The sequence below is a fragment of the Erysipelatoclostridium sp. MSK.23.31 genome (assembly GCF_019125875.1).
Taxonomy (GTDB): domain Bacteria; phylum Bacillota_I; class Bacilli_A; order Erysipelotrichales; family Coprobacillaceae; genus Thomasclavelia; species Thomasclavelia ramosa.
Genome location: NZ_JAHOCB010000010.1, coordinates 1 through 57,671, shown reverse-complemented (window position 1 = coordinate 57,671; position 57,671 = coordinate 1). Strand labels below are relative to the sequence as shown.

At 30.2% G+C, this 57,671-nt stretch carries 52 protein-coding genes and 1 other RNA gene (1 of these 53 running past the window's edge); 48 read left to right on the top strand and 5 right to left on the bottom strand.

The annotated features are described in order from the left end of the window. From KSU54_RS06550 to KSU54_RS06530, 5 genes are all read left to right on the top strand, one after another. Positions 1-735: the 3' portion of a MurR/RpiR family transcriptional regulator gene (locus tag KSU54_RS06550; RefSeq protein WP_003535794.1), read on the top strand. 144 nt of this gene lie to the left of the window's left edge; only the last 735 of its 879 coding nucleotides appear in the window; its start codon lies beyond the left edge, outside the window; it ends in the stop codon at positions 733-735. Between the two features lie 448 nt (positions 736-1,183). Beyond that, the gene (locus KSU54_RS06545; protein ID WP_003535797.1) at positions 1,184-1,456 is read left to right on the top strand and encodes a hypothetical protein; all 273 of its coding nucleotides are present in this window, start codon (positions 1,184-1,186) and stop codon (positions 1,454-1,456) included. Between the two features lie 271 nt (positions 1,457-1,727). Continuing rightward, on the top strand, positions 1,728-3,965 hold the full coding sequence (locus KSU54_RS06540; protein WP_008791198.1) for a purple acid phosphatase family protein: 2,238 nt from the start codon (positions 1,728-1,730) through the stop codon (positions 3,963-3,965). 66 nt (positions 3,966-4,031) lie between these two features. Then, a complete protein-coding gene (locus tag KSU54_RS06535) occupies positions 4,032-5,201 on the top strand; it encodes a YibE/F family protein (protein WP_040434168.1) in 1,170 nt (389 codons plus the stop codon). Between the two features lie 56 nt (positions 5,202-5,257). Continuing rightward, the gene (locus tag KSU54_RS06530) at positions 5,258-6,046 is read left to right on the top strand and encodes a Cof-type HAD-IIB family hydrolase (RefSeq protein WP_003535808.1); all 789 of its coding nucleotides are present in this window, start codon (positions 5,258-5,260) and stop codon (positions 6,044-6,046) included. A gap of 43 nt (positions 6,047-6,089) precedes the next feature. Here KSU54_RS06530 and KSU54_RS06525 read toward each other — a convergent pair whose 3' ends face one another. Next, positions 6,090-7,238 (bottom strand): DUF871 domain-containing protein, encoded by a 1,149-nt coding sequence (locus KSU54_RS06525; protein ID WP_003535809.1) that lies wholly within the window; start codon positions 7,236-7,238, stop codon positions 6,090-6,092. Positions 7,239-7,342: 104 nt separating this feature from the next. Between KSU54_RS06525 and KSU54_RS06520 the strand changes: the two genes are divergently transcribed. From KSU54_RS06520 to KSU54_RS19275, 15 genes are all read left to right on the top strand, one after another. Further along, positions 7,343-9,031: an MraY family glycosyltransferase gene (locus tag KSU54_RS06520; RefSeq protein WP_003535811.1), complete on the top strand. Its 1,689-nt coding sequence runs from the start codon at positions 7,343-7,345 to the stop codon at positions 9,029-9,031. Then, positions 9,024-9,503 carry a GNAT family N-acetyltransferase gene (locus KSU54_RS06515; RefSeq protein ID WP_003535814.1) on the top strand — a complete coding sequence of 160 codons (480 nt, stop codon included), beginning with the start codon at positions 9,024-9,026 and terminating at the stop codon, positions 9,501-9,503. The genes KSU54_RS06520 and KSU54_RS06515 overlap by 8 nt, the downstream gene beginning before the upstream one ends. A gap of 113 nt (positions 9,504-9,616) precedes the next feature. After that, the gene (gene secG / locus KSU54_RS06510) at positions 9,617-9,847 is read left to right on the top strand and encodes a preprotein translocase subunit SecG (RefSeq protein WP_003535816.1); all 231 of its coding nucleotides are present in this window, start codon (positions 9,617-9,619) and stop codon (positions 9,845-9,847) included. Positions 9,848-9,896: 49 nt separating this feature from the next. Beyond that, the gene (rnr, locus tag KSU54_RS06505) at positions 9,897-12,167 is read left to right on the top strand and encodes a ribonuclease R (protein WP_003535818.1); all 2,271 of its coding nucleotides are present in this window, start codon (positions 9,897-9,899) and stop codon (positions 12,165-12,167) included. 17 nt (positions 12,168-12,184) lie between these two features. Further along, a complete protein-coding gene (smpB, locus tag KSU54_RS06500) occupies positions 12,185-12,637 on the top strand; it encodes an SsrA-binding protein SmpB (protein WP_003535825.1) in 453 nt (150 codons plus the stop codon). Positions 12,638-12,640: 3 nt separating this feature from the next. Continuing rightward, positions 12,641-12,993, top strand: a transfer-messenger RNA (tmRNA) gene (ssrA, locus tag KSU54_RS06495). A 1,159-nt stretch (positions 12,994-14,152) separates the two neighbouring features. Then, positions 14,153-14,893 (top strand): class I SAM-dependent methyltransferase, encoded by a 741-nt coding sequence (locus KSU54_RS06490; RefSeq protein ID WP_040434172.1) that lies wholly within the window; start codon positions 14,153-14,155, stop codon positions 14,891-14,893. A 112-nt stretch (positions 14,894-15,005) separates the two neighbouring features. Beyond that, on the top strand, positions 15,006-15,416 hold the full coding sequence (locus KSU54_RS06485; RefSeq protein ID WP_003535827.1) for a hypothetical protein: 411 nt from the start codon (positions 15,006-15,008) through the stop codon (positions 15,414-15,416). 433 nt (positions 15,417-15,849) lie between these two features. Further along, on the top strand, positions 15,850-17,976 hold the full coding sequence (locus KSU54_RS06480) for an EAL domain-containing protein (protein WP_003535828.1): 2,127 nt from the start codon (positions 15,850-15,852) through the stop codon (positions 17,974-17,976). A 31-nt stretch (positions 17,977-18,007) separates the two neighbouring features. Continuing rightward, entirely contained in the window at positions 18,008-18,757 is a 750-nt protein-coding gene (locus tag KSU54_RS06475) for an N-acetyltransferase (RefSeq protein WP_003535829.1), read from the top strand. A 196-nt stretch (positions 18,758-18,953) separates the two neighbouring features. Next, positions 18,954-19,631, top strand: coding sequence for an N-acetylmannosamine-6-phosphate 2-epimerase (locus tag KSU54_RS06470; protein WP_003535831.1), 678 nt, complete (start codon positions 18,954-18,956; stop codon positions 19,629-19,631). 15 nt (positions 19,632-19,646) lie between these two features. Further along, a complete protein-coding gene (locus KSU54_RS06465) occupies positions 19,647-20,921 on the top strand; it encodes a PTS sugar transporter subunit IIC (RefSeq protein ID WP_003535832.1) in 1,275 nt (424 codons plus the stop codon). Beyond that, positions 20,911-21,678, top strand: a complete 768-nt coding sequence (locus KSU54_RS06460) for an HAD-IIB family hydrolase (RefSeq protein WP_003535833.1) — start codon at positions 20,911-20,913, stop codon at positions 21,676-21,678. Before KSU54_RS06465 ends, KSU54_RS06460 begins: the two co-directional genes overlap by 11 nt. Before the next feature lies 1 nt (position 21,679). Continuing rightward, the gene (locus KSU54_RS06455; RefSeq protein ID WP_003535834.1) at positions 21,680-23,170 is read left to right on the top strand and encodes a DUF4127 family protein; all 1,491 of its coding nucleotides are present in this window, start codon (positions 21,680-21,682) and stop codon (positions 23,168-23,170) included. Between the two features lie 56 nt (positions 23,171-23,226). After that, positions 23,227-24,048, top strand: a complete 822-nt coding sequence (locus KSU54_RS19275) for a MurR/RpiR family transcriptional regulator (protein WP_009009267.1) — start codon at positions 23,227-23,229, stop codon at positions 24,046-24,048. Between the two features lie 80 nt (positions 24,049-24,128). Here the strand turns inward: KSU54_RS19275 and KSU54_RS06445 are convergent, their stop codons facing one another. After that, the gene (locus tag KSU54_RS06445; protein ID WP_003535837.1) at positions 24,129-25,007 is read right to left on the bottom strand and encodes a LysR family transcriptional regulator; all 879 of its coding nucleotides are present in this window, start codon (positions 25,005-25,007) and stop codon (positions 24,129-24,131) included. Between the two features lie 129 nt (positions 25,008-25,136). Here KSU54_RS06445 and KSU54_RS06440 point away from each other — a divergent pair, with 129 nt between their 5' ends. From KSU54_RS06440 to KSU54_RS06420, 5 genes are all read left to right on the top strand, one after another. Next, positions 25,137-26,612 (top strand): family 1 glycosylhydrolase, encoded by a 1,476-nt coding sequence (locus KSU54_RS06440; protein WP_003535839.1) that lies wholly within the window; start codon positions 25,137-25,139, stop codon positions 26,610-26,612. Positions 26,613-26,779: 167 nt separating this feature from the next. After that, positions 26,780-27,034 carry a hypothetical protein gene (locus tag KSU54_RS06435; RefSeq protein WP_003535840.1) on the top strand — a complete coding sequence of 85 codons (255 nt, stop codon included), beginning with the start codon at positions 26,780-26,782 and terminating at the stop codon, positions 27,032-27,034. 13 nt (positions 27,035-27,047) lie between these two features. Further along, complete coding sequence (locus KSU54_RS06430) at positions 27,048-27,908, top strand: aldo/keto reductase (RefSeq protein ID WP_009299925.1); 861 nt, start codon at positions 27,048-27,050, stop codon at positions 27,906-27,908. A 39-nt stretch (positions 27,909-27,947) separates the two neighbouring features. Next, positions 27,948-28,877, top strand: coding sequence for an AEC family transporter (locus KSU54_RS06425; protein ID WP_003535845.1), 930 nt, complete (start codon positions 27,948-27,950; stop codon positions 28,875-28,877). A 104-nt stretch (positions 28,878-28,981) separates the two neighbouring features. Then, positions 28,982-29,782: an aldo/keto reductase gene (locus KSU54_RS06420; protein ID WP_003535847.1), complete on the top strand. Its 801-nt coding sequence runs from the start codon at positions 28,982-28,984 to the stop codon at positions 29,780-29,782. A gap of 124 nt (positions 29,783-29,906) precedes the next feature. Here KSU54_RS06420 and abc-f read toward each other — a convergent pair whose 3' ends face one another. Continuing rightward, positions 29,907-31,493 carry a ribosomal protection-like ABC-F family protein gene (abc-f, locus tag KSU54_RS06415; RefSeq protein WP_003535849.1) on the bottom strand — a complete coding sequence of 529 codons (1,587 nt, stop codon included), beginning with the start codon at positions 31,491-31,493 and terminating at the stop codon, positions 29,907-29,909. Between the two features lie 400 nt (positions 31,494-31,893). Here abc-f and KSU54_RS06410 point away from each other — a divergent pair, with 400 nt between their 5' ends. Together KSU54_RS06410 and KSU54_RS06405 are read left to right on the top strand one after the other, a co-directional pair. Continuing rightward, positions 31,894-33,096 (top strand): class I SAM-dependent rRNA methyltransferase, encoded by a 1,203-nt coding sequence (locus KSU54_RS06410; protein WP_003535856.1) that lies wholly within the window; start codon positions 31,894-31,896, stop codon positions 33,094-33,096. A gap of 105 nt (positions 33,097-33,201) precedes the next feature. Continuing rightward, on the top strand, positions 33,202-33,510 hold the full coding sequence (locus tag KSU54_RS06405) for a hypothetical protein (RefSeq protein ID WP_226814486.1): 309 nt from the start codon (positions 33,202-33,204) through the stop codon (positions 33,508-33,510). Between the two features lie 107 nt (positions 33,511-33,617). Here the strand turns inward: KSU54_RS06405 and KSU54_RS06400 are convergent, their stop codons facing one another. Both KSU54_RS06400 and KSU54_RS06395 read right to left on the bottom strand, forming a co-directional pair. Continuing rightward, complete coding sequence (locus tag KSU54_RS06400; RefSeq protein ID WP_003535859.1) at positions 33,618-34,493, bottom strand: LysR family transcriptional regulator; 876 nt, start codon at positions 34,491-34,493, stop codon at positions 33,618-33,620. 88 nt (positions 34,494-34,581) lie between these two features. Then, the gene (locus KSU54_RS06395) at positions 34,582-35,529 is read right to left on the bottom strand and encodes a magnesium transporter CorA family protein (protein WP_008791220.1); all 948 of its coding nucleotides are present in this window, start codon (positions 35,527-35,529) and stop codon (positions 34,582-34,584) included. Positions 35,530-35,883: 354 nt separating this feature from the next. On the opposite strand from KSU54_RS06395, the gene KSU54_RS06390 reads away from it, so the two are divergent. The 21 genes from KSU54_RS06390 to KSU54_RS06290 all read left to right on the top strand — a co-directional run. Then, positions 35,884-36,735, top strand: a complete 852-nt coding sequence (locus KSU54_RS06390; protein ID WP_008791221.1) for an AraC family transcriptional regulator — start codon at positions 35,884-35,886, stop codon at positions 36,733-36,735. Between the two features lie 115 nt (positions 36,736-36,850). Beyond that, positions 36,851-38,221, top strand: coding sequence for a sodium-dependent transporter (locus tag KSU54_RS06385; RefSeq protein WP_003535867.1), 1,371 nt, complete (start codon positions 36,851-36,853; stop codon positions 38,219-38,221). Between the two features lie 180 nt (positions 38,222-38,401). Next, on the top strand, positions 38,402-39,334 hold the full coding sequence (locus tag KSU54_RS06380; protein ID WP_003535868.1) for an AAA family ATPase: 933 nt from the start codon (positions 38,402-38,404) through the stop codon (positions 39,332-39,334). A 2-nt stretch (positions 39,335-39,336) separates the two neighbouring features. Beyond that, positions 39,337-40,242 carry a DUF58 domain-containing protein gene (locus KSU54_RS06375; protein WP_040434177.1) on the top strand — a complete coding sequence of 302 codons (906 nt, stop codon included), beginning with the start codon at positions 39,337-39,339 and terminating at the stop codon, positions 40,240-40,242. Continuing rightward, the gene (locus tag KSU54_RS06370; protein ID WP_003535876.1) at positions 40,242-42,272 is read left to right on the top strand and encodes a transglutaminase-like domain-containing protein; all 2,031 of its coding nucleotides are present in this window, start codon (positions 40,242-40,244) and stop codon (positions 42,270-42,272) included. Before KSU54_RS06375 ends, KSU54_RS06370 begins: the two co-directional genes overlap by 1 nt. A 59-nt stretch (positions 42,273-42,331) precedes the next feature. Next, entirely contained in the window at positions 42,332-42,535 is a 204-nt protein-coding gene (locus KSU54_RS06365; RefSeq protein WP_003535877.1) for a hypothetical protein, read from the top strand. A 1,051-nt stretch (positions 42,536-43,586) separates the two neighbouring features. Continuing rightward, entirely contained in the window at positions 43,587-44,579 is a 993-nt protein-coding gene (locus KSU54_RS06360) for an ABC transporter substrate-binding protein (RefSeq protein ID WP_003535878.1), read from the top strand. 4 nt (positions 44,580-44,583) lie between these two features. After that, positions 44,584-45,456 (top strand): ABC transporter permease, encoded by an 873-nt coding sequence (locus KSU54_RS06355; RefSeq protein ID WP_003535879.1) that lies wholly within the window; start codon positions 44,584-44,586, stop codon positions 45,454-45,456. Further along, positions 45,456-46,241 (top strand): ABC transporter ATP-binding protein, encoded by a 786-nt coding sequence (locus KSU54_RS06350; RefSeq protein ID WP_003535880.1) that lies wholly within the window; start codon positions 45,456-45,458, stop codon positions 46,239-46,241. Before KSU54_RS06355 ends, KSU54_RS06350 begins: the two co-directional genes overlap by 1 nt. A gap of 386 nt (positions 46,242-46,627) precedes the next feature. Continuing rightward, a complete protein-coding gene (locus tag KSU54_RS06345; RefSeq protein ID WP_003535883.1) occupies positions 46,628-47,761 on the top strand; it encodes a tyrosine-type recombinase/integrase in 1,134 nt (377 codons plus the stop codon). A 118-nt stretch (positions 47,762-47,879) separates the two neighbouring features. Beyond that, positions 47,880-48,386: a transcription termination/antitermination NusG family protein gene (locus tag KSU54_RS06340; protein ID WP_008791227.1), complete on the top strand. Its 507-nt coding sequence runs from the start codon at positions 47,880-47,882 to the stop codon at positions 48,384-48,386. Positions 48,387-48,394: 8 nt separating this feature from the next. Further along, positions 48,395-48,895 (top strand): transcription termination/antitermination NusG family protein, encoded by a 501-nt coding sequence (locus KSU54_RS06335; RefSeq protein ID WP_003535892.1) that lies wholly within the window; start codon positions 48,395-48,397, stop codon positions 48,893-48,895. 135 nt (positions 48,896-49,030) lie between these two features. Beyond that, the gene (locus KSU54_RS06330; RefSeq protein WP_040434180.1) at positions 49,031-50,239 is read left to right on the top strand and encodes a DegT/DnrJ/EryC1/StrS family aminotransferase; all 1,209 of its coding nucleotides are present in this window, start codon (positions 49,031-49,033) and stop codon (positions 50,237-50,239) included. A 15-nt stretch (positions 50,240-50,254) separates the two neighbouring features. Then, entirely contained in the window at positions 50,255-51,481 is a 1,227-nt protein-coding gene (locus KSU54_RS06325; RefSeq protein WP_003535897.1) for an ATP-grasp domain-containing protein, read from the top strand. Continuing rightward, on the top strand, positions 51,472-52,158 hold the full coding sequence (locus KSU54_RS06320; protein ID WP_003535898.1) for an acetyltransferase: 687 nt from the start codon (positions 51,472-51,474) through the stop codon (positions 52,156-52,158). The genes KSU54_RS06325 and KSU54_RS06320 overlap by 10 nt, the downstream gene beginning before the upstream one ends. A gap of 9 nt (positions 52,159-52,167) precedes the next feature. Then, positions 52,168-52,773 carry a sugar transferase gene (locus tag KSU54_RS06315; RefSeq protein WP_003535899.1) on the top strand — a complete coding sequence of 202 codons (606 nt, stop codon included), beginning with the start codon at positions 52,168-52,170 and terminating at the stop codon, positions 52,771-52,773. Further along, the gene (locus tag KSU54_RS06310) at positions 52,774-53,901 is read left to right on the top strand and encodes a glycosyltransferase family 4 protein (RefSeq protein ID WP_003535900.1); all 1,128 of its coding nucleotides are present in this window, start codon (positions 52,774-52,776) and stop codon (positions 53,899-53,901) included. Between the two features lie 9 nt (positions 53,902-53,910). After that, a complete protein-coding gene (locus tag KSU54_RS06305; protein ID WP_003535901.1) occupies positions 53,911-54,957 on the top strand; it encodes a glycosyltransferase in 1,047 nt (348 codons plus the stop codon). Between the two features lie 412 nt (positions 54,958-55,369). Further along, positions 55,370-56,185: an O-antigen ligase family protein gene (locus tag KSU54_RS06300; RefSeq protein ID WP_134583106.1), complete on the top strand. Its 816-nt coding sequence runs from the start codon at positions 55,370-55,372 to the stop codon at positions 56,183-56,185. Between the two features lie 5 nt (positions 56,186-56,190). Next, on the top strand, positions 56,191-57,258 hold the full coding sequence (locus KSU54_RS06295; protein WP_003535904.1) for a glycosyltransferase family 4 protein: 1,068 nt from the start codon (positions 56,191-56,193) through the stop codon (positions 57,256-57,258). Positions 57,259-57,484: 226 nt separating this feature from the next. Next, positions 57,485-57,671: NAD-binding protein (locus KSU54_RS06290; protein WP_335755781.1), on the top strand; the 187-nt coding region annotated here is incomplete at its 3' end.

Sequence of the window (57,671 nt, the reverse complement as noted above, 5' to 3'; positions counted from 1 at the left end):
AGTATTGTTCGTTTTTGTCGAAAACTTGAATATGAAGGATATAATGATTTTAAAATTGCATTAGCAGCTCAATTACAATATAGTCGTCTTAGCAATGATGATATTAATGCAAACTACCCTTTTAAAGGAACTGATAGTGTTTATACTGTGGCTAGCAATATTGCTAATCTATCAAAAGAAAGCATTGATATTACAATGAAAAATTTAGATTTAGAAGAATTAAGGCTAGTTGTTTTGATGATTACTAAAGCGAAGGTCATTGATATTTATGGGGTTTCAGGTCCACTTAGAATTGCAAGTGACTTTCAGTATAAGATGTTTAGAATAGGTAAAGATGTGCGGATTTCACAAATGATCAATGAACAGTTGTTTCAAGCTGCTCAAAGTACTTCAGAACATTTGGCTATTTTAATTTCTTATTCCGGAGAAACAGAAGAAGTAATTGAAGCAGCGAAGATTTTATATCGACGTAAGATTCCTGCAATTGCAATAACTTCATTTGGAGAAAATCGTCTTGTAAAATATACCCAAAGAGTCTTATATTTAAATTCATCAGAATTTATTTATTCTAAAATCGCAACTTTTTCTTCGACTCTCTCACTACATTTATTGTTAGATATTATTTATGGTTGTGTATTTTCTAAAAATTATGAGGATAATTTAAATTATAAGATTGAAACCGATAATCTAATTGATCATCGTCAATCAAGCATTGCAATAGATAAATTTAAATAATTATTAAAACGATATGGAAGTTTATTTTAATCATATCGTTTTTTATTTATGAAACCATGTTTCATAAATAAATATAATAAAAAGTAAAAGTCTGGGATACCAAATCAAAGATTAATAAGATTATCATAACGGAGTGATTAAATTGAGATGGGAAAGAGCAGTAAAGCTTGTATTTATTGTGTGCTTAATAATTTCTTCGCTATCTACAACAAGAGTTAAGGAGTTCGAAAATTCTAAAACCTTGGTAGATAACTTTGATACTGAAGCACCATCAGCTTAGATTTATTATGGAAATTTATCTTTAGTTGATAGTTTTATAGATATTTTTCCTACTTGGATTTCAACAACACTGGTTCCTAAAAATAATGGTGCAATAATAAGTTCAGGTCAAAAAAATGGATACGCAATTTATCAAGTTGATAATCCAAGTAAGATTACATATATTTCATTGAACTGGAATGGTTCTGGAGCAGTTGGGAAAATCGGGGTTAATCAAATGCGCCTTAGAACCGGTGCAAGAGCTGACCAAGAAGTGTATTTGCCATTTTTTGATTTCGAAAATGATATAATATGTGCAAAACTGGCAGAAAAACTACAGACAGCATACGAAGGATTAAAAAAGAAGAGTGAAGTAACACTGGTAGAACCAGAACAGCCGAAAACTCCAAAAGGAAATGAACAGGCAGCTAAAACTGGTGATAACATGATAATTGGAACATGACTAATCGGTATGGTTGTAACTTTAGGGGGAATAGAGTATATCAGAAGAAAAAAGGCGAGATGATGTACTGATAGAGTATAATTAGATTTAGATAATAATTTCAATCAAAAGAAAGTGACGATTTGGTTAAGTTTTGCTTAACTATAATCGTCTTTTTTATGGTTTTGGTTAAGTTGATAAAGTGTTTGTAAACTTCGTTGACGCTAAAATCTCAGTGTGTAAAATAGGTGGCGTAGTACAGATTTATAACTTAAAAAAAGGGGACTATGACATGAATGAGAATTTGAAAAAACGTATTATTGTTTCTTTGGCAACAGTATCAGCCTTTTCTAGTTTGGCAATGGTACCATTATCAGCTTATGGTGAATATCAAGGTAATGATGGAACACAAAAACTAAATAATGGGCTGACTAGTACTAGTGATTATAATGATTGGTATAATAACCAATGGAATAATCAAGAATCCGGTGAAATGGATACTGGAAAAATTGTATTGACACCGGGAGCAAAAGCAACTGATCTAAATTTTGCCTGGTACTCAGAAGAAACGGGAACACCAACAGTAAAAATTTCTACCAATCAAGATATGTCAGGAGCAAAAACTGTAACGGGCAGTGCTGACAAGATTAACAAGAACAATAGTTTCAAAAACTATACTGCTAGTAATAAGGTAGCACTTAAAGATTATCTAGTGGAAAATATGACTTACTATTACCAATATAGTACAAACGGTGTTGATTGGAGTGATACATATACTTACAAAACACACAGTTTTAGTGATTATCAGGCAGTATTAGTAGGAGATCCACAAATTGGAGCTTCTGGAAGTAACGGACAAGGTACTCAAGATGATACTGATATTGCAGTTAATACCTATGCATGGAATAAGACATTGCAAAAAGCATTAGGAGCTGGAGGCATTGCAGAAAATGCTAGCTTCATTTTATCAGCAGGAGATCAAATTGATTATTCATCAAGCGGAACTAATGGTTCTGGAGAGATTATAAGAGAACAAGAATATGCAGGTTTCTTATATCCTGATGTGTTGAGAAGTACACCATTAGCAACAACGATTGGTAATCATGAGTCAATGGTCGATGATTACAGTCTTCATTATAATAATCCTAATGCAAGTACATTAGGTTCTACAGAATCTGGTGGAGATTATTATTATAGCTATGGAGATACTCTATTTATTAGTTTAAATAGTAATAGTCGTAATGTTGAAGAACATCGTCAGTTAATGAAAGAAGCTGTAGCTAGTCATGAAGATGCAAAGTGGAAAGTGGTTTTATTCCATCATGATATCTATGGTTCTGGTTCACCGCATTCAGATGTTGATGGGGCTAACTTAAGAATTTTATTTGCGCCATTAATGGATGAATTTAACATTGATTTATGTTTAACAGGTCACGATCATTCTTACGCTCGTACTTATCAAATTCTAGATGGAAAGGTAATTGAAACCGACGGTGTTAGTGAAAATGCTAGTAAAGCATATAATCCAGAAGGAACATTATATATTGCCGCAGGATCTGCTTCAGGAAGTAAATTTTACACATTGAATACAGTTAAACAATATTATATTGCTGAACGTTCTAATACACCAGAACCAACCTTTTCAACAATTGATTTTAGTGGAGATTCTTTAACAATTAAAACTTATGATTACAATGGTCAAAAATATGCAAATGATGTAACTTTATCAAAAGATGGTAATGCTAAATCAATTGAAGAAATGAAGAATGAAGTAGCTGCGATTGATACAGTCAATGTAACAAGTGGCTCTAAAAATAGAATCGATGAAGCTTTAATAGCTGTAAATACTGCTTTAGACACACGTGATGATAGTACAGCTGAAACAGAATTACAAAATAAATGGAATACTACAAGTGATCCATTAAATTATTACGGTTATGCCCAAAATGGTTTTGCAAATGAAAATAGTACTGCCTTAAAACGAGGGTATTCATCTTTATTAGACAAAACGTTATATGAAAATGATAGTAATAAAGCTGTTACAACTGCAACTATCGATGAAGCATATAATAAATTAGCAACAGCTAAAAACGAAGTCGTGACAAAAGCTGAGTTTGCTGAAGTACAGACTAAATTTGATCAAATTGGAAGTACTTTAGCACAAATTAGTATCGGAGATAAAAAAGATCAGTATACTAGAGCAGATGTAGATGCTTTCAAGAAATCAATTGCAGCTTTAAAAGTTGACTTCAATGAAGCAACTATTACTAAGACTGCATTAAATGAATTGAGTACACAATTAGATACAGTGACAAATGAATTTTTAGCAAAGAAAAATACTGAAGATATTACAACAGCTCCAATTGTTACTCCTTCAACAACGCCAAGTAAAACACCAGTAAAAACAACTAGCAGCAAAGTAAAAACTGGTGATGATACGTCAATCAATTTAGCAGGTATTACTGCTTTCGTATCATTGCTAGGAATTGCTGGAACAAAATTATTTAAAAAAAGAAAAATTGAAGAATAGTCAAGATAAATAATGAAATAAACAAGACAGAGCTTGTTCTGTCTTGTTTTATATATGGGAGAAGTTATGAAAGAGTTATTAAAAGAATTTAAACAGTTAAGTAAAAAAGAAAAAATAGGTCATTTTGGAGTCTGGCTGGCAATTTTAGCATTTTTAATTTTTTTATATTTTTTTAATAATGCTGTTGAAAAAACACCATTGATGGATCAAGAAGGTGCTGTATTTGAAAAAGCCCGAGTGACTGAAATTATATCTGAAAATCGTACAGAAAATGGACTTCAGCAAGGAACGCAAATAGTGAATACGGAGATTTTGTCAGGTGATTATAAAGGTCAAATAGTAGAGACTACGAATATTGATAGTTATTTGTACGGTGCTGATTGTAAGGTGGGAACTAGGGTGATAGTGCAGCTTAGTGAATATAATGGAACCTTAAGTGCTAGTGTTTATAATTATGATCGCACTAATACACTATATACAATGGTCGCAATTTTTTTGATTTTATTAGTTGTAATCGGTAAACGAAAAGGTTTTACCTCAGCTTTAGGATTAATTTTTACATTTATTTGTATTATCTTTTTATATCTGCCGATGTTGTATTTAGGTTTTTCACCGTTTTTTAGTGCAGTTGCTGTAGTTGTTTTAACGACTCTTGTAACAATGTATTTTATAGGTGGCTTTTCAATGAAAACTTTATGTTCGGTACTAGGAACGATTGCGGGGGTCGTTGTAGCAGGAATCTTTGCAAGCAGTTTTGGGGCACTTGGGCATGTTAGCGGCTATAATGTTAATGATATTGAAACGTTACTTTATATAGGACAAAACAGTAAATTAGATATTAGTGGTCTTTTATTTTCAGGTATTTTAATTGCTTCGCTTGGAGCAGTAATGGATGTAGCTATGTCAATTTCAACTACGATTGAGGAAATTAAATATCACAATCCTAATATCTCACGTAAAGATTTATTTAAAAGTGGTATTAAAATAGGTGGAGACATGATGGGAACGATGTCAAATACTTTAATTTTAGCTTTTACAGGTGGCTCTTTAAGTACATTAGTTGTTTTTTATGCTTATGATATGCCGTTTTTACAAATGTTCAATTCCTATGATATGGGAATTGAGATCATTCAAGGTATTGCAGGGTCATTGGGAGTCATTCTAACAGTTCCATTTGTTTCGATAATTGCTGCGATTTTAATGACAAAAAAGAAAAAAGGAGATTTTCCAAAATAGTAAAAAGCCGCTAGTTATCTGGCGGTTTTGCTATAATAAAAAAATGAGGTGGATATATGACAAAAGTACTATTTTTTGATATTGATGGAACATTAACAGATACGCATGGGGGATTGCCAGAAATTCCAGCCGGAGCCCAACGAAAAATGAAGGAATTACAAGAACGAGGTTATTTGTTATTTTTAGCAAGTGGTCGTCCTTATGCTTTTATTCCTGAGATTTTAACAAACTTTGGATTTGATGGTGCTGTTTTGTGTAACGGAGCACATGTGGAAATGAATGGACAATTTATTTATCATCAGCCTACAGATTTAAAAAAGACGATTGATTTAGTAAATCATCTGGATGAAAATAATTTTGAATATATTATTGAAACAAAACGTGGAGCATATTTAGATCCGAGTTTTAAAGTTTTAGAAAAGTTTTTCATAAGTTGTAATATTAATGAAGAATTTTTAATTGAAGACTTTAATAGAGAAGATATAATTGCAGAATGCTTAAAATTAGAGGTTAGTGTACCCGATGAGCATCAAGCAAAGATTGAAGAAATTATCTTAAATGATTTTAACTATGATAAACATGGAACAGATAATGCTTTTGAAATCTATTCTAATGTTATTTCAAAAGCTACTGGGGTACAAAAAGTCCTTGAATATTTAAATTTGAATGTTCAAGATAGTTATGCTTTTGGCGACGGTTTAAATGATTTAGAGATGATTCAAACAGTTGGAACAGGAGTTGCAATGGGAAATGCTGTTGATGAATTAAAAGCTGTTAGCGATTTGGTTTGTGATTCGGTTCATAATAATGGACTTGAAAAAGTTTTAAATGATTTATTTGGATAAAAAAACCAAGAATTTCAAATGAAATTCTCGGTTTTATTTTTTACTATTTTTTTAAAACGAAGTGATGACCAGGTGTTACAAAATCTAATAATATCATTTCTTCTTCTTTAACTGTTGCTACTAAATTACGTTCACCATCATTTGGAATTTCTGTTAAAACAATTTCCAATTCACCACGATAATGAGCTAAGTTATCATTAACAATCAAGACATCACCACGTGTGAACACTTTTTTACCACAATCATGATGAGGGATTGATTTACTGCCTGCGATTTCTGTATTTGAAGTAAATCCAGAATCTTGAACTGTAGCTTTTTCTTTAAATTTAACTCTTGGCATTGAAGAACGTAACATGAATGATGAGTGATCATAACGATCCCAATGAGGGGCAAAATCATACATGATCAATTTTTCATTGTCAGTAATTTCAGGTACTTCATCAACACGAATTTCAATTGCTTGATAATTAATTTTTGATAAAGCTTCTAACTCTTCATCAGTAGCCGGATAGTTTCCGATTAAGATATCGTCAACGTCACCAGTTGCTAATAATGTACGAGCTTGTAAGTCGATTGGTAAACCTCTCATGATTTCGACTGTAGGTAAACCACAGAATACTTCCCATGGTCCAATTGTATTAGCGTTGTTGCTAGAAACAAAAGCAGCTGTATGTAAGTTTAATTCTTTCCAATAACGGTTATATTCCATGAATAGATTGAAATCTAATCCTGAATAACGTTCAGGGAAGAAGTTGTGGCACATGATCATTTGATCTTTATTTCCACCATGATTAATTAGTAATTCAACACCCATGTCCATGCTGGCATTGAATTCAATTTTAATACCATATGGATTACGTGTGATTTGGATATCACCTTGTGTCCCAAAGTTTCCGTCTAAACGGATGATGTCTAATCCTAAATCAGCAAATGGTTTTAAATTTCCTGGTGTAGCTCCAATAATTTTAAATACTTCAGGGTTAGTATCAGCTGCTACTTCGAACCCTAGTTCATGAGCCTTATCCATGAATTCTTTAAATTCTACTAAATAACTTTCGCGCTTATCTTCAGGGATTGATAAGAAACAAGTAAAGATTCTACTAAACCCTAATTTAGCGGCTTTTTCCATATAAGCGTATACCTCTTCTTTTGGTGATTTATCAGGGTATACTGATATTCCTAATTTATGCATTTCGTTTTCCTCCTTAACACCATTATTATAAAACTATTTATTGGTTTTGTCTTGTATTTTATGCAAAAATAATTGATAATATACAAAAGATAGGAAGTGAAAAGATGAATCCTAGTTTGATTATGTCATTTGTTGTAACTATGATCGTTTCAGCCATTCTAATTCCGCTAGTTATGAAGGCGGGTAAAGAATTAGGAATCGTAGCACACAAAAATAAGCGAACAGTTCATAAGGTCGAAGTACCTCGAATCGGTGGATATGCAATTTACATCAGTTCCTTAATTGGGGCGGTCATCTTTTTAAAGACTGATCCTCAAATCAATGCAATTCTAATTGCTGGTTTCTTGGTATTCTTTGTAGGTTTGATTGATGATGTTCATGATTTATCACCGAAAACGAAATTAGCAGTTGAATTGATTGCAGCACTGATTGTTATTGTATATGGTGATATATATTTAAAAGGTTTTGATTTTATGCCGAGTAATTGGCCACCGATTATTCCAGGGGTTATAACAGTTTTATGGATTGTAGGGATTACTAATGCAATCAATTTAATTGATGGATTAGATGGATTGTCATCTGGAATATCAATTATTGTCTTGTTTACTGTTTCAATGACTTCGCTTACGAGTGGAAGAACTGATATTGCTTCGTTGTCATTAGTTTTAGCAGGGGCAATTATGGGATTTTTATTTTATAATTTTCATCCAGCTAAGATTTTTTTAGGAGATTGTGGTGCTTTATATATTGGTTTTATGATTTCTGTTATTTCATTATTAGGTTTTGGTTATAATGTATCGACATTTTTTACCTTAGGGGCACCGATTGTTGTTTTGATGGTTCCGATAATGGATACGTTGATTGCAATCATTCGACGAAAAGTTAATCATAAAAAATTTAGTGAAGCTGATCGGGCGCATTTACATCATAATTTAATGTTCAAATTGAAACTAGGGCATCGTAAAAGTGTTTTAGTTTTATACGGTGTTACTTTTTTGTTCTCTTTAACATCATATATTTATCTATATGATGCAACTTTAGGAACTTTAATGTTTGTCATTCTAATGTTTATTTTCGAATTATTCATTGAAACAACAAGTATGGTAAGTCAAAAGTATAAACCGGTATTAACATTAGCAAATGTCTTTATTCAGAGCGACCGCTTGCCTAAGATTAAATTCTTAGAAAGATATCGGGCTAATCGCAGTGAAAAACGAAAAGTTATTGATCATGTTGTAATGCTTTGTTGTTTACTCATAGTAATTGGGGGAGCAGGTACTTATATTCTTTATAGTCGTGAAGGAGCTTCTAAAAATAACCCTGCGACGGTTCCTGTTGAGACGCCGTATATACATGAGGAAGGAAATGAGCTTTTAAATGATATATATGTTCGACTTGATAAAGCTTATAAAAATAATTTAACAAGCGAGGAATGTCAATTAGTAGCATCTTATTTTGCTGTTGATTATTTTACTTTAAAAGATAAAAAAGATGGTGAAATTGGTGGTTTAGATTATATTTATCCAAGCTTGCAGAGTGAATTTAGCTCATTTGCTTCAAAATCATTTTATACATATAGAGAAACGTATCCAAAATTAGAAGTTAAGAATTATGAAATTATTTCTTTTGCACCATCTAAGGTAGTGATTGATGATCTAGATGATAATGAATATTATAACGTATTAATCTCAATGGAATTCAATCGTAAGGTTGACGAATTACCTAAAAGTGTAAATATAGTTTTAGTTTTAGATAATGATCGTTTTTATGTAGTTGGTGTTGATAATGCTTAGTTATTTAAAAGTAGAGAATATTGATAATGAATTGATTGAATTTCATTTACGTCAAAAGAATTATTATTCTTTGGAAGGACAGGTAGTTACTAGAGAATATCTTATTAATGAGATGCGATGTCCTGACGGTTTTGATGAAATAGATCATTATATAGAAAAATGTTATTTAGAAGGTGAACTAGTTGGATTAGTCGATTATCAATATGGCTATCGTTATTCGATGATTCATGATGATGAATGTGTATGGATTGGATTATTTTTAATTGATCAGGATAAACAAAATTGTGGATTGGGGAAGAGGCTGTTTAATGATTGTTTAAAAAAATTTAAGCAACGTTGTGAACGGATCCAATTGGCTTGTTTAGTGAGGAATGAAGCTGGTTTAGTATTTTGGAAAAAGTGTGGATTTAATGAGATTGGTAATTCTAAATATGGTGATTTACCAGTAATTGTATTAGAGAAAAGAATATAGTAGGCAGCTGTCAAGAAGATTTGATTAAAGTGTCGATGAAATCATTGTAATTTTAAAAATATTATGTTATTATGTTCTAGCGATGTATCAAAGTATCTAATAGGAGGTATATTATGTTTGGGACTATTCTAAATGTTTTATTAGTTGTTATTTCAATAGCACTTATTATATTATGTCTATTACAAAGTGGTAAATCTGATGGAATTGTAAATGCTTTAACTGGTCAAAGCTCAAACTTGTTTGCACAGCAAAAAGAACGTGGTGCAGATTTAGTGATGACAAGAGTTACTACTGGTTTAGCAATTGCATTTTTCGTTATTGCAATCATTCTAAGAATGTCATAAATAATAGGGCTAAGGTCCTATTTTTATTTTGGAATCGGGAGGTGAATGAATGAAAGAAAAGATTTTGGAATTGTTAAGTGATGAAAATTATTTAGAGCGTTCTATTGATTTGATCGCTGCTAAATTGAATTGTAATAAAAGTGATAAATTTGTAAACTTAGTTAAACTTATGAATGAGTTGGAAGATGAAGGTAAAGTAGTTAGAAATAAATATAATCATTATTATCTTCCAAATCAGTTTGGCATGATTCTAGGAACATTAACGATTAATAAACGTGGTTTTGGGTTTGTAGTCGTTGAAGATCAAGAGAAAGATATTTTTATTAGTCCCGATGACTTAAAGGATGCGTTTAATAAGGATACTGTATTAGTTGAATTAAAGAAGCACAGTGATGAGGAACGTCCTGAGGGGCGAGTTATCAGGGTTATAAAAAGAGGACAGACAAGATTAGTTGGTGAAATCAAAAAAGGAAAACGTGATTGCTTTGTTGATGTTGATGATCCGATGTTCGATAAACCGATTTTTGTAGATCGCGCTCATTTACACGGAGCGATGCCGGGACACAAAGTTCAAGTTGAAATTAAGACTTATAAACCGATTTTAAAAGGTGATGTTATAAAGATTTTAGGGCATCGCAATGATCCTGGGATTGATATCTTATCGATAGTATATGAACACGATGCGCCAGTTGAGTTTCCTCAAGCTGTCTATGATCAAATAGAGAATATTCCTGATAGTTTGGAAGGAATTGATATTGGTCAACGGATTGATTTGCGTGATGAGGTCGTTGTTACTATTGATGGTGATGACGCCAAAGACTTAGATGATGGTATTTCATTAAAAAAATTAGATAATGGTCATTATCATTTAGGGGTGCATATTGCCGATGTTTCTTATTATGTTACAGAAGAATCACCGCTTGATAAAGAAGCATTTGCACGTGGAACATCAATTTATTTAGCTGATCGTGTTATCCCAATGCTGCCACATAAGTTATCAAACGGCATTTGTTCATTAAATCCGCATGTTGATCGTTTCACAATTTCTTGTTTTATGGAAATTGATGAAAATGGTGAGGTTGTAGAACATGATATTGTTCCAGCAGTAATTAATTCGACAGAACGGATGACTTATACTAATGTAAATAAAATTCTTGATGGTGATCAGACGCTTCAGTTACAGTATAGTCATGTCAAAGATTTATTTTTCTTAATGCAGGAATTAGCAATGATTCTTCAAGCGAAAAAAGCTAGACGTGGTGCGATTGATTTTGATGTTAAAGAAGCAAAAGTACTAGTTGATAGTAAAGGTAATACTACTGATGTTGTATTGAGAGAACGTGGGGCAAGTGATCGTATTATTGAAGAATTTATGTTATTGGCAAATGAAACAGTTGCAGAGCATTTTAAATGGTTAGAGCTGCCGTTCATTTATCGGGTTCATGAAAATCCTAAACCGAAAAAGTTATTACAATTTAGTGGAATTGCTAAAACTTTAGGCTATACAATCAAAGGTTCATTAGAAAATGTTTATCCGGGTGAATTAAGCAATATCATAGAAGTTAGTAAGGATACTCCGGAACATACAATTATTGCAACTTTATTATTGCGTTGTATGCAAAAAGCGCGTTATGATGAACAGTGTCTAGGACACTTTGGATTAGCTGATGAATATTATACACATTTTACTTCACCAATTAGACGTTATCCAGATTTAATCGTTCATCGTTTAATTAGAAAGTACATGTTCGAAAATCGTTTAGATCGTCGTACTATCATGCATTATCAAGAATTGATGCCTGAAATAGCACTACAAACTTCGGCTCGTGAACGTGAAGCGATTATGATTGAACGTGAAGTTGATGATATGAAAATTGCGGAGTTTATGGAAAAACAAATTGGTGAGGAATTTGAAGGAATTATTAGTTCAGTTACTAATTTTGGTTTCTTTGTTGAACTTGATAATACAATTGATGGGTTAGTCCATGTAACTGATTTGACTGATGATTTTTATTTCTTTGATGAGAAGAATCTTCGTTATATTGGTCAGCGAACAGGCAAGGTGTTTAAGATGTCTGATCGAGTTAAAGTTCGAGTATCAAGTGCATCTAAAAAAGATAAATCAGTAGATTTTGAAATTGTTGGCATGAAATCCAACAAAAAGACAACAAAAACTGTTATAATAAATAAGCGCAAAGATAATGATCGTAAAAACAATCGAAAACGGAATGATCGTCGTAAAAAGCGTCATGAAGAACCACGTTTTACAAATAATCATTTTAAACGCTCTAAAAAGAGTAAATCTAAGCATCGCGCTTAATTAATCAGAAAGGGGAAATGGGCATGAAAATTGTATCAAATAACAAGAAAGCTTATCATGATTATTTTATCTTAGATACATATGAAGCAGGGATTGAACTAAAAGGAACAGAAATTAAATCGGTCCGTTTAGGTAATGTAAATCTTAAAGATGCTTTTGTAAGAATTAAAGATAATGAAGCTTATATTGAAAATATGCACATTTCTCCTTATAGCCATGGTAATCAATTTAATCATGAGCCGTTACGTAATCGAAAACTATTACTTCATAAAAAAGAAATTTTAAAAATTTCAAATAAATTAAAAGAAGGTGGCTTGACAGTTGTACCAACTAAGTTATACTTTAATACAGGAAGTAAAGTAAAATTGGAGATTGGAATTGCTCGCGGTAAGAAATTATACGACAAGCGCCAAGATTTAAAAGAAAGAGATTCTAAAAGAGAAATTGAAAAAGCTCTTAAGAATTACTGATCTGGGGGTGTCCTGGGTTCGACAGGTGTATGTCTGACCTTAGCTGCAGTCGAAGGCATTCGTTAAATGCACAAACAAATAACTGGAAACAGACAAACTAATTACGCTTTCGCTTAGTCGACATAGACATGAAAGCTGCCACTATTTAGCGTGCCTATAGCTATTTAACTGGTATCATAAACTCATAGGATAAGGGTATTTATTGCTTAGCTAAATACTTCGAAAATCTCATAAGCTCGTTAGGTGGAAAATTGCTCATTGATTGTAGCCTAATTAAATTAATTCAATGAGATAAACTGTAGACGCTTTGGAGGGATTATGCTTGGACAGGGGTTCGATTCCCCTCACCTCCACCAATAAAGCAATTGACCGAATAGATAACCAATCTATTCGTTTTTTTATATAAAAAGAATGTGTTTCTCATGAATTATATTTTAAACTAATTTGATAATGATTCATTGTATTTTTCATTGGATTATACAAACGATGTTTGGAGAAAAGAACTATTCTAAGAAATAGAGCATATGTATCAAACTACTAGGTTTAAACGAAAAAGATACAAAAGGAATTATTGAAATATGTCAAGGATTATGACTTAATAATAGTTATTGGTTTGTTAAAGAAGATTATCTAGATATATTTAGTGATAAAAATCTATATATAAATTCATTTAATACAAAAATTGCTTCTATTACATTTACTAGGTAAGGAAGCTATACTAGATCTTCCTTCCGTTTATCACCTGAGTTTACAACTAATGGTATGCTTGCAAAATTAAAAAGGCAAGGCGATGCTTTATAAGTCAAGATATTTCATTTACCCCTATTGGTAGATTAGTTAAAACTGGTAGTATCGAAGCAGTTATAGATTATTATAAAAATATTGGAGATGATTATTATCAAGAACTTATAGTTATGCAATGGACAGTGATTTTAAAGACATAAATACTTATGTTTCAACTCGTCTTCCAGCAACCTATCAAAATTTTATAGGATTTGTTGAATCATTAATGTCAAACATGCAAAAATAAACTTGGAAAGTTAATAAATTATAAGTTTGATAGAAAAACAAAATATAAATTATCAAATAAACGTTTAAAACAATTAGAAAAGCTAATTCAAGAAAGAGTAATATTATTAGATCAATAAGATTATTCTTTTTTTATGGGCTATTATGTCTTAATAATATCTAAACTGAGTATTAAGAAATTGATGGTTGAGGTAAAAGTGAAAAGGATTAAATGTTAATCTTTTTTAGCTGATTTATCTTTGTAAAAAATATATTTTATGGAAATACAAATGATAGATTATGATTTGGTAAGTGAAGATATGATATTCAAAATAGAGTTCGAGGTTAAGAGATAAGTCTTAAAAGAAAATATATAACATTAATTTAAAAATCTGTTAGTAACTTTTATATGAAAATATTTTTTAGAAAATTAGACGAAATAAATTATTGTTTGGAATTAAATATAGTATTATAGAATTAAGAAGTATAAATTATGGGGATATAGATATGAAAAATTATTATGGTAGTTTGTGTACAGAAATGTATGAGATCTTGCATAAGGATGCACCAGAAGACGAATTAGATTTTTATCTATCTTATACTAGAAAAGATATGTCAATTTTAGAACCTTTATGTGGTAGTGGAAGATTTTTAGTTCCATTTCTAGAAAGAGGATATGATATTAAGGGAATAGACTTATCTAAAGAAATGCTTGCAAAATTAAAGGAAAAGTCACCTAATGCTAAAGTGTTTCAAAGTGATATACTGGAGTATGATACTGTAGAAAAATATGATTACATCTTTATTTCTTCTGGTTCTGTATCATTATTTACAGATATGGTATTATGTAGAAAAATTTTAAAAAAAATGAAGTGGTTGTTAAAAAAAGGTGGCAAATTTGTTTTTGCAGTTGATACAGTAGCGAATAGATGTCCTGATGATTCTGATTATCGGACTGCAATAGCTATAAAGACTAAAGAAAGGTATGATTTGATTCTTAAAAATAAAAACTATTACGATGAAAAAACGCATACCCAGTTTTCTCCAGGTATTTATGAACTATATAAAGGAGCAGAACTGTTGCAACAAGAAATTATGGATTTTCAGACACATTTATATGAATTGGGTGAACTAGAACAATATTTACAGGATATAGGATTTACAAGTGTAACAGTGTATTCATCATATGAAAAAGTAATTGCTAAAAATAATCATACAGAAATGTTCTTGTATGAGTGTTCATTTTAAAAAAAGGGATGGATAAAGATGATAGTCTTAATCACAGGAGCTTCGTATACAGGTAAGACAGCGCTTGCTCAAAAGCTGCTTGAAAAGTATAAATTTCCATGATCATCTGAAAATGGGGCTAATTCGTAGCGGAAACACTGAATTAACACCTATGAGTGATAATGATGCTCTAACTAAATATTTATGGCCAATTGTTTGTGAAATGATTAAGACCGTTATTGAAAATAAGCAAAGCCTTATTATTGAAGGATGTTATATTCCTTTTGACTGGAAGAAAAATTTCACAAAAAAATATTTGGATAATATAAGGTATTATTGTCTTATAATGAGTGAAAATTATATTAGAAATCATTTTGATGACATCAAAAAATATGGTAATGTCATTGAAAATCGTCTAGATGATGAAAATTGTACTCTGGATAGTGTGTTGAAGGATAATGCTCAGTTTTCTAAACTTGCCCAAAAAAGTAAGATGAATTACATACTTATTGACGATCCATATAAAATAGATATTGATTTATAATAATTATTGTTTATGCTATAAGAATCAAATTAATATTTATACTATTCTTAAATTTTTTATTGTTCTATTTTTAATGGTTTATTTAGTGAAGGTCATTTACTAAATTTTTGCTACTTGATATAATTATAGAAATGGTAGATAAATAGAACAAAAAATTAATGTATAGATGAGAGAAAATATTAGTTTAAGTGAATAAAGGAGTTAGACAATACTGGCTCATGATTGAAAATTTTAATAAGCACATTTTTTAAATAAGAGAGAAAAACTAAAAGAATAATTATGGATTAGATAAGGGGATGTGCCTGGTAATTACTTTGTAAAAATAATTCAGGTCTATTTAACTAGTTTGGGACAACAGATTTATTGTTATTTGATAGATTATAATATATTGATTTTATGTCTTACGGTAGTAATTAAGTAGAGGGATGGGAATATGAAAGTTAAGAAAACAAGACGGCAATTTTATGACTCGATTTATATTTTGGCAATTAAACACGGATTAATGCTAGCAATACCATTCCTCATTCTTGGCTCTTTTGCTTTGTTGTTTAATAGCTTTCCAATCCCCGATTATCAAGTCTTTTTAGCGGCTTTTCTAGATGGAGGCTTAAAAGACGGATTAAGCATTATTTATAACTGTTCCTTAGGTTCTATTGCGTTAATTTTAATTATTACCATCTCACTTTCATACGGAAAATTAAATGGTCAAGATGATGTCTTTTTTTATCCTATTACAGCAATAATTTCATACCTTTCTTTTTGTGGCGGATTGCATGAAAAGACATATATTTTTCAATCTGACTGGGTCTTTACGGCAATGTGCATAACCCTTTTAACTTGTGCGATGTTAAAAAAGGGAATGCACCTTGTAAATCATTTAGAAAAATTGTATACGGTAGGGACAAATTATATTTTTAATCGAGCAATACAAGGAATTTTCCCGATAGTCTTTATCATTATTATATTTACGAGTGCTGGGCAGATTATGAAAGGTTTATTAGGTGATATCAATATTGTTAATTTTGGCTCATATTTCTTTATATATTTGTTTAGCTGGTTTGGTAATGGAATTATTGGGACCTTGTTATATGTATTTTTTGTACATTTTTTATGGTTTTTTGGAATACATGGGACTAATACACTGGATATGGTTGCTAAGCAGTTGTTTGAGCCGGGAGTACAAATTAATCAAGCGTTAATACAAAATGGTCAATTACCAACAGAATTATTTTCAAAAACATTTCTAGATATATTTGTTTTTATTGGCGGTTGTGGAACAGCATTATGTTTAATTTTAGCAATCTTTATTGCTGCTAAAAAAAGTAATAATAAGAAACTTGCGAAGGTTGCAGGTATATCTGTTTTTTTCAACATTAATGAAATTGTTATTTTTGGTTTTCCCGTTATTTTTAATCCTATTATGCTGATTCCTTTTATTTTGACACCGTTAGTTTTAACAATAATCAGTAGTATTGCAATGTCAACTGGTATAGTTCCGTATATAAGTCAATCGGTTGAATGGACAGTTCCGATTATTTTAAGTGGATATCAGGCAACGGGATCTATCGCAGGTAGTTTTCTCCAAATATTTAATATTATTATCGGAACAATGCTTTATATTCCATTTGTAAAGTATAGTGAGCAGATCCAAAGTAAAGAATTTGAAGAATCTATTCTTGCCTTAGAAAATGATATGATTGAAGGAGAACAAAATGGTAGTATCCCCGTTTTTTTATCAGATCATTATCACTATCATTTTCCCGCCAAAACACTTGCTATGGATTTGCGTAATGCGATGTATTTACATCAGCTGCAATTATATTATCAGGTACAAATGACTGCGGAGGAACAAGTATATGGTGTAGAAGCGTTGTTGCGATGGAATCATCCAGTTTGTGGTTTTGTTGCACCTTCATTATTGATTTCTTTGGCTTACCAAGGTGGTTTTTTGAATGAACTAGGTTTATATATTATAGAAAAGGCTTGTCAAGATGCTGAGCAGATAGATAGATTAGCGATGAAGATGAATTTGTCAATCAATATTTCTCCAAAGCAGCTGGAGGATGCTGATTTTGTTTCTAACGTACTTAAAATTATTAATAAGTATCATTTGCAATATATAGAACTGGTTTTTGAGGTTACTGAACGAGCTTTATTGAATACTACTAATATTATTACAAAGCGCATATTAGAATTGCGAGATAGTGGGATTAAGTTGAGTATAGATGATTTTGGAATGGGACACAGTTCAATAACTTATTTGCAGGAAAATATATTTGATGAAGTTAAGTTGGATGGTAGTTTGGTACAGCACCTATTGGAAAATGACAGAACACGCGAAATTATTATGAGTATTACTCAAATAGCCAAGCGGTTAAATTTTAGTGTAGTTGCAGAATTTGTTGAAACAGAGGAACAGATTAATGTATTAAAAGAAGCTGGATGTAAGATTTATCAAGGCTACTATTATGCTAAGGCAGTACCATTAGATGAATTTTTACAATATTGTCTTATTACAAGGAATGGTATTATAAGATCGCCAATAAATGAGAAAGTTTAGTGTTCTGATAATAAAACTAAGGGGGTAAAATATGGATGATGAATTTATTAATATAACGACAGAAAATGTTTTTAATGAACACTTATGTTGTATTATACGGAGTAAAAAGTTTCATCCTGGAATAGATGCAAAGCGCCAATGGCTTTCAAAACGCCTAAATGAAGGACATGTTTTTAGAAAATTGAATGAAAGGGGTACTGTTTTTATTGAATATGCCCCATTGGAAAAAGCATGGGTTCCTATTGTTGGTGATAATTATTTCTACATATATTGCTTGTGGGTTATGGGAAGCTATAAAGGCAAAGGGTATGGTAAGTCACTGATGGATTATTGTTTGGCGGATGCTAAAGCAAAAGGAAAATCAGGTGTCTGTTTACTAGGTTCAAAAAAACAAAAACATTGGCTTACAGATCAGTCATTTGCTAAAAGTAATGGCTTTGAGGTCGTTGATACTACTGATGATGGATATGAACTATTAGCGTTGTCTTTTGATGGAACTTTCCCTCGATTTACTCAAAAGGCTAAAAAGCAAAAGATTGAAAATAAAGAACTAACTATTTATTATGATATGCAATGCCCTTTTGTTTATCAAAGTCTTGAAATAGTCAAACAGTATTGTGAGATTAATAATGTACCTATTCTGATGATTCAAGTTGATACTTTACAAAAAGCTAAAGATTTACCTTGTGTTTTTAATAATTGGGCAGTGTTTTATCATGGGAAATTTGAAACTGTGAATCTGCTAGATAAAAATACTCTTACAAGATTATTAAAAAAATAGAGATTATAAATATATAAAGATTGGAATTAAATGGCTGAATAAGCCATTTTTTTAATTTTTATTTTAAAAGTACTTTCAAAAACATTAAAAATAAGTTGGAATAAAAAATAAAAATGAAAGTAATTACTAAAGCAAGTGAATATATTGCTTAATAAAATAAAAGCCATTAAAGTTATAAACAAGGAGGAGAGATTTAATGAAGAGGATTCAAAATAGTTTGATCGTTTCATGTCAGGCATTAGAAGATGAACCGCTGCATTCATCATTGATCATGTCAAAAATGGCACTTGCTGCAAAGATGGGGGGAGCAAAAGGAATAAGAGCAAATAGTGTTCAAGATATCCATGAAATTAAAAAGGAAGTGGATTTGCCAATTATTGGTATCATCAAGAAAGATTATGAGGATACAGATATTTATATTACTACAACGATGAAAGAGGTGGATGCTCTAGTGGCAGAAGGGGTAGATATTATTGCGATGGATGCGACAATGCAGTTAAGACCTCATAATCAAACAATTACTGAATTTTTTAAGGAGGTAAAAGCAAAATATCCTCATCAATTGTTTATGGCTGATTGCTCCACTGTGGAAGAGGCAATCCATGCTGATAATATTGGATTTGATTTTATTGGAACAACTTTAGTCGGATATACACCACAAAGCCAAAATAGTCGAATTGATGCTAATGATTTTAAAATTATTAGAGAGATAGTGAAGAATGTTAAGCATCCTGTGATTGGTGAGGGAAATATAGATACTCCTTCTAAAGTAAAAAGGGCATTAGAATTAGGTTGTTATAGTGTGGTTGTAGGATCAATGATTACAAGACCACAGTTAATTACAAAGAAATTTGTAGATGAGATTTCAAGATAAGGGAGGAAAGAGATTATGATGGATAAATTGTCTAATGTGTTATTGCCGATTGCTGAGAAACTTTCTAAAAATCGTTATTTGACAGCAATTAGGGATGGTTTTGTTTCAATCATGCCGCTAGTAATTACTGCGTCTTTATTTACATTGATCAATAGTGTATTTGTAGGTGAGGGGCATTACTTTGATCAATGGTTTGGAGCACCATGTAATGATTTTGCTAAAATCGGTAGTGTAATTAGTTCAGCCTCAATGTCAATTATGGCAGTTTTGCTAGTTTTTACTACTGCTAAAGCTTTAGCTAATGAATATAAAATGGATACTTCGGTTGCTGGAGCAACAGCAGTTGTTTGCTTTTTATGTCTAACACCATTTGTAAGTGATGCAAAAATTGGTGAATATGTGACTACTTATTATTTAGGGGCAGCTGGGATGTTTACAGCATTTATTTCTGCCTTGATTTCAGTTGAATTAATGAGATTTTTGCTTGGGTTCAAAGCACTGGTTATTAAAATGCCGGAAAGTGTACCTACTGGAATTGCTAGATCATTTAATGCAATTATTCCTGTAGCTTTAACGGTTATTATTTTTGCAATCCTGAGAATTATAACCGATGCAATAGGGGCGCCGCTTAATGATTTGATTTTTAACTGGATTCAAACACCTTTTACTGCAATTGTTTCATCACCGGTCGGATTGATTGTTATTTATGTTTTGTATATGCTTTTATGGGGCTTTGGAATTCATTCGGCATATATTTTTAATCCAATCTTAGAACCAATCTATTTGGCAAGTCTAGCAATCAATGAAGCTGCTATTACAAGTGGAACAGCAGCTACCGAAATTATTACTAAACCATTTATTGATTCCGTTGCATTTATGGGTGGCGCTGGTAATATGTTAGCGCTTGTAATTGCTATTTTTATAGTTTCTAAAAGAGATGATTATAAGGTGATTGGAAAATTAGGTTTTGTACCAGCATTATTTAATATTTCAGAACCGCTGATGTTTGGATTACCTGTTGTTATGAATCCTATCTTGATCATTCCAATGATTTTAACAACTCTTGCTGGTTTAGGAATTGGAGCGTTAGCTACACAAATTGGTATTATGGCTCATACTTACGTATTGATCCCTTGGACGACACCACCAGTAATCAGTGCGTTTCTAGCTACTGGAGGAGATATTATGTCAGGGGTCATTGGTCTACTTATTTTGGTAGTATCTGTTCTTATCTATATCCCATTTGTAAAAGTTATGAATAAAGAAGGAATTGAGAGTATTGAAGAATAAAGTTATTGTTTTTGATCTAGACGGTACACTTTTAGGTGCCAATAATGAAATCATTGGAGGAACCGAGACATTGAATTGTCTTGATTCTCTCCAACAAATGGGATGGACATTAGCAATATGTACAGGTCGGTTAGATCATGATATTTTAAAAATAGAAGAACAATACAAACTTAAAATAGAGCATCGTATTTCTCAAAACGGTGCGGTTTGTATGAAAGGACAACAATTGATAGCTACCTTGATTGATAAACAAGAAGCTATAAATATCTATAAGGAGATTCAAAAAGAAGATATTCGAATCGAGTTAAATACAGTATCTAATCGTTATTGGAAAAGTGAAAGAGATCCAGCTTTCCCTAGTGAATTATATGATTCCCATATCATTTGTAAAGATTTTGATAAACTTATACTGTATCAGCCAGCAGTTTTGTTTCTTGTTATTGGTACTGAAGATAAACTTCGCTCAATAGAAACATATATAAATACAACATATCAAAAGACAAAAGCAGTGATGACTTCTTCAACATCTTTGGAAATCATGCATAAAGATGCCTCAAAAGGAAATGCCGTAAAAATGCTATATCCTAAAAGTGAAGTATATGCAATAGGTGATTCCCCAAATGACTTTGATATGTTTCCAATTGCTAAAAAGGGTTACTTGGTTGCAAATAAGCCTTGTCAATTTCCCTGTGCTCAAAAAGAAAGTATTTTAGAAGCGTTAAAAGATATAATAAAAATAAATAAAGAGGACAGATAAAATGAAAACATTATTTATTCCTTTAGATGAACGACCATGCAATTATAATTTTCCTTTAATGATTGCCCAGTCAAATCAACAAATCGAATTAGTTGAACCGGATAAAAGTTTTTTAGGTCATAAAAAGAAGCCGGCTCAGGTGGAATATTTTAAACAATTTATCGATGAAAATATTGAAGGATGTGATAATTGTATTATCTCGATAGATATGATCGTATATGGTGGATTGATTCCATCACGATTACACTATTTGAGTGAAACAGATGCGCTTCAACGTTTAGAACTAATTAAATATCTAAAACAGTTGAAACCTCAAATAAAAATATATGCTTATCATTGTATTATGCGTGCACCAAGTTATAATTCGAGTGAAGAAGAACCTGATTATTATGAAAGTTACGGCTTTGCTCTTTTTCGAAGAAAATATCTTCTTGATCTAAAAAAAAGACATGGGTTAAATCAAAAAGAAAAAGATGAACTTCTCGGTATTGATATTCCTCAGGAAATTATAACTGATTATGAGCAGCGTCGTTTGTTTAATACTAAGATTAATTTAAAGGTTATTGATTTTCTTGAAGCTGGCTATCTTGATTTTCTGGTTATTCCACAAGATGACTCGTCACCTTATGGATATACTGCAATATCCCAAAAAATCGTTATTAATGCTTTAAAGGAAAAAAGATTAGATCAGAAAGTAATGATCTATCCTGGAGCTGACGAAGTAGGTCTGTCATTATTAGCACGTGCTTATCATGAATACTATCATTTAGAACCAAAAGTTTATCCTTTTTACGCTTCGGTATTAGGACCAATGATTATTCCTAAATATGAAGATCGACCAATGTATGAAAGTCTAAAATCACATGTACGCGTATGTAAAGCTAAGCTGGTCAACAATCCTCAAGATGCTGATGTGGTTTTAGCGATAAATTCGCCAGGTAAGATCATGCAAGAAGCTTTTATTGATAAAAATGATTTAGATGTAACTTATACAAGTTATCGTTATTTATTGGCTTTTGCTGAACAAATTCAAGATTATATAAATAGTGGTTATCATGTGGCGTTATGCGACAGTGCTTTTAGTAATGGTGGTGATCTACAATTAATTGAATATTTAGATGAGCTAAATATTTTAGATCAATTAGTAAGCTATGCAGGATGGAATACAAATTGTAATTCCTTAGGAACAACTTTATCTCAAGCTTTTATTGGTCAGGAAAACGTAATTAATAATTTATGTTATCGTCTTATCGAAGATGTTTTTTATCAAGCAATAGTTAGAAAAGAAGTTGTCGAAAATGATTTACCACATAAAGGATTATCTTATTATGATTTTAAAGATCAACAAACGGATGTAGAGAATATTATTAAAAAGAAGTTACAGATTAATTTTGGACATCTTCATCTTAGTCAGCGCTATCCTTTTAATATAACAAAAATATATATGCCGTGGAAACGGATGTTTGAAATTGGAATGGAAATTAAGTTATAGGAAACGTAAGTTTCCTTTTTATGCTATAATCATTTGTATAGTAAAGGAGGGGTTAGGTGTTATCTTATAATAGAAGTGTGATTCCAATTATTGAATCAGCTTATGAAGAACTAACGAATGTGGAAAAAAATATTGCTAATTATTTCATTGATCAAGTTGAAGATGAAGATTTATCATCAAAAGCGGTTTCTCAAAGATTATATGTATCTGAAGCATCCTTATCACGGTTTGCTAAAAAGTTAGGGTTTAGTGGATATCGACAATTTCTATTTGCTTATCAAGATTCTCACCAATCAAGCCGGCATTTAGATTTATTAACTAAACAAGTTTTAAACTCTTATCAAAAAGTTTTAGAGAAAACTTATTCATTGATTGATAATGACCAAATGGTTAGAATAGCTAAGATGCTGGATGAATATAATCGAGTTTATATTTATGGAATTGGCTCATCGTCAGTTGTTGCAAGAGAATTTAAATTAAGGTTTATGAGATTAGGATTAGATGTTGATTATTTAGCAGAATCACATTCTATTCGGATGAATATTACCCGAGTAAATCAAGAATCATTAGTGATTGGAATCAGTGTAAGTGGAAAAACCGAAGAAGTTATAGAAGGATTACGAGAAGCAAAAGAAAAAGGAGCTAAAACAATTATGTTATCTGCTGCTCGGGTATATGAATATCGTTCTTATTATGATGAACTGATCTTGATTGGGGGGTTAAAAAATTTAGCTATTTCTGATAAAATCTCACCCCAAATTCCCGCCTTGATCGTGGTTGATATCTTATATTCACATTATCTTAATTATAACAATGATAATAAAAAAGAAAAGCTGCAAATGACATTAGAACATATTAATTATGAATTAGAAGAATAATCTAGTATATGGATATTGGTAAGCTCATATTAAAAAGCTAACAGAGTGCTGCTTTGTTAGCTTTCTTTGTGAATAATTAATTAAAATAGAACTTTTTGCAGTTCCTCTAAAAACATTTTAGCAGAACGGCTGAAAATTTGATATTTTTTCCAGACAAGATAAAATCCAGTTTCAAAATTTGGTTCTAATGGTCGGAAGCAGAGGTTACAATTACCGGTTGTATTAATTAATTTATCAAATGTAAAAACATAGCCTAAACCACTTTCTACGATCATTGCTGGGGTAGTGATAAGATTAAAGCTGCCAATCACATTTAGATTACGATAATATTCTTTAAACCAGCCTGATAATACGTTTGCACTTGATTGTTGATGGGCAAGGAAAATAGGTTCGTCTTTGATATCTTCTGGAGTGATTGCATTTAGTTTTGCTAATGGACTATCTCTTCGCATCAGTACACCCCAAGTATCTGTATATGGTAACTTAAGATAATTATATTTTTCTAGATCGATTGGTTCAATTAAGATGGCAAAGTCTAGGAGACCTTTATTTAACTGTTCTGAAACTTCTAAAGTACTTCCGCTAAAAATATGATACTTAATATTAGGGTATTGGTTGTGCATCCTTTTAAAAATTTCAGCAATTGAATGCATTACATAAGTTTCTGGGGCGCCAATATAGATATCACCGGATGTTGTTTCCCCATAGGTGCTAAGTTCTGATTCAGTTCGTTCAGTTAAATCAATTATTTCTTTCGCTCGTTTTCTAAGAAACATCCCTTCTTCTGTTAGAGTAACTTTTCGGCTACCTCTTTCAAATAATTTTTTTCCAACCTCTGCTTCAAGCATATTTAATTGACGGGATAAATTTGGCTGGGTAGTGTGTAAAATTTCAGCGGCTTTTGTGATACTTTCTTCTTGAGCTACTGCAAGAAAGTATTTTAAAATACGTATTTCCATTAATATTGCACCTCCATTTAAAAAATTATACCATAAAGAAAAGGTATAATAATATATATAATATAAGCATTTGTAGTTTTTTTAAATTGTGAGATAATTATAGAAAAGATAAATAAAGGAGGAGAAAAAATGAGTTTTCCAAAGAATTTTTTATGGGGCGGAGCTACTGCTGCGAACCAATGTGAAGGAGCCTGGAATGAAGATGGACGTGGTCCTGCTTTAACAGATGTTACTACAGGAGGATCAGTTAAAGAAAGTAGACAGGTTACTTATATTGACAAGGATGGTAAACATTGTAAGATCGTTACTAGTGAAGGGCAGGTTCAATTACCTGAAGGAGCCCATTTTGCTTGTTTAGATGAATGTTTATACCCTAACCATGATGGTATTGATTTTTATCATCATTATAAAGAAGATATTAAGATGTTTGCGGAAATGGGTTTTAAAACTTTTAGAATGTCTATTTCATGGTCAAGACTATTTCCTCATGGTGATGAAGAGACCCCTAATCAAAAGGGAATCGAATTTTATCGTAGTGTTTTCAAGGAATTAAGAAAATATAATATTGAGCCTTTAGTTACAATTTGGCATTTTGATACACCTTTATATTTAATTGAAAAATATGGAGGATGGTCAAATAGAAAGTTGATCAAGTTTTTTGATCATTATGCACGAACAGTTTTTACAGAGTTTAAAGGTTTAGTTAAATATTGGTTAACTTTTAATGAAATTAATAATACAATCATGGGATTAGGTTTATTCTATGAGGCTAAAGAAGAGGATTATCAACGTGCTTATCAACATTTACATCATCAATTTGTTGCAAGTGCTCATGCGGTTAAGATAGGTCATGAAATTGATTCCGAAAATAAGATTGGTTGTATGATTTGCGGTATTACAAGTTATCCAGCAACATGTGATCCTAAGGATGTTTTAGCAAATCGTCATCAATGGGAAAAATCAATCTTCTATTGCGGTGATGTCCAATGTTTTGGTAAATATCCGACTTATGCTAAACGTTTATGGGATGAACATAATGTTAAATTAGATATTACAGAACAAGATTTAATCGATTTAAAAGAAGGTACTGTTGATATGTATACTTTCTCTTATTATATGTCTTCTTTGATTACAACTCATGAGATTGCTGATGCAGTAGGTGGAAACTTTACAACAGGAGCACGAAATGAATATCTTCAATATTCTGATTGGGGATGGGCGTTTGATCCAGATGGATTACAATATTATCTTGAAATGATTTATGATCGTTATCAAAGGCCATTGATGGTTGTAGAAAATGGTTTAGGAGCTTTTGATACAGTTGAGGAAGATGGAACAATCCATGATGATTATCGTATCGATTATTATCGAGATCATATCTTGGCTATGGATAAAGCAATTAATAATGGTGTTGATTTAATTGCATATACGACTTGGGGCTGTATCGATCTAGTTTCGGCAGGCACTGGTGAAATGAGAAAACGTTATGGTTTTATCTATGTTGATAAACATGATGATGGAACTGGAACGATGAAACGTAGTCCTAAAGATTCTTTCTATTGGTATCAAAAAGTAATACAAAGTAATGGTCAAGATTTAGATTAATTGAGTATTTAATTTTATAAGTAATGATTAACTGTATTGTCATATAAAGATGACGATACAGTTTTTTGCATAAATAAAAAGCATGGAAAACCATAAAATATAAGTATTTGTATTTTCATGGCTTTTATTGATAATTATAAGTGTAGAATAAAACGGCTTGAAAGGAGATGGTTAAATTGAATGTGCAGAAAATTAGTGAAAAAGAAATTGTTATAGCACTGCTCGATGCTGGTATGGATACGGAAAAAATCAATGAATTTATTGAAAGTATTAACTCAGAATATTTTCAAAAAAGTAAAAATATTTTATTAAGCCAAAGAGCTGAATTATTATTAAAGATTCGAGATGGTCAAGAGAAATTATATTGTTTAGATTATTTAACTAGAACACTCAATCAGGCAGGAATATTTGATAAAAAATAATGGAGGAAAAATTATGATCTTAAAGGAAAATTATAAATTAAATAATGGGGTAGAAATACCTAAATTAGGGTTAGGAACTTGGGAAATTGCTGATAATAAAGTAGCTGATGCAGTAAAGAAAGCTGTTAAACTAGGGTATCGCCATATCGATACTGCCCAAGGATATGAGAATGAAAATGGTGTTGGAATTGGAATTAAAACTTGTGGTGTTGAGCGAGAGAATCTTTTTATAACAACAAAGATTCAAGCAGATTTTAAAACATATGAAGAAGCGAGACGATCTATTATTGATTCATTAAAGAGATTAGAGCTTGAATATATTGATTTAATGATCATTCATGCACCACAACCATGGACAAAATTTAGAGAAGAAAATCATTATTTTAAAGAAAATATAGATGTTTGGAAAGCACTGGAAGAGTTTTATAAAATGGGGAAAATTAGAGCAATCGGTTTATCAAATTTTGAAATCGTAGATATTGAAAACATTTTAAATAATTGTGAAATAAAACCTGCGGTTAATCAAATTTTGGCACATATTTCTAATACCCCATTTGATATAATTAATTATTGTCAAGCACATGATATTTTAGTTGAAGCTTATTCACCAGTAGGTCATGGAGAAATGTTAAAAAATAATGAAGTTAAATTAATTGCTGATAAATATGGGGTTACAATTCCTCAATTGTGTATTAAGTATTGTTTACAGTTAGATACCTTACCACTACCTAAAACTGCTGATCCAGGACATATGCAAAATAATGCGGATTTAGATTTTATTATCAGTGATGAAGATATGATGCTTTTAAAAAATATTAATAAAATTAAAAATTATGGAGAGTTTAGTGTATTTCCGGTATATGGGAAAATTTAACTCATAAAGAAGAAATTATATAAATGAAGGGAGATTATTATGGCAGCTTTAACAACGTTATTTCCAGTATTTTTTATGCTGGCACTAGGCTTTATCGCACGAGTAAAGGGATGGATCACACTTGAACAGAAAAATGGAGCTAATGCAATAATATTTAAAATTTTATTTCCTATTTTAGTCCTTAATTTGATGTGTACAGCAACGATTGAAACAGACCATATTAAAATTATTGGTTATGTTTTTGGTGTTTACCTTCTAGCTTTAGTTGCAGGTAAATTACTTGCACCACTTGCGGGCAAGAAATATGCTCATTTTTCACCTTATTTACTTACAGTAGTAGAGGGAGGAAATGTGGCATTACCGTTATATCTTTCTATTGTTGGAAAATCTAGTAATACTGTTATTTTTGATATTGCTGGAACAGTTATTGCTTTTATTGTTTTTCCAGTTTTAATAGCTAAAGAAGCGGCAACAGGTTCTTCAATGAAAGAGATGATTAAAAGTATTTTTACAAATTCTTTTGTTATTGCTGTGATTGTCGGTCTTGTTTTGAATTTTACGGGGATTTATGATTTACTGATAGCATCGCAATTTGGTGAAATGATTACAGGAACATTATCACAAGCCACAACACCGATCGTTTCAATGATTTTATTTATTTTAGGCTATGATTTAAATGTTGATAAAAAAACATTAGTACCGATTCTTAAGTTAATGGGAATTAAAATTGTTTATTATGCGATGGTTATTGCGGGATTCTTTATTTTATTTCCTGCCCAAATGGCCGATAAGACTTTTATGATGGCTCCAATTATCTATTTTATGTGTCCCACTGGATTTGGATTGATGCCTGTTATTGCCCCATTATATAAAGATGAAGATGATGCCTCATTTACAAGTGCCTTTGTTTCTATCTTTATGATTATTACACTGATCGTCTATACTTTGGTTGTTATTTTTATTGCTTAAAATAAGCGTGCTTTCTTATTGATTTAGAGGAGCTTTAAGATAAATAATAGTCCATTTGACCTTTTGATAAGAATATAAATTAAAAATTAGGAGAAAGATTGAATATGGAATATATACAATTAAATAATGGTATTAAAATGCCAAGTATAGGCTTTGGTGTATACCAAATTCCATTATTAATGACAAAGCAATGTGTCTTAGATGCTTTAGCAATTGGGTATCGACATATTGATACCGCAAGGAACTATGGTAATGAAAGAGAAGTTGGAGAGGCGCTTATAGATTCAGGTATTTCGAGAGCTGAAATCTTTCTAACAACTAAGATATATGGGGCTGATAGTTATCGTCAAGCATGTCAGTATATTGATGAAGCGTTAAATAAATTACAGACAAAATACATTGATTTAATGTTGTTTCATTGGCCATCTGGAAATATAACAGAAACATATCGAGCGATGGAAGATTATTATAAGGCCGGCAAGTTAAAAGCGATTGGCTTATCAAATTTTTTTATTCATGATTTTAATACTGTTATTAGTTCATGTACAATAATTCCTATGGTCAATCAAGTTGAAGCACATATTTTTCATCAAAGAAAAGTTTTTCAAAAAGATATGAACCAATATGGAATCAAGCTTGAAGCGTGGTCACCACTGGCATGTGGAAAAAATAATATCTTTGGCAATTTAATATTAGAAAAAATAGCTAAATCACATCGTAAATCAACAGCTCAGGTTGCTTTAAGATTTTTAAATCAAAAAGGTATTGCGATTATACCTAAATCGATCCATAAAGATAGAATAAAGGAAAATTGGGAGATTTTTGATTTTGAATTAACAAATGATGAAATGAAAGAAATTGAATTATTAGATTGTGATTGTAGCTTATTTAGCTGGTATGAATAAGTAAATAATTTATTTAGCGGTAGTTAGAGAAGAATAACAAAAAAAGGAGGATGTTAAGAAATGAACCTTCCCTATCATGTCCAAATAAGGGAGATTCACTTCATTAGTCGTCCTTTTTTATAGTTTATTTGTAGTCACAATAAACACTGTTGATTGTATTATTTTCGATAACTAATTTACGTTGAGCTAGTTTGTCGATGAAATAACGATCGTGTGATACAAATAATAATGTTCCTGAATAATTTGAAAGTGCATCTTCTAAAATTTCACGAGTTTCAATATCAATATGATTAGTTGGTTCATCTAAAATTAATAAGTTGACTTTATGTTGCATTAAAATAGCCATTTTTAATAATACTTTTTCACCACCAGATAAGTTTCCTACTCGTTTGAAAACCTGATCTTGATAAAAAGAATATTTAGCTAGAATCCCTCTAGCCTCACCTTCCAAACAAGGATATTCATGACAAAATGTTTGAAGAATTGAATCATTGTTATTGATAAAATTTATTTCTTGAGGTATATATCCAATTAAGACTGTTTCCGCCATTTTTAACTCACCTTGATAATTATTAAGGTTTCCAAGAAGAGCTTTAATAAATGATGTTTTACCTGAACCATTATTTCCTAGTAGGACTGTTTTTTCCTGATAATAAAGTGTAAAATTCACTTTTGAAAATAAAGATAGATTATTAAAAGATATTCCAAAATCAATGACTTTAAGCACTTCTTTGCTACTGCGTTCACCCAAAAAGTTAAGTGGCAGTTTCTTTTTTTCTAATTGTGGTTTATCGAGGATTTCCATCTTTTCTAAACGTTTTTCTAATTCTTTGGCTTTTTTAAAGAATTTTTCATTATCACCTTGATTACCCCAATCTCGATAACGCTTGATAGAAGCTTTTATTGCTTCGATTTTCTTCTGTTGAGTTTTGTATTGTTCAAATTCTTGTAATAATAATCTTTCTTGTTCTTTTAAGGTGTATGAGTAATTACCGTGGAATAAACGATTTTCACTGTTATCTAAAAGAATAGTTTTATTAGTTACTCGATCCAAAAAATAGCGATCATGTGAAATAATCACAATAGTCCCACGATACTTATTTAAATAATTTTCTAGCCATTCTAACATTGTAATATCTAAATGATTAGTTGGTTCATCTAATAATAAGATATCAGGTTCAGTTAAAATTAATTGGGCTAAATTAATAATTGTTTTTTGACCACCGCTCAAGATAGCAAACGGCTTATCTAAAATACTATGCAATTTAAAGCCGGTAATGACTTTGTTTAGTTTTTCTTCAACTTCATAGCCGCCCAGGGCTATGTATTGATCTTGTATTTTAGCATATTTGTTTAATATCGCTTCATCGACATTATTATGCATCATATCTTGTTCAAGTGCTCGCATTCGTTGTTCAATAGCATGAATTTCGAAAAAAGATGACATCAGCATATCTTTTACTGTTATATCATTATCACTGATTGTTGGAATTTGTTCTAAATAGCCAATAGTAGCTTGTTTGCGAATAGTAATATTTCCTGTATCAGGGAATTCTTTTTTCATGATCATTTTAAACACTGTAGATTTGCCACTACCATTTTTGCCTACAATTCCCACACGATCACCAGTTAAAATCTCAAAATTAATATCTTTTAATACTTGTTTATAACCAAAATTTTTATAAATTTTATGCATTCCTATTTCAATCATTGTATATTTGCTCCTTTATTTTATAAATTTATTTAAAATAAACAGAGCCTAAGATTAATAGGATCAGGCGATTGTTTCTAATCGCTTCGCACAGCTAGAGCATTATACTCTGATCGCCTAGCCTATTGATTAACAGACTCTGTACGAAGCACAGTGCCTTCGACTCTACGGCAAACATAACCTAGAATCATCATGACCACCTCCCTAAAATATTATTATTTTATTAATTCTATCATATCTAAATTATAAAAACACTGAATTAATAATGAAAATCATTAAGTATTGGATATTTAGTGATTAATATCGAAGAATCTATTGATAAATAAGAAATATATTTGTTTATGAAATCGAACTATAGTAGAATAGTGAAGAAGAAAATATTTATAAGAGAGGTACATTAATGAAAAGAAAATATCCTAAGGTCATTATATCTGAAGAAGGAGAAAAATGGCTTGATAAAGGTCAGATGTGGATGTATAGAAATAATGCTGTTAATATTGATGAAACAATTGAAAATGGAGCGTTGGTAGATATCATTACTACTACTGGCCGTTACCTTGGAACAGGTTTTATTTCTAAAAATAGTCACATTACGGTAAGAATTTTATCTAAAGATATAAATGAAATATTTGATCGAAACTTTTTTAAGCGAAGAATACAATTTGCTTATGACTTTCGCAAGACAGTAGAAAAAGAAAATTTAACTAATTGTCGTTTGGTTTTTGGAGAAGCAGATGAACTGCCGGGATTAACAGTTGATCGCTATAATGATATTTTAGTTTGCCAAATTAGTTCATACGGATTAGATAAAATCAAAGATATGATCTATGAAATATTACTAGAGGTTTTAACAGAAGATGGGCAAGATGTTAAAGGTATCTATGAAAGAAATGATATTAAGGTTAGAGCAAAAGAAGGACTGCCTTTAGAAAAAGGATATTGGAGAAATATTAATTTACCGACAACGACGATTATTAATGAAAATGGAATCAATTTAAGTGTTGATGTTGAAAATGGTCAAAAAACAGGTTACTTTTTAGATCAAAAAGCAAATCGTGTTTTACTTAGAAATATAGCGTATGGAAAAAAAGTTTTGGATTGCTTTAGTCATACTGGGGGCTTTGCATTAAATGCGGCTTATGGTAAAGCTAAAGAAGTGGTTGCAGTAGATGTATCACAAACTGCTCTTGATCAGGGATATGCTAATGCTAAACTAAATAATTTACAAGGATGTATTTCTTTTGTAAAAGATGATGTTTTTGACTATCTAGATAAATGTAAAAAGGGACAGTTTGATATTATTGTTTTAGATCCACCTGCTTTTACGAAATCGAGAAGAACGGTAGATCATGCTTATAATGGTTATAAGAAAATCAATATGAAAGCAATGAAATTATTAGGCAGAGGTGGATACTTAATTACATGTAGTTGTTCACGTTTTATGGAGACTGATAATTTTGAAAAGATGCTTCGTGAATCAGCGCATGAGGCTGGAGTAACCCTTAAACAAGTATCAGTTACTCAACAAAACCCAGACCATCCAATTTTATGGACAATGGAAGAAACGTCATATTTAAAATTTTATATTTTTCAAATTATTTAGATTGAATAGGATTTACGAATCGACTGAATAGGCTTTTAATTTTAAAGTTTAATAGTCGATTTTTATTTAGGAAAATAATTTAGATTTTTTTGAATAATATCTTATTTGTTGTGTATTGAATTTGGTTTGTTTCATGATTTTCCAGACTACAAGTATAAGGGGCGTTATCATGATTATCGTTCAATAATTGCTAAAGGAACTATCAAGTTAATTGATGGTAATGATGATTACAAAATTAAAAAAGGATATAATTTATTATCCACCTGCAACCATCGTGAAATTGTCCTTTTGGAAAGTAGAAAGACGATACTCCCAATATATATCGGAGTGATTGAATGTAAAATGAAGAATGTTACAGCAAAGTTTGAATTTCCAATAAGGTCAGTTGCAGATGTTCCATTTTTAGATGTATGATCATTACCTAAAGATGAAACACCATTTGATATAAGTGACATTATTGCGAAACGAAAAAATAATTTATTGTAAAAAGAGAAATAACAATTTTAGTTCTCTTTTTATCTTTATGTAATATTATCTTTTATCATATTTAAAAATGTTTCAGCACTTTTGGTAAAGAGTTGGTATTTTTTCCAAATTATTAGCATATTCGCTTCTAATTTTGGTTCAAGTGGTCTAAAGCATAATGAACTGTTATTAGAATTAAAAATTTTATCTAAGCATAAAGCATATAAATTTCCTTCTTCAACTATTAAAGATGCATTAAATAATAAATTATAAGTTCCCACAATATTTAATTTCCTTTGATTTCCACCAATCCATCCAGCTAATTCATTTTTTACCATCCCTTGATTTGAACAAAGAAGAGGTTTTCCACGTAGATCATCAGGGGTTATTTTGTCAAGTGATGCTAGAGTACTATCCCGCTTCATTAAAATCCCCCAAACATTGCTATAAGGAAGCCTTAAATAATCGTACTTATTTAAATCAACAGGCTCAATAACGATTCCAAAATCTAGAACTCCAGCATCAATTTTTTCCATTACCTCTTCAGCTTTTCCACTATGCAAATGAAATTTTACATGAGGGTATTTTTCCAACATCGTTGCAATTGTCTTGGCAATCGGACGCATTCCTTCACTCTCACCACATCCTAGATAAATATCACCTGTTAATAGTTCTTCATTAGCTTTGACTTCAGCTTCTGCCCTTTCAACAAGCCCAAGAATTTCTTCTGCCCGTTTTCTTAAGATCATGCCTTCATCAGTCAAAGTAATACGACGTTTTCCCCGGATAAATAATTGTTTTCCTAATTCTTCTTCTAACTCTTTCATTTGTCTTGATAATGTTGGCTGCGTTACATGTAGATATTCAGCTGCCCCAGAAATACTTTCTTCCCTTGCGATGGTAAGAAAATATTGTAGTGTTCTAATTTCCATTAATATCACCCCATAGTTATATTATAGTACATTTATGTTTAACAAGTATAAAAAACTAGATTATAAATACATATAATCTAGAATTTATTTAATGAAACATATCTTTTTTGATGAAAATAATTGTGGCGATAATACAGGCAACTATTGCTAGTCCCGTTGGGAACCACCATTGTGGAAATGGTAAACCTGCAACATTCATTCCATAAAAACTGAAAATAATATTTGGAATAGCCATAACGATCGTAATAACTGTTAATACTTTCATAACAATATTCAGGTTATTGGAAATAACTGAAGCAAATGCATCCATTGTTCCTGATAAAATATTTGAATAGATATTACACATTTCAATTGCCTGATGGATTTCAATCAAAACGTCATCTAATAGGTCTTGATCTTCATCATATAATTTAATAGCTTTCCCACGCATAATTTTATTTAATGTTATTTCGTCCGTTTTTAATGAGGTAGAAAAATATACTAATGATTTTTCTAGTCCTAACATTTGAATCAATTCTTTATTTTGCATTGATTTGTGTAATCTTTGTTCAGTTCGAGAAGAGATCCGATCAATTTGGCGCAGATAAATTAAATATCGTTGAGAAATTCGTAATAATAATAGTAATAAAAATCTTGTTTTTAAATCAGTATTGACACCTTTGATCCGACCTTGTGCCATATCATCGATATTTAAGTTTTCATATAAGGAAATGGTAACAACGTATCCTTTCATGATCACAATACCTAAGGGCAATGTCGTATATTGTAACATATTTTTATCGTAACCATCTTCTACTTCTTCAGCACTAGGATAGTCAACGATTACTAGAGTCTGATTATAATCTTCGTCATAGTCGATATGCGAGCTTTCTTCAGCATCTAATGAAGATTTAACAAATTCCGGTAGAATTCCCATTTCTTCAATCAAATAGTTTTTTTCTTCTTCAGTTGGAGCAATAGCGCTGATCCAGCTGCCTGGTTCTGGTTTATCGATCTTTTTTGTTTCAGTTCCAAAAGTTTTGTAAAATTCTAACATAATAACCTCCACTTACAGGAGGTTCATGTTTATGCCTCCTGTTTCTCTATTTTATTTTCTTTTTCTTAGCGCACAATCGCTCGGGCACAGGGGACATAAAAACACCTTCTTTCGACGGTTAATTATATCACAAATTTATCAATTTTACCCCTATGTTTTGTTAGAAAATGATAAAAAAATAGTTAAATTTAATCATTAGATAAATTATTGCCAAATAATCTTCTAAATATTTCATTGATTATGAAATAATTCACTATAATATGTATATGAATCAACTAGACAAAAGTGAGCAAGAAATGTCGGGATGTTAGGATTGAAGATTTGTTATGATTGATTTGACAAAGGAGGAACACAATGAATTGGACTGATGGAATTAGTAATGCTTTAAAATACATTGAAGAACATCTTAAAGAAGATATTAAGATTGTAGATGTTGCAAATGAAGCATATGTTTCAAGTTTTTATTTTCAAAAAGCATTTAGAATTCTATGTGGTTTTAGTGTTGCAGAGTATATTCGTTATCGAAGATTATCACTAGCTGGTAGTGAGGTCATTACTACGAATAAGAAGATTATTGAAATTGCATTAGAATATGGTTATGATTCACCAGATAGTTTTACTAAAGCATTCACTCGATTTCACGGAGTTACTCCGACTGTCGCAAGAAAAGAGCAATTGATGATTAAATCTTTTGCTCCGTTAAAAATACAGTTTACTTTGAAAGGTGGTTCAACCATGGATTACAAAATTATTGAAAAAGAAGCATTTACAGTCTTAGGTAAGGCAAGAAGGTTTGATTTTGATTGTGCATTTAATGAGATTCCTAAATTTTGGGGAGAGCATATGCAGTCCGCTGATAAAAAAGTGTGTGGTGTATACGGGGTTTGCATTGAAGATGAAAAAGATGAAGGATTTAAATATTTGATTGCTGATGAGTATGTTTTGGACAGTGAAATTCCAGATGGGTATGAAGTTTGTGAAATTCCACAATTAACATGGGCAGTATTTGCTTGTCATGGTGCTGTACCTAAATCATTGCAAGAAGTGAATACAAAGATTTTTTCTGAATGGTTACCAAATAATGATACATACGAAGTTGCTGAGCATTATAATATTGAAATGTATACACCGTGTGAGGACTATCCACGAGGCAATCATGATGAAAATTATTATTCAGAAATTTGGATTCCGGTAAAGAAAAAATAATTATTATATTTAAGTTATGATAAATTAAATCGTTATCATAACTTTTTCTTATTGATTGACGGATTTTATGATTTCCTTTACAATTAAGGCATTGTTTTAAAAAGGAGACAATTTGATGAACAGAGAAAGATTATCATCACGTCTAGGTTTTATTTTATTATCTGCTGGATGTGCGATTGGATTAGGAAATATTTGGCGTTTTCCGTATATGGTTGGAAAATACGGTGGAGGGGCATTTGTATTAGTCTATTTATTTTTCCTGATCATATTAGGTTTACCAATCATTGTAATGGAATACTCAGTTGGACGCGCTTCTCAAAAGAGTATTGCTAAAAGTTTTCATGTTTTAGAAAAGAAAGGACAAAAATGGCACATATTTTCGTATGTCGCAATGGTGGGAAATTATTTGTTAGTAATGTTTTATACGACTATTGCCGGCTGGATGCTAGCCTATTTTGTTAAAATGTTGAATGGTGATTTTATTGGACTAAATCCAAGTGAAGTCAATAATGTTTTTGTCAGTCTTCAAGCAGATCCACAAGCTAGTATTTTTTGGATGATCTTGATTGTTGTGATCGGCTGTGGAATTTGTGCTGTTGGTCTTCAACGAGGTGTTGAAAAAGTAACGAAAGTAATGATGGGATTATTGCTAGGAGTGATGCTCTTATTAGTTGTGAAGTCTTTGAGTTTAGACGGTGCAATAAAAGGAGTTGAATTTTACTTAGTTCCAGATTTTAATTTATTGATGGAAAATGGAATCTTTAATGCTGTTTATGGTGCAATGGGACAAGCATTTTTTACTTTGAGTATTGGAATGGGGGGAATGGCTATTTTTGGTAGTTATATTGGTAGAGAACATTCTTTAACTGGCGAAGGGTTACGTGTTTTAGCGCTAGATACTTTTGTTGCAACAATGGCAGGATTGATTATTTTTCCAGCTTGTATGTCTTTTGGGGTGGATGCAGGAAGTGGACCGGGATTAGTTTTTGTGACACTGCCAAATATTTTTAATGTTATGGAAAATGGTCAAATTTGGGGTACCTTGTTTTTTGTTTTTATGAATTTTGCGGCTCTCTCTACGATTATTGCCGTATTTGAAAATATTGTTTCATTTTCAATGGATCTATTAAATTGGTCAAGGAAGAAAAGTGTCATTTTAAATTTTATTATTATTGTTCTTGGTAGTATTCCTTGTGCAGTTGGATATAGTGTTTTATCTGGATTTCAGCCATTTGGACCGGGGAGTGCAGTTTTAGATTTATTAGACTTTTTAGTTTCTAATGTAATTATGCCATTAGGATCACTTGTATTTTTGTTTTTCTGTACTCGGCGTCTAGGTTGGGGTTGGAAGAAGTTTATGACCGAGGCTAATGCCGGTGAGGGCTTGCATTTTCCTGAAAAAGCCAAATTTTACATTAGTTGGATTCTCCCCCTAATTGTTATTTTTATTTTTCTATTTGGATTATGGGAGAAACTATTCGCATAAAGATAATAATGGGCAACAGTTGCATCTGTTGCTTTTTTGATGTGGTGAAGGTGAGATATTTTTTTGTTAAGACAAATTAATAATTAAATAATCTAATAATATGATAAAATAGTCTTATAGTAATGGCATTAACTTAGGGTTTAGTTTAGATATTGTAGTAGAAATATAAGGAGAGGGACTATGAATGAAAAATTAGAACTATTGATTAATGAAGTAAAAAAGGCTGTATTAGGAAAAGATGATGTTTTAAAAAAAGTAGTTATTGCTCTATTAGCTAATGGACATATTCTACTTGAAGATATTCCTGGGGTCGGGAAAACTAATTTAGCGGTTGCTTTAACAAAGGCAATACAGTTAGATTATCAGCGGGTTCAATTAACCTCTGATGTTTTACCAAGTGATTTATTAGGGTATTCTGTTTATGATTTTGAAACAAAAGAAATGACTTTTAAAAAAGGACCGCTATTTACAAATATCTTTTTGGCTGATGAAATTAATCGGACGTCAAGTAAAACACAATCAGCACTATTGCAGGTTATGGAAGAAGGAATGATTAGTGTTGATGGGTTAACTTATCCAACTGCTAAGCCGTTTATTGTTATTGCAACACAAAATCCGTTTGGAAGTGCTGGAACACAAATGTTACCAGATTCTCAGTTGGATCGTTTTATGATGCGTTTATCATTAGGTTATCCTGATGAAATGAGTGAGATTGAAATTATAAATCGAAAAAAAAGTGGAAATCCAATTAATTCAATCAACCCGGTTTTATCGCCTCAGGAATTGCTCATGATGCAAGAAGCAGTTACTAAAATTCATTTAGATGAAAGTTTAGTGAAATATATTGTTCAAATCGTTCAACAGACAAGAATTCATGAAAAAATTGAATTAGGGGCTTCTCCTCGTGCTTCGATTGCATTGATGAAAGCGGCTCAAGCTAGTGCATATTTAAATGGTCGGGACTATGTTATTGTTGAAGATATTAACGAAAACTTATATGAAACCCTAAATCATCGGATTTTCTTAATGCCAAGTGTTAAAAAGAATCGTGAAAATTTTCAAATAATTATGGAAGATATCATGATGAAGATTGCACCAATTGCATATAAGTAGTTATGTTTCGCTATCGTCTTGCTTATTTGTTATTAATTGGATTTGGGGTATTTTTCTATATTGCTTTTGTTGGATATTTTTCATATTATTTTCTTTTATTGATTCTGATTTTACCAGTTTTATCACTTTTTTATTTAGTTATGAGTTTTAAATTTACTAAGCTGGATTTTGCTATTTTGAATCAAAAAGTTATTCAAGATGACTTTGTAAAGATTAAAATAATTAAGGATAATTTAGGGCTTGGAGCAATAAAGTTTGTTGTTGAGGATCAAAAGTATTTGATCAAGGGAAATCAAGACGGATTAACTTTAGTATTTAAACATTGTGGGGGAAGAAATTTTATTATTAATACATACTACCAATACGATTGTCTAAATCTATTTTGCATAAAAAAGAGATGCCATTATGAGATACCAATTACTATTTATCCAAAGAGGGTAGAATTAGATTTCAAAGAGTACGCACATCAACTACCACGAGTTGGTGACGAAGTTTATGCTGTGAATCGTAAAGGAGATGATCCTACAGAAATATATGATATTCACAAATATCAAGAGGGGGATCAGTTGAAAAATATTCACTGGAAACTTAGTGCCCGTTATCAAGATATTTTAGTTAAAGATAATGCGATGTTAGTAGGTGAAGTAATTAATCTGTATGTTAGTTTTGATGACAATGATGATCATAATGATTTAGTTTTTGGTTATCTTGATACCTTTTGTGGTTTTTTATTAAAACGACAAATTGGCTTTCTATTATCAAATAAGGAAATTAAAAGTATTCAAGAATATGACGAAATGTTTAAATATTTGTTATGGAATAAAGAGTATCAGTCAGATATTTCTAAACATAATTATGAGTTTGTTATTAGCTATAATGGAATCATGAAAGTGGAAGGTGGCCGCTGATGAAGTTATTAATTTATTTATTAGGAATTATTGGTTCAGTAGGCTCGTTAGTTTATTCTTTTAATTTTAGTTCGAACAATCATTTTATTTTTATTTCTTGTATTATAGTAGGTTTGTTAATATATTTGGGATTTAATTATATTCAAGGTAAAAAGAAGTTTGTTATCGGGAGTATTATTGCTGATGGAATCTTATTATTGATTCCTAGTACGATGGATTGTTTAACATACATAACTTCAATTATTATTTATAAGTATCGTGAAGTTTCTGTATATGATTTTAATTTTGAAAGTACGTATATTTTTTATGATGATCCCCAAATTTGTATCTTAGCTTTTTTGCTGATTTTTATCCCATTATTTTTATCAGCTGTAATTGCAATTGATAAACAAAAATATACATTAGCTATTTTGGCTTTATTACCAGGTGTTTTTATTGAATTATTATTTACGATTACACCACCATGGTATTTTCTAGCATGTTATGTTTTATATGTTTTGATTTTATTGATTGGTGCTTTGCAAAAAGGGGCTATATTAAAAATACCAATGATTATCATTAGTGTAGTTGCCATGGCAATAACATATATATCATTTCCAATAAGTACATATCGTCCTTCAAAGTATAGTTTGTTTGATAATGCCAGAACACCAATTTCAACTCCTGGAAATATAAAAGAGGAATACAATGTCAATAGCCAAGGGGATCGTCATTATCGTAACTCATTAGATTTTACAATTGCTGGTGAAGTGACTTTAAATAATTTCAAGATTCGAGGAATTGCTTATGACTTGTATGAAGATGGTAAATGGGGGACTTCTCATAGTCGCGTTGAAACAGAATGGTTTAAAAATAACCTAGAGAAGATTGCAAATATTACAAAGACTTCTCGTCAAGTTATTGAAGTTAATCAAATCAGTGGTTATAGTCAACGTAATTATACACCATACTTTATCATTAATGACGATATGACATATTATGGTGACCACTATGAGGGTAAAAACCCTCAAACATATGAGATGATTATACCTAATGATGATTTTAATGCTCTATTATCAACGATCGATTATAAAGCCAAAGGAGAATTATTAAAGGAAATAGCCGAGCGTAATGGAACACAGGACTACTACGATGAATATTTTGGACAAGGGAATGAAGATGATGAAAAATTAACATCAGTTCCTGAGGAAACAAAATCGATTATTGAGAATTTTTTAAAGCAGCATAATGTTATTGATAATGGTAATATTTTCAATTATATTACACAGTGTACAAATGCTTTAGCGGCTAATACTTCTTATACCTTGAGACCGGGAAATACACCTGATAATGTGGATGTTGTTGATTATTTTTTAAATACTAATAAGAAAGGGTATTGTGTTCACTATGCTTCAACATTAGCATTAATGTTAAGAAGTAGGGGATATCCCGCACGTTTTGTTGTTGGCTATCAAGTGCCGGGAAGTAAGAACAATGCTGGTAAATTGATAGTTAGGGATAGTAATGCTCATGCTTGGGTTGAAATTTATGATGAATATTTGGGCTGGATACCAATTGAAGCGACTCCAACAAGTAGTGAAAATCCGAATACACCAACTGATACAATTACTCCTGCACCTAACCAAGGTGATAAAACACCACAGCCAGTGGAGCCAGAAAAACCGAATATTCAACAAATTTCTCAAAATGATAGTTTTCAAATTCCTGTTTATATTTATTATTTAGCAGGAGGGATGATCTTTATCTTTATAGTTTTATTTCAAGCAAGAATTCGTAAAAAACGAATGTTTAAAGGAGCTGCTAATAGTAATCAAAAAGTCTGTTATTATTATTACTATTTAACTAAATTGAAAATTAATTGTGATGTGATAAAGACAATAATTGATAAAGCTCGTTTTTCACAACATCAAATATCTATTGAAGAACTTGAAATAGTAGAGCAGTTTTATCAAGATAAAACAAATGCATATTTTAAACAAGCAAATTTGTTCAAAAAAATCTATTTACGTTATTTAATAGCCGTTTTATAGAGCAAAGCACGCGAATTAATTGTGTGCTTTTGCTATAATTGAATTAAGGAGATAGGAAAATGGCTAAATTGATTAAAGAAACTACTAAAAGTGAACGAGAAAACTATCTTAACAAGCTTTTTGCATGTAAAAATGGGGACTGTGAAAATTGTGGAGTTTGTAAGATTTTTGCAGGTACTTCACCGCAGGAAGTTTATTATGATTATATAATAGGAAAACGTGAATTTTTGGAGATTAGTCAAACTTTTAATAGTCGCAAATAAAATATAGTGCTTATTAACTGATTGTAAGTTGCTAAAACACTGTATTTTTATATGCAATCCAAATAAGTTATTAAAGCTTGAAGTTTTCTAGTTTCGTTATTTCTAACGGAATAAGGGAATAATATTCATGATCTGATCCATATTCTGAAGACTTTTTTGTTCTAATAATATATTTTTTCTAATTGTAATAGCACTGCCCGTTAGAGCTTTTTGTAATTATAGGTTAATTGCTATTTGGTAGAATATTTACTGAATAGTGATGACAGATATCGAAGGCATTATAATAGTATAGGTGTAAATCTATACTGACAAAAGTCTTAGATAGTAAATGTGATTGAAATAATTAAGCTGATCTTTAAACTGTTTAAGTCGATTTTTTATCATATTTGATACATAGACTTTAATAAATTATATTTTAATCAACTATTTCATTAAATTTTTATCTTATTCTTGATTTATTAAAAATACTTTTAAAAGTCTATTTAAAATATTCTCTTGAGATGTTTTTAGGAAAGAAATTTAAGTTTAATTCTTTTATTATCTTTTTAAAGCCAGTCTTCTTTTAGGAAATAAAAAAGGTTTACATCAATTCAAATGATTAATGAATTAGAGAAACTATATCAGATTAAAACTAATAATTAGTCTGCTTTTGCATTCAATCGTATTGACAAAGAGAAATATGTGTGATAGATTTTATTCATAGATAAACTTGTGATTGGGAGATAAAACATCGAACGCGCTTGTAGAGAGTCTAGGGTGGTGGAAGCTAGATAGAGATGCGACTTTGGTAAATGGACCCATGAAGGCAAAGGGGAAAGAAGTAATTTGAGTATCTTTTGACGTTAGCTTACGTTACAAAGCAAAAATGTGATAGCATTTGACAAAGACCATAAGGTGGTATAGCAGATTTTAACATCTGTCCTTTTAGGACAGGTGTTTTTTTGTTTAAATGTGATTTCGAAAGGGGAAGAAAAATGAGATTAGATAAGCGATGGTGTAGCTCTTTATAATTTAAAAGATAAAAACTATAAAGAAAAAGGGGAACATAAAAATGAGAATTAATAAACTATTTAAATTAATGGCAGTATCAGCTTTAACAATGACAGCTTTAACAGGATGTGGAAATAGCAGTAGTAATGGTGATGTAAAAGAGGTAGCGATTATTCAATATGTTGAACATACATCATTAAATACAATTAAAGATGCTTTTGATGAACAGATGGAGGCTTTGGGATATAAAGAAGGTGAAAATATTAAGTATACTTTTAAAAATGCTCAAGGAGATATGAACACAGCTCCGTCGATTATTCAAGATTTTAAATCTAGTAAAAAAGATTGTGTAGTTGCAATCGCAACTCCTGTAGCTCAAACAGCAGCTGAAATGTCAACTGATACACCAGTTGTTTTTGCAGCGGTAACTGATCCAATTAAAGCTGGTTTAACTACATCTCTTGAAAAACCAGATAAAAATATTACGGGAACGAGTGATGAGATTCAAGTTGAAATGATTTTAGAAAGAGCTTTACAAGTTAATCCGGATTTGAAAAAAATAGGAGTCATTTATAATAAAGGTGAAGTAAATTCAGTTACTAATATTGCTAAAGCAAAAGCTTTTTGTGATGATAAAGGAATTGAAATGATTGAAACAACTGTTACTGGAGTAAATGAAGTGCAAAGTGCAATTGATGTATTAACTAGTAAATGTGATGCAGTCTTTGCTCCAAATGATAATACTGTAGCAAATGCAATGGATATGGTAGGACCTGCTTGTGCTAAAGCAAAAGTACCTTTATATGTAGGCGCTGATTCAATGGTTCAAGATGGTGGTTTTTTAAGTGTTGGAATTAATTACGAAGATCTTGGAAAAGAAACTGCAAATATGGTTGATAAAATCTTAAAAGGTGAAAAAGTGGAAAATATTCCAGTTAAAGTATTTAAAGAAAATTTAAGTGTTTATGTAAATACAAAAGTATTAAAACAATTAGGTATTACTTTGCCTAATGAAATTAAAAATGATAAAGCATATGTAGAAATAAAGGAGTAGTTTTATGAATCAGACGGTTATTTTAGGAGCACTGGAGTTAGGAGGAATTTTTGCCATTCTCTCACTTGGTTTATATATCAGTTATAAAGTGTTAAATTTGCCAGATTTAACGGTTGATGGAAGTTTCGCTTTGGGATGTGCTGTTAGCGGGATGTTTACGATTAATTCAATGCCATATGTAGGATTAATAGGTTCATTTGTGATTGGTGCAGCAGCTGGGGTAGTTACTGGTCTATTAATTACAAAATTCAAAATTATGCCGCTTTTATCTGGGATTTTAACAATGACTGGATTATATTCAATTAATTTAGCAATTATGAATGATACTCCTAATTTATCACTGTTTGGTAATAATACTATTTTTAGCAGTTTTACTGCATTTGATCCTTATGGGAAAATTATTTTAATATATTTGATTGTAATTGTTATTTGTGTGATTTTAGATTTTTTCTTAAGAACTCAGCTAGGATTATCACTTAGAGCCTGTGGTGATAATGAAGATATGGTTCGAGCAAGCTCTATTGATACTGATAAAATGAAGATTTTAGGTTTAGCATTAGCAAATGGCTTAGTCGCTATGAGTGGTGCTGTATTTGCCCAACATCAAAGCTTTGCAGATATTAGCAGTGGAACAGGAATGATGGTAATTGGCTTAGCTAGTATTATTGTCGGAACAACATTTATAAAGAAAGAAAAAATTATTTTTCAGTTAGTTGCAGTTGTATTTGGAGCAATTTTCTATCGTGCAGTCCTAACAGTTGCTCTACAGCTGGGACTTCCTTCAGGATATTTAAAGCTGTTATCAGCAGTTCTTGTTATTGTGGCAATTGCTTCAACTAATGGAGCATTTAGAAGTAAGAAAAGGGGGCGCAATTAATGTTAGAATTAAAGGATGTATCAGTTGTTTTTAATGAAGGTACAGTTAATGAAAAAGTCGCCCTTAATAATATTAATCTTGCACTTGATAAAGGGGATTTTGTTACAATCATTGGAAGTAATGGTGCTGGTAAATCAACTTTATTTCAAGCTATTTCTGGAGCAGTTGATACAAAACGAGGAAATATTATTTTAAATGGTCGTGATATTACTTTTGAGCCTGAGTACAAGCGCTCAAAAGGGATTGGAAGATTGTTTCAAGATCCTTTAAAGGGTACAGCCCCAAATATGACAATTGAAGAAAATCTTCATTTGTCAAATCAAAGAGGTAAACATTTTAGTTTAAGTCTAATGTCTCATCGTCATCGTGAAGAGTTTAAAAAGGCACTGATGGAATTAGAGTTAGGTTTGGAAGAACGATTAGATTCTAAAGTTGGATTGTTGTCTGGAGGACAGCGACAAGCATTGACGTTATTAATGGCAACTTTAGTAACTCCAGATTTATTGTTATTGGACGAGCATACAGCTGCTTTAGATCCAAAAACGGCATTAAAGGTTTTAGAATTATCACAAAAAATTGTTGAAGAGCATCAGATTACTACACTGATGATTACTCATAATATGGAAGATGCTCTAAAATACGGTAATAAAACAATGATTATGAAAGATGGACAAATCATTGCAATGATTGAAGGCAAAGAAAGAGAAGAAATGACCGTAGAGGGCTTGATTCATTTGTATTCTACTTCTTCTCAAGAATATACGGATCGAGTTTTATTAAAATAAACAAAAAACATGAACTTAGGATTTACCTTGAGTTCATGTTTTTTTATTGAAATAATTATGGGATACAGTATCAGGAGTATTAGAATTAGATACTTAAATAGATAATATAGTTTATCAAATTCTACATTTTTTGAATAAAAATATTTTTTTTGTAAATAATAAAAGAAAGTCGTAGAGTAAAGTACTCTACGAACAAAAAAATTCTATAGTTACGTAAGCATTTTATCATTATCGAACAAAAAATGATAGGATAAATTGTCAAAAAACACCGATAAAACTAAATTATAAATTTATTTACCAAATAATTAATGTTTTAAATAGATTTAAGTACTATTTCTAGTCATTTTTTTGGTCAAAAGAATCTAAAAGAAAGAAGAGTATAATATATGCCAAGAAGAGGAGAAAATATTTTTAGAAGAAAAGATGGCAGATGGGAAGCCCGGTATGTTAAAGCAATAAGTACTAATAATAAAAAACTATATGGAAGTGTTTATGCTAGTACCTATACTGAAGTTAAACAAAAAAGAGAAAATATATGTAATTCTTTAAACAAAGAAAAAATTAAAAAGTCGAATATTAATAATCAAGTATTAGAATATTATATAGTTGAATGGTTAAATGTGTATCGAATTAAATTTAAAGCCCCTACTTATGTCAAGTATTATAATGTAATCTATAATTATTTATTACCATATTTTAAAGATATAAAGGCGAATGAATTAAATACCAAACAAGTTGAATTATTTACCGCTTCTTTATTAAAAGAAGGAAAAAATGGTAAACCACTATCACCTAAAACAGTAAAAGATATTCTTTCTTTGTTTAAATCCATTATAGGATATATAGAATCCGAACATAATATTAGTATAAATACTAAAATAATATATCCTAAAAAACAAAAAGAAAAAGAACGCATATTATCCAAAGAAGAATTTATAAACTTGAATCAAACTTTATTACAAGAAATAGATTCATGCAAATTTGGTGTACTTATAGCCATGGCTACTGGATTACGAATCGGTGAGTTATGCGCTTTAAAATGGAAAGATATTTCACTAAAAGAAAACTATATCTATGTTAACAAAACAATGCAGCGAATAAAAAATATTTACAGTGATAATCCAAAAACAATAATCATTGAAGATTCACCTAAAAGTTCTACATCAAATCGAAAAATTCCAATTCCAGCTAATCTTATTACTCTATTTAAACAATTTAGGCAAAATGATGATTGCTATTTATTAACTGGCAGAAGTGACAAATTTGTAGAGCCCCGATCATTAGAAAGAAAATTTCGAAAATATATTAAAAATGCAGGAATTGAAAAAGCTAACTTTCATATGCTAAGACATACTTTTGCAACTATGTGTATCGAGGGTGGTTTTGAAATCAAATGTCTTAGTGAAATTCTTGGTCATAGCGGTTCTCAAATTACCTTAGACCGCTATGTTCATTCATCATTTGATCTTAAAAAAAGTTGGATTGACAAGTTTTCAAATCAAAACATTTCTTGTCACTAAATATGGTCATAGTCAAAAAGTACTTATAAATAAGTACTTTTTTAGCTTTGTCGTAGAGTACTTTAATATAAGACAGTTTTGTGACCAAAAGTTAGTTTATATTGTAAGGAGGATTATGATGAATTGGTATATTATTTTTGCAAATGATAATAAGATCAATGATCTTTTACTTTATTTTAATAATCATCCTGAGATGACTGCTTTTGTACCAAAAATTGAAAAGTTAATGAAAAAAGATGGAAAGAAGGTATTTGCAGAAGTGCCGATGTTTCCTAATTATATCTTTATTGAAAGTGAATTTAATTCACAGGAGTTTTATCAGATTATTGAAAGTTTAGAAAAAGATATGGATTCTACGATGAGAATTATGCAAAGTGATGAACAAAAAGTTTTATCATTAGCCAATAATGAAAAAGAACTTTTAGAATCGTTATTTAATGATGATCATTTAATAACCCGTTCAATGGGAACTATTACTGATTCTAAGTTAATAGTTCAAAAAGGACCATTAGTTGGTAAAGAGGAAATGATTAAGAAAATTGATCGTCATAAAAGAGTTGCTTTTATTGGTGATGTTTTTGGTAAAACAATGAAAGTTCCTTTGGAAGTTACAAGTAAAACATAGGAGTTGTTATGAAAGATAACTGGTATGTATTATTTGCATTAGTTGCAAAAGAAAATAAGTTGTGTTCAGTTCTAAGAAGAAAAGGTCTTGATGCTTTTATTCCAAAGATTGAATACTATCGTCGAGATATTAAAGGAAATACATTAAAAATGTTATTTCCAGGATATATTTTTGTTAGAAGTGAGATGAAGCAAAGTGATTTTGATAATCTGTTATATGAATTAGGGGAACAGAGAGATGGTTTGATTAAGCAGCTTAAAGATGATGGAGTTACAGCTTTAAGAGATGAAGAAATCGAGATGTTTAATAAACTACTCAATAGCGAAGGTATCTTAGAAATGTCCCAAGCATTTATAGAAGATAATAAAGCTAAAGTTATATATGGACCATTAATTCATTATCAAGATCATATTGTTAAGATTGATAAGCACAACAGAATAGCGGTTTTAGATATCGAGTTTTTAAATCGACATATCTTAGCTGGGCTTGAAATAAAAAGTAAAATTTAATAAATGTAGCTGGTTTACCGCACATTTTAATAATTTGAATATAGTTTCTTCTACTTGGGGTAGGGGGAACTATATTCTTTTTTTGTACAATTTAACTGCATAAAGCAGTTTTTTATTATGGAGGGGAGAGAGATTATGGATATTATAGAAAAAAAGAATATACCTTTTTCACCACCTGATATTGGTGAGGAGGAAATCAATGGTGTAATAAATACTTTAAAATCAGGGTGGATTACAACAGGCCCAAAAACCAAGGAGTTTGAAAGAAGAATTGCTGATTATTGTAATACTTCAAGGGCAGTATGTCTAAATAGTGCTACTGCTTGTATGGAATTAACGCTTAGATTACTTGGTGTTGGTCCTGGAGATGAAGTAATTACTTCTGCGTACACTTATACTGCAACTTGTTCAGTAATATGTCATGTTGGAGCAACACCAATATTAGTTGATGTGGCTAAGGACTCATTTGAAATGGACTATAATCAATTGAATGCCAAGATCACTGAAAGAACCAAGGTTATTATTCCAATTGATCTAGCTGGTATTATGTGCGATTATAAAAAAATATTTGAAATAGTTGAAGCTAAAAAAGATTTATTTAAGGCTTCAAATGAAATTCAAAAAGCATTTGGTAGAATTATTGTGATGGCTGATGCAGCACATGCATTTGGAGCATCTAAAGATAATAAGATGTGTGGTGAAGTAGCTGACTTCACTTCTTTTAGTTTTCATGCGGTAAAGAATTTAACTACTGCTGAGGGGGGAGCGGTAGTCTGGAAAGATATAGAAAATATCGATAATGAAAATATTTATGAACAATATCAGTTATTATCACTTCACGGTCAATCCAAAGATGCATTAGCCAAGACTAAGTTAGGGGCGTGGGAATATGATGTTATTTCACCAGCTTATAAATGTAATATGACAGATATTATGGCTGGTATTGGATTAGCACAGTTAGATAAATATCAGAAATTATTATCACGAAGAAAAGAAATTATTTATAAATACAATGAAGGATTAAAAGATTTAGATGTTCAAATATTAAATCATTATGATGAGAATCATAACTCATCAGGTCATTTATATCTAGTGAGAATTAATGGAATATCTGGTGAACAAAGAAATGAAATCATTACAGAGATGGCAAAAAAAGGAATTGCATGTAATGTACATTATAAACCATTACCATTACTAACAGCGTATAAAAAGTTAGGATTTGATATCAAGGATTATCCAAATGCATATAATCAATTTATAAATGAAGTGACTTTACCATTACATACAAAGTTAAGTGATGATGATATTAATTATATTTTAAAAAAATTATGTGAATTACTTTAGAAATGAGGAGAAAATATGAAGGATACGTTAATGATATTGGGTGCTAACACACTTCAAATACCTTTGATTGAAAGAGCAAATCAATTAGGATATAATACCTTGGTTATTTCTCCAAATAGGGAAGAACCAGGACATAAAATATCTAAATATTCAGAATATTATGATATTCGAGATGAAATAAACATAGTTAAATTAGCAGAAAAATATAATATTTGTGGTGTTATTACAGATCAGACTGACTTGCCAGTACGTACAATTGCTTATGTAGCTGAAAAAATGGAATTACCTGGAAATGACTATTCTGTAGCATGTTTATTTACTGACAAATTTTTGATGAGAGAAAGATGTAAAGAACTAGGGATTAAAACTTTAAAATACAAATTGTGTGTAAATCTAGAAGATGCCATTAGTTTTTTTAATTCAATCAATGGAGCAATAATAATAAAGCCTATTGATAATCAAGGGAGTAAAGGTGTATATAAAGTATCAAATGTTGAAGAACTTATTCAAAAATTTCAAGAATCGCTTAGATATTCGAAACAGAAAAAAATACTTTTGGAAGAATTTGTTATTGGACAAGAATTTGTAGTAGAAGGAATATGTGTAAATCATGAGTTTGAAAATTTGATAATTGGAGATACTCATTATTTTAATATTCCTGATGTCTTTTCTGCAACTATGCGAGAATTTCCATCACAAGCCAATAATGAATTAATAAACAAAATACTTGAGCTAAATAAAAAAATTATTAGTGGTTTTAACTTAAAACAAGGTATAACACATAGTGAATTTATTATTAATGGTAACGATATTATTTTAATAGAAGCAGCAGCAAGAGGTGGAGGTGTATTCATTTCTTCAGACTTAATCTCATTACAAACAGGCTTAAATACAGAAAAATTTTTAATAGATTTAGCTACCGGAAAAATATCGAGTATTCCTGAACATTTATCTTTAGATAGAAGTAGTTGCTATGTGTCATTTTTTTTACCTGTTGGAAAAGTTATTGCAATAAATGGAATTGAAGAAATTTGCAAACTTGATTATATTTATCATAACAATTTGTCGAATATAAAATTGGGAATGAAAACGAAACCTTTTACAGATAAAACTGCTAGGTTTTTTTCAATTGTATCAGCAAGTAATCATGAAGAACTTATGAAAAGAGTACAATTTTTAAAGAAAAAGTTAAAAATTGTTGTTTTAACTGATAGGGGTGAACAGGGTCCTATATGGAGATAAAAGAAAAAATTATAATATTGGGCGCTACAAAGTACTCATTTATGATACATGATATGATTGAAAGTGAGCATAAATATACAATTTTATGCCACACCGTAAGTAAAAAAGATGTTAATAAATATAATAATATTTGCTTTAAAAATGATACAAAGTTAGTACCTTTTGAAGAATTAACTTCCTGCTTTAAGTATGAAAAAATTAAGATATTGAATACAATTGGATATAGCAATATGAATAGAACACGTCAGGCTATGAGTGAGAAATGTTTGGAATTAGGTTATCAATTGATTAATTTTATTAGTGATAAAGCAATTGTTTCGTCAAACAAAATTGGTGTGGGCAATATTGTTTTTCCAGGCGCATATATTGGAACTAATGTAACGTTGGGAGATAATAATGTTATTTATGCAGGTAGTGTACTTACTCACGATATCACTATCTATAATAATAATTTTATTGCAGCAAATAGCACTATTGGAGGCGAAGTAGTTATAAACAACAATTGTTTTATTGGTATGGGCGCGGTAATAAAAAACAGGTTAGAAATTAATGATTATTCGTTAATTGGAGCTGGATCATATGTACAAAGGAATGTGGGTTTTAAACAAGTTGTTGTACCAGCAAAATCACTAATATTGGACAAAAATAGTGATGAAATAAAATTGATAAAAAAATAGGAGTTATGTATGTATAAATTTTTAAAAAGAATAATGGATTTTATTATTTCATTAATTAGTATAGTAATGTTGATGCCTTTTTTGTTTATCATAGCCTTACTGATAAAATTAGATGATAAGGATAACATTTTTTATAGTGCTGAAAGAATTGGCAAAGATTGTAAAAAAATAAAAATGTATAAGTTTAGAACGATGAAGGAAAACTGCGAAGATATACGTAATGCGGATGGAAGTACTTATAATTCTGAGGATGATCCTAGAGTCACTAAAATAGGTAAAGTTTTAAGAAAAACAAGTTTAGATGAATTACCACAATTATTTAATGTGTTAATTGGTGAAATGAGTATAATTGGTCCAAGAGCAAGTGAATGGAATTCTTTAAACGATTACTTACCAGAGGAATTAGATAAAATGAAAGTTAAACCAGGAATAACAGGATATACGCAAGCGTACTATAGAAATAGTTTATCTTTAAGGGATAAAAGAAAGTATGATGTTTGGTATGCTAATAATATGGGCTTTTTACTAGATACTAAGATTTTTTTTAAAACTATTATTACAGTTTTGAAAAAGGAAAATATTTATACAAATACTAAGAAAAGGGGGAAATTGTAATTGAAAAAGCTATTATTTATTTCTAATATATGTAAGAATATTACTAATTTTCATACAGCTTCATTAGATGCTGCCATTGCTTTAGGATATGAATTCCATTTTGCAGCCAATTTTAATAATCTGCCCAAAGAAACTATGGACAAATATCCAAATATACATTTTCATCATATAGATTTGGTTAGATTTCCATTTAATATTAGAAATGTTAAAGCATATGAACAACTAAATAATTTAATAAAAAAAGAAAATATTTCTGTAATTCATTGTAATACCCCAATAGGCGGAGCATTAGGAAGACTTTGCGGGAAGAAAACAAAACATATCAAGATATTTTATACTGCACATGGTTTTCATTTTTATAAGGGTGCACCATTGGTAAATAATTGTATATATAAACCCATGGAAAAATATTTAGCACATTATTCTGATGTGATTATAACTATGAATGAGGAAGATTATCATGTTGCTAAAACTATGAAATTAAGAAAAAGTGGGCATGTATATAAAGTAAATGGAGTGGGTATAAATACAACTGATTACCAAAATATTAATATTAACAAAGAAGATTATAGAAATTGGTTATCTTTAGAAAATGATGACTTTGTTTGCATTGCAATGGGAGATTTAATTAAACGAAAAAATTATGAAATGGCACTTAGAGGAATTGCATTATGTAAAAATCCTAAAATTCATTATTTGATTTGTGGCAATGGACCCGAGAAAAATAATTTACAAGATTTAGCCAAAAATTTAGGTATTCGAGAACAAGTACATTTTTTAGGTTATAGGACGGATATAAAAGAATTATTAGCAATCTCAGATTGCTTTTTGTTTACGTCGTTACAAGAGGGGTTACCTAGATCTTTAATGGAAGCAATGGCAAGTGGATTACCTTGTATTATAAGTGATATTAGGGGAAATAGAGATTTAATAATAAATAATGTAAATGGATATTTAATTAAAAGCATTGAAGACTGTACCCAGAAATTGGAAGCTATAATTAGTGACAAACAATTAGCAAAAAAAATGCAAGTTAAAAATTTAGAAGTAATAAAAAAATATGATTTTTTGAAAGTAAGGGATCAGATTAATGAAATATACAAAACAGAATTATTAGGTAATGAATAGGGGATATTTATGGAAAAAAAGCGAAAAGTACTTCATGTATTGCAAAGTTCTAAATATTCTGGCGCTGAAAATGTTGCTTGTACTATAATAAAAATGTTTAATCAAGCAAGTGATAATATAATATTCTTTTACACAAGTCCAAATGGTAAAATAAAAGATGTATTAAATAAAAAAAATATCAAGTATTTACCGATGGAAAAGTTAACATATTTTAAATTAAAAAAGATTATTAATGAAATTAATCCGGATGTTATACATGCTCATGATTTTAGAGCTTCTGTTATTTGTTCATTATTTTATAAACAAGCCAAGATTATATCTCATTTACATCATAATGCACCTTGGTTATCAAAATTGAATTTAAAATCAATTTTATATGCATATGTAGCACATAAATTTTCAAAAATTATTCTAGTGTCAGAACATATTTACATAGATTATATTTTTAAGAATAAATTAGATAGTAATTATATTGTTATTCAAAATCCAATAAATATTAAAGAAAAATCAAAATACAATATTAATTTAAATAATCGAAAATATGCTTCAATTTTTGTTGGTAGATTAGAAGATGTAAAGAATCCTTTTTTGGTATACGATGTATTTAATAAATTCAGTGTTTCTAATCCAAATCAACAATTTGCATTTATTGGTGACGGCTGTCTTTACAAAGATTTAAAAGAAATGATACAAATAAACAAAAATAGAAATATTGAATTGCTAGGATTTAAAGATAATGTTATGGAATATATTGGAAATTCAAAAACAATTTGTATACCCTCAAAATGGGAAGGATTTGGCTTAGTTGCAGTAGAAGCATTAAGTGTTGGTACAGTTGTATTGTGTTCTGGCAAAGGAGCTTTAGGAGATATAATTTCTGAGAATGAAGGATTTATTTGCAATAATATGGATGATTACGTAAATAATTTAAAAGGGTTATTAAGTAATCAAATATGTTTAAATATGAAATCTACTAATAGTATAAAGAGAAGTCTAAATTATGATAATGTGAATGAATATAAGGAAATTATTAGAGGGATATATAATGGTTATTAGATTTAATATCATATTTTATTTTATATATAATCTTTTTTTATTATCGTTTAAGAATAATTTTTTGATTTTAGTTATTCAATTACTATATTTTGTATATTTTTATTTGATAAATAAAAATATACAAAATAAAAAAAATATTATTTTATTTTGTATGATACTATCTATACCGGGATCATTTTTGTCAATTTTAGGAACACCAACAAGTATATTTCCCTTATCATGGTTTATCGTATTTTCTTTACTATTATTTTTTTATTCTTTAAAAAGGGTAAAAAAGAAATATTTTTTTGCAATACTGTTATTCTTATTAATATGCATGTTTAGCATATTTAAAAGTGTAACGATTATAGGTCTTATTAAACAGGCAATGATGATAATATTATTCATGCTTTCATTTATTATAGGAAATAATATGTCAAATGATAAAGAAAAACATGTATTATTTAAAACAAGTGAAAAATTGTACTTGATAAGTGTGATTTCTTATACACTACAAATTTTTGCTCAATACATTAGTAATAATTATCTGCATATAGCTATTGGAAATATATCATATATGGGAACGGGTAGAATATCTTATGCAGCACTTTTTTCAGATTATAGCTTTTCTTCACTTTACATTGTAAGTGGAATGATGATACTGCTTATATGGGTTTATAAAAGGCAAATAAAATTATTATATTTTTTCACATGTATTGTTTATTTGGGAATAGGGACACTAATAGTTAATGCTAGAACTGGTTTATATGCGTTTGTTGCTGTTTCTATTGTTTTTCTTTTAATCAACTTCAAGATAAATATAGGTTTTACAATTGTTATAGCAATAGCTGCGATAATTGTTTTTCCTAAAATATTAACTATTATCTTGGCTGGTAGAGGAGGACAATCATTATTTGATTCGTCAAATAGATTAGAATTAATAATAGAATCCATACCTGTAATTTTCAATAATCTCTTATTCGGAGTAGGATTGGGGTTAGATACAGTTGTAAAATATACAGGTACAGTTCCTCATAATCTAATTGTTCAATACCTTGTACAATTAGGATTTATTGGAATAATTCCTTTAGTGTTCTTTTTTTTAGAATTGTTTAAAAAAATTAATATTAAGAAAAATAGTACTTGGGTTTTATTTGTAATTTTATTGGGAGCTATGTTTATACCAGATATTGTCAGTTCTAGATTTCTGAATATCTTTGTAATATTATTTTTTTTAGAAAGTAGGTAATTAATATGAAAGTTATGTATGTTGTAGGGTATGACATTTCTACTCTTGGAGGTGGACAAAAATCGGTAAAAACATGTTTAGAAGTGACCGCTAATTTTGGTTATCATGTGTCGTTGGTTAGTCCATATATAGAAAACGGTATAGAATTAAAAAATGTAAAATATAATTTTTATAAGAGATATAATTATAGGGCTATAAATTTAATATTAAATACTTATAGTATATATAAATATATAAGAAGTGAAAAACCAGATATAATAAATTGTCAATATATTGGTAGTATAATTTTTGTTGGTTTGTTAAAAAAATTAAGATTAATTAATAATAAAGTAATTTATACAGATAGAGGTTTTTTAGAAGCATATGGCACTACAGTAAGTATATTATTAAAATTTATTGAAAAATCAATTGATAAAGTAATTTGTACAACCGAAGAAAATAAGAAATGTTGGGAAAATAGATTTCCAAATTTAAAATTCAAAGTAATAGAAAATATTATAGAAGACGATTGGAAAGAAGTCGTTTCTTTGAATTCGAAAAATAAAGATTTATGTATAGGGTTTTCTGCAAGATTTGTCCCTTATAAAAGGTGGGAAGATGTTATTGAAATTATTAATTGTTTAGAGGAATATAATATACATTTTAATTTAGCAATTGTGTGGGAGAAAAGTCAAGAAAAAGAAATAAGAAAATTCAAAGATAGAATAAAAAATAGTAATGTCACTTTTTATGATAATTTAAAAATAAAAGATATGAAAAGATTTTATAGTGAAAACGATATTTTTATTTTAACATCTGAAAAAGAATCTTTTGGTAGAACGTTGATTGAAGCTATGTCACAAAAATGTGTAGTGATTGGTACAAATTCTGGTGGAGTACCTTCTGTTATACATAAAAATTTATATAATATTGGTGATTTAAGGGCTTGCATTGAAATTATTTTAAAGTACTACAATGATTCAGATCTATTAAAAAAAGATAAAGACTATTTTTATTTAGAATTTAAAAATAGATTTACAAAAGAAATCTTTAGTAATAAATTATTGGAAGCTTATAAAGAAGTAAGAATATAACATATTTTTATCCTAATTATAATTTAATAGATTGTTTATTTTCTATAGCTTATTAAAATATTTTAGAAAGTTGTGTATACATAAATGATGATGGTTTTAAGCAAAATAAAGTGTTGTTTTATCGAAATAAATCGCGTAGGAAGAATTTTTCATAAAGTAATTGTAGATAGTTGGTTTTATGTAATCGAAAAGATAGTAAATTTACCATAAATAATGGAGGGTGAAAATGAGAATCGTAGTAGCAGGAACAGGATATGTAGGATTGAGTATCGCTACATTATTAGCACAGCATCACGAAGTGATGGCTGTGGATATTATTGAAGAAAAAGTTAATATGATTAACAATAAAAAGTCTCCTATTCAGGATAATGAAATTGAGGCTTTTTTAAGTACAAAAAATTTAAATCTAGTAG

Bases quoted from the DNA above. Each gene is read 5' to 3' on its own strand.
- KSU54_RS06525 (WP_003535809.1), bottom strand. From the start codon at position 7,238: ATGCATAAATTAGGAATATCAGTATACCCTGATAAATCACCAAAAGAA.
- KSU54_RS06375 (WP_040434177.1), top strand. From the start codon at position 39,337: ATGTTTCGCTATCGTCTTGCTTATTTGTTATTAATTGGATTTGGGGTA.
- KSU54_RS06305 (WP_003535901.1), top strand. From the start codon at position 53,911: ATGGAAAAAAAGCGAAAAGTACTTCATGTATTGCAAAGTTCTAAATAT.
- KSU54_RS06390 (WP_008791221.1), top strand. From the start codon at position 35,884: ATGAATTGGACTGATGGAATTAGTAATGCTTTAAAATACATTGAAGAA.
- KSU54_RS06485 (WP_003535827.1), top strand. From the start codon at position 15,006: ATGGGGCTAATTCGTAGCGGAAACACTGAATTAACACCTATGAGTGAT.
- KSU54_RS06455 (WP_003535834.1), top strand. From the start codon at position 21,680: ATGAAAACATTATTTATTCCTTTAGATGAACGACCATGCAATTATAAT.
- KSU54_RS06370 (WP_003535876.1), top strand. From the start codon at position 40,242: ATGAAGTTATTAATTTATTTATTAGGAATTATTGGTTCAGTAGGCTCG.
- KSU54_RS06380 (WP_003535868.1), top strand. From the start codon at position 38,402: ATGAATGAAAAATTAGAACTATTGATTAATGAAGTAAAAAAGGCTGTA.
- KSU54_RS06340 (WP_008791227.1), top strand. From the start codon at position 47,880: ATGAATTGGTATATTATTTTTGCAAATGATAATAAGATCAATGATCTT.
- KSU54_RS06355 (WP_003535879.1), top strand. From the start codon at position 44,584: ATGAATCAGACGGTTATTTTAGGAGCACTGGAGTTAGGAGGAATTTTT.
- KSU54_RS06490 (WP_040434172.1), top strand. From the start codon at position 14,153: ATGAAAAATTATTATGGTAGTTTGTGTACAGAAATGTATGAGATCTTG.
- KSU54_RS06535 (WP_040434168.1), top strand. From the start codon at position 4,032: ATGAAAGAGTTATTAAAAGAATTTAAACAGTTAAGTAAAAAAGAAAAA.
- KSU54_RS06425 (WP_003535845.1), top strand. From the start codon at position 27,948: ATGGCAGCTTTAACAACGTTATTTCCAGTATTTTTTATGCTGGCACTA.
- secG (WP_003535816.1), top strand. From the start codon at position 9,617: ATGTTTGGGACTATTCTAAATGTTTTATTAGTTGTTATTTCAATAGCA.
- KSU54_RS06445 (WP_003535837.1), bottom strand. From the start codon at position 25,007: ATGGAAATACGTATTTTAAAATACTTTCTTGCAGTAGCTCAAGAAGAA.
- KSU54_RS06300 (WP_134583106.1), top strand. From the start codon at position 55,370: ATGTCAAATGATAAAGAAAAACATGTATTATTTAAAACAAGTGAAAAA.
- KSU54_RS06350 (WP_003535880.1), top strand. From the start codon at position 45,456: ATGTTAGAATTAAAGGATGTATCAGTTGTTTTTAATGAAGGTACAGTT.
- KSU54_RS06515 (WP_003535814.1), top strand. From the start codon at position 9,024: ATGCTTAGTTATTTAAAAGTAGAGAATATTGATAATGAATTGATTGAA.
- KSU54_RS06330 (WP_040434180.1), top strand. From the start codon at position 49,031: ATGGATATTATAGAAAAAAAGAATATACCTTTTTCACCACCTGATATT.
- rnr (WP_003535818.1), top strand. From the start codon at position 9,897: ATGAAAGAAAAGATTTTGGAATTGTTAAGTGATGAAAATTATTTAGAG.
- KSU54_RS06540 (WP_008791198.1), top strand. From the start codon at position 1,728: ATGAATGAGAATTTGAAAAAACGTATTATTGTTTCTTTGGCAACAGTA.
- KSU54_RS06400 (WP_003535859.1), bottom strand. From the start codon at position 34,493: ATGGAAATTAGAACACTACAATATTTTCTTACCATCGCAAGGGAAGAA.
- KSU54_RS06440 (WP_003535839.1), top strand. From the start codon at position 25,137: ATGAGTTTTCCAAAGAATTTTTTATGGGGCGGAGCTACTGCTGCGAAC.
- KSU54_RS06315 (WP_003535899.1), top strand. From the start codon at position 52,168: ATGTATAAATTTTTAAAAAGAATAATGGATTTTATTATTTCATTAATT.
- KSU54_RS06385 (WP_003535867.1), top strand. From the start codon at position 36,851: ATGAACAGAGAAAGATTATCATCACGTCTAGGTTTTATTTTATTATCT.
- KSU54_RS06365 (WP_003535877.1), top strand. From the start codon at position 42,332: ATGGCTAAATTGATTAAAGAAACTACTAAAAGTGAACGAGAAAACTAT.
- KSU54_RS06470 (WP_003535831.1), top strand. From the start codon at position 18,954: ATGAAGAGGATTCAAAATAGTTTGATCGTTTCATGTCAGGCATTAGAA.
- KSU54_RS06430 (WP_009299925.1), top strand. From the start codon at position 27,048: ATGATCTTAAAGGAAAATTATAAATTAAATAATGGGGTAGAAATACCT.
- KSU54_RS06530 (WP_003535808.1), top strand. From the start codon at position 5,258: ATGACAAAAGTACTATTTTTTGATATTGATGGAACATTAACAGATACG.
- KSU54_RS06320 (WP_003535898.1), top strand. From the start codon at position 51,472: ATGGAGATAAAAGAAAAAATTATAATATTGGGCGCTACAAAGTACTCA.
- KSU54_RS06480 (WP_003535828.1), top strand. From the start codon at position 15,850: ATGAAAGTTAAGAAAACAAGACGGCAATTTTATGACTCGATTTATATT.
- KSU54_RS06395 (WP_008791220.1), bottom strand. From the start codon at position 35,529: ATGTTAGAATTTTACAAAACTTTTGGAACTGAAACAAAAAAGATCGAT.
- KSU54_RS06345 (WP_003535883.1), top strand. From the start codon at position 46,628: ATGCCAAGAAGAGGAGAAAATATTTTTAGAAGAAAAGATGGCAGATGG.
- KSU54_RS06465 (WP_003535832.1), top strand. From the start codon at position 19,647: ATGATGGATAAATTGTCTAATGTGTTATTGCCGATTGCTGAGAAACTT.
- KSU54_RS06475 (WP_003535829.1), top strand. From the start codon at position 18,008: ATGGATGATGAATTTATTAATATAACGACAGAAAATGTTTTTAATGAA.
- KSU54_RS06335 (WP_003535892.1), top strand. From the start codon at position 48,395: ATGAAAGATAACTGGTATGTATTATTTGCATTAGTTGCAAAAGAAAAT.
- KSU54_RS06410 (WP_003535856.1), top strand. From the start codon at position 31,894: ATGAAAAGAAAATATCCTAAGGTCATTATATCTGAAGAAGGAGAAAAA.
- abc-f (WP_003535849.1), bottom strand. From the start codon at position 31,493: ATGATTGAAATAGGAATGCATAAAATTTATAAAAATTTTGGTTATAAA.
- KSU54_RS06295 (WP_003535904.1), top strand. From the start codon at position 56,191: ATGAAAGTTATGTATGTTGTAGGGTATGACATTTCTACTCTTGGAGGT.
- KSU54_RS06520 (WP_003535811.1), top strand. From the start codon at position 7,343: ATGAATCCTAGTTTGATTATGTCATTTGTTGTAACTATGATCGTTTCA.
- smpB (WP_003535825.1), top strand. From the start codon at position 12,185: ATGGGCATGAAAATTGTATCAAATAACAAGAAAGCTTATCATGATTAT.
- KSU54_RS06435 (WP_003535840.1), top strand. From the start codon at position 26,780: ATGGTTAAATTGAATGTGCAGAAAATTAGTGAAAAAGAAATTGTTATA.
- KSU54_RS06420 (WP_003535847.1), top strand. From the start codon at position 28,982: ATGGAATATATACAATTAAATAATGGTATTAAAATGCCAAGTATAGGC.
- KSU54_RS06360 (WP_003535878.1), top strand. From the start codon at position 43,587: ATGAGAATTAATAAACTATTTAAATTAATGGCAGTATCAGCTTTAACA.
- KSU54_RS06325 (WP_003535897.1), top strand. From the start codon at position 50,255: ATGAAGGATACGTTAATGATATTGGGTGCTAACACACTTCAAATACCT.